This is a genomic window from Cryobacterium sp. TMS1-20-1, from assembly GCF_004402355.1.
GTDB lineage: Bacteria > Actinomycetota > Actinomycetes > Actinomycetales > Microbacteriaceae > Cryobacterium > Cryobacterium levicorallinum.
This window is the reverse complement of record NZ_SOGF01000063.1, coordinates 57,543-108,317: the sequence shown is the minus strand read 5'-3', so window position 1 is coordinate 108,317 and position 50,775 is coordinate 57,543. Positions and strand designations below refer to the sequence as shown.

General features: G+C 65.5%; 51 protein-coding genes (1 of these 51 cut by a window edge). 16 read left to right on the top strand and 35 right to left on the bottom strand.

Features of this window, described 5'->3' with window-relative positions:
* Positions 1-114: 114 nt before the first annotated feature.
* From E3O45_RS18150 to E3O45_RS16195, 3 genes are all read right to left on the bottom strand, one after another.
* Positions 115-411, bottom strand: a complete 297-nt coding sequence (locus E3O45_RS18150; protein ID WP_134444466.1) for a hypothetical protein — start codon at positions 409-411, stop codon at positions 115-117.
* Between the two features lie 105 nt (positions 412-516).
* Complete coding sequence (locus E3O45_RS16200; RefSeq protein WP_134444464.1) at positions 517-816, bottom strand: helix-turn-helix transcriptional regulator; 300 nt, start codon at positions 814-816, stop codon at positions 517-519.
* Positions 817-1,105: 289 nt separating this feature from the next.
* A complete protein-coding gene (locus E3O45_RS16195; RefSeq protein ID WP_134444462.1) occupies positions 1,106-1,231 on the bottom strand; it encodes a ribosomal protein bL36 in 126 nt (41 codons plus the stop codon).
* Between the two features lie 47 nt (positions 1,232-1,278).
* Between E3O45_RS16195 and E3O45_RS16190 the strand changes: the two genes are divergently transcribed.
* From E3O45_RS16190 to E3O45_RS16180, 3 genes are read left to right on the top strand one after another with little or no spacing between them, the layout of a single operon-like run.
* Positions 1,279-2,328, top strand: coding sequence for a GTP-binding protein (locus E3O45_RS16190; protein WP_134444460.1), 1,050 nt, complete (start codon positions 1,279-1,281; stop codon positions 2,326-2,328).
* Positions 2,329-2,371: 43 nt separating this feature from the next.
* Positions 2,372-2,797, top strand: coding sequence for a (2Fe-2S) ferredoxin domain-containing protein (locus E3O45_RS16185; protein WP_134444458.1), 426 nt, complete (start codon positions 2,372-2,374; stop codon positions 2,795-2,797).
* Positions 2,798-2,851: 54 nt separating this feature from the next.
* A complete protein-coding gene (locus tag E3O45_RS16180) occupies positions 2,852-3,871 on the top strand; it encodes a GTP-binding protein (protein ID WP_134444457.1) in 1,020 nt (339 codons plus the stop codon).
* Between the two features lie 239 nt (positions 3,872-4,110).
* Here E3O45_RS16180 and hflX read toward each other — a convergent pair whose 3' ends face one another.
* A complete protein-coding gene (gene hflX, locus E3O45_RS16175; RefSeq protein ID WP_104132428.1) occupies positions 4,111-5,691 on the bottom strand; it encodes a GTPase HflX in 1,581 nt (526 codons plus the stop codon).
* A 40-nt stretch (positions 5,692-5,731) separates the two neighbouring features.
* Between hflX and E3O45_RS16170 the strand changes: the two genes are divergently transcribed.
* A complete protein-coding gene (locus E3O45_RS16170) occupies positions 5,732-6,340 on the top strand; it encodes a class I SAM-dependent methyltransferase (protein WP_134444455.1) in 609 nt (202 codons plus the stop codon).
* A gap of 172 nt (positions 6,341-6,512) precedes the next feature.
* Here E3O45_RS16170 and dapF read toward each other — a convergent pair whose 3' ends face one another.
* The 15 genes from dapF to thyX form a co-directional block, all read right to left on the bottom strand.
* Positions 6,513-7,394: a diaminopimelate epimerase gene (gene dapF / locus E3O45_RS16165; protein WP_134444453.1), complete on the bottom strand. Its 882-nt coding sequence runs from the start codon at positions 7,392-7,394 to the stop codon at positions 6,513-6,515.
* A gap of 9 nt (positions 7,395-7,403) precedes the next feature.
* Entirely contained in the window at positions 7,404-8,402 is a 999-nt protein-coding gene (gene miaA, locus E3O45_RS16160) for a tRNA (adenosine(37)-N6)-dimethylallyltransferase MiaA (protein WP_241985406.1), read from the bottom strand.
* A gap of 5 nt (positions 8,403-8,407) precedes the next feature.
* Positions 8,408-10,012 (bottom strand): tRNA (N6-isopentenyl adenosine(37)-C2)-methylthiotransferase MiaB, encoded by a 1,605-nt coding sequence (gene miaB, locus E3O45_RS16155; protein WP_134444451.1) that lies wholly within the window; start codon positions 10,010-10,012, stop codon positions 8,408-8,410.
* 76 nt (positions 10,013-10,088) lie between these two features.
* Positions 10,089-10,784, bottom strand: coding sequence for a regulatory protein RecX (locus E3O45_RS16150; protein WP_134444450.1), 696 nt, complete (start codon positions 10,782-10,784; stop codon positions 10,089-10,091).
* A gap of 39 nt (positions 10,785-10,823) precedes the next feature.
* Positions 10,824-11,969 (bottom strand): recombinase RecA, encoded by a 1,146-nt coding sequence (gene recA / locus E3O45_RS16145; RefSeq protein WP_134444448.1) that lies wholly within the window; start codon positions 11,967-11,969, stop codon positions 10,824-10,826.
* A 317-nt stretch (positions 11,970-12,286) separates the two neighbouring features.
* The gene (locus E3O45_RS16140; protein WP_092449895.1) at positions 12,287-12,511 is read right to left on the bottom strand and encodes a DUF3046 domain-containing protein; all 225 of its coding nucleotides are present in this window, start codon (positions 12,509-12,511) and stop codon (positions 12,287-12,289) included.
* 103 nt (positions 12,512-12,614) lie between these two features.
* Positions 12,615-12,938: a helix-turn-helix domain-containing protein gene (locus tag E3O45_RS16135; protein WP_092449897.1), complete on the bottom strand. Its 324-nt coding sequence runs from the start codon at positions 12,936-12,938 to the stop codon at positions 12,615-12,617.
* 156 nt (positions 12,939-13,094) lie between these two features.
* Positions 13,095-13,670, bottom strand: coding sequence for a CinA family protein (locus E3O45_RS16130; RefSeq protein ID WP_134444446.1), 576 nt, complete (start codon positions 13,668-13,670; stop codon positions 13,095-13,097).
* Entirely contained in the window at positions 13,657-14,250 is a 594-nt protein-coding gene (pgsA, locus tag E3O45_RS16125; protein ID WP_134444444.1) for a CDP-diacylglycerol--glycerol-3-phosphate 3-phosphatidyltransferase, read from the bottom strand. Before pgsA ends, E3O45_RS16130 begins: the two co-directional genes overlap by 14 nt.
* A 3-nt stretch (positions 14,251-14,253) precedes the next feature.
* Entirely contained in the window at positions 14,254-17,154 is a 2,901-nt protein-coding gene (locus E3O45_RS16120; protein WP_134444442.1) for a DNA translocase FtsK, read from the bottom strand.
* A 99-nt stretch (positions 17,155-17,253) separates the two neighbouring features.
* Positions 17,254-18,483, bottom strand: coding sequence for an ABC transporter permease (locus E3O45_RS16115; RefSeq protein ID WP_134444441.1), 1,230 nt, complete (start codon positions 18,481-18,483; stop codon positions 17,254-17,256).
* Positions 18,480-19,175 (bottom strand): ABC transporter ATP-binding protein, encoded by a 696-nt coding sequence (locus tag E3O45_RS16110; RefSeq protein WP_134444439.1) that lies wholly within the window; start codon positions 19,173-19,175, stop codon positions 18,480-18,482. The genes E3O45_RS16115 and E3O45_RS16110 overlap by 4 nt, the downstream gene beginning before the upstream one ends.
* Positions 19,172-20,233 carry an efflux RND transporter periplasmic adaptor subunit gene (locus E3O45_RS16105; protein ID WP_174843105.1) on the bottom strand — a complete coding sequence of 354 codons (1,062 nt, stop codon included), beginning with the start codon at positions 20,231-20,233 and terminating at the stop codon, positions 19,172-19,174. The genes E3O45_RS16110 and E3O45_RS16105 overlap by 4 nt, the downstream gene beginning before the upstream one ends.
* A 177-nt stretch (positions 20,234-20,410) precedes the next feature.
* Entirely contained in the window at positions 20,411-21,388 is a 978-nt protein-coding gene (gene dapA / locus E3O45_RS16100) for a 4-hydroxy-tetrahydrodipicolinate synthase (RefSeq protein WP_092449909.1), read from the bottom strand.
* A gap of 88 nt (positions 21,389-21,476) precedes the next feature.
* Positions 21,477-22,187 carry an FAD-dependent thymidylate synthase gene (thyX, locus tag E3O45_RS16095; protein ID WP_134444437.1) on the bottom strand — a complete coding sequence of 237 codons (711 nt, stop codon included), beginning with the start codon at positions 22,185-22,187 and terminating at the stop codon, positions 21,477-21,479.
* Positions 22,188-22,352: 165 nt separating this feature from the next.
* Between thyX and E3O45_RS16090 the strand changes: the two genes are divergently transcribed.
* The 4 genes from E3O45_RS16090 (at position 22,353) to E3O45_RS16075 (ending at position 24,775) form a co-directional block, all read left to right on the top strand.
* Complete coding sequence (locus E3O45_RS16090; RefSeq protein ID WP_134444435.1) at positions 22,353-22,820, top strand: thioredoxin family protein; 468 nt, start codon at positions 22,353-22,355, stop codon at positions 22,818-22,820.
* Positions 22,807-23,310, top strand: a complete 504-nt coding sequence (locus tag E3O45_RS16085; RefSeq protein ID WP_134444433.1) for a DUF4395 domain-containing protein — start codon at positions 22,807-22,809, stop codon at positions 23,308-23,310. Before E3O45_RS16090 ends, E3O45_RS16085 begins: the two co-directional genes overlap by 14 nt.
* Before the next feature lie 133 nt (positions 23,311-23,443).
* Positions 23,444-23,875: an OsmC family peroxiredoxin gene (locus E3O45_RS16080; protein ID WP_134444431.1), complete on the top strand. Its 432-nt coding sequence runs from the start codon at positions 23,444-23,446 to the stop codon at positions 23,873-23,875.
* A gap of 9 nt (positions 23,876-23,884) precedes the next feature.
* On the top strand, positions 23,885-24,775 hold the full coding sequence (locus E3O45_RS16075; RefSeq protein ID WP_134444429.1) for a TIGR01777 family oxidoreductase: 891 nt from the start codon (positions 23,885-23,887) through the stop codon (positions 24,773-24,775).
* An 11-nt stretch (positions 24,776-24,786) separates the two neighbouring features.
* Here E3O45_RS16075 and E3O45_RS16070 read toward each other — a convergent pair whose 3' ends face one another.
* From E3O45_RS16070 to E3O45_RS16055, 4 genes are all read right to left on the bottom strand, one after another.
* On the bottom strand, positions 24,787-25,227 hold the full coding sequence (locus E3O45_RS16070) for a hypothetical protein (RefSeq protein ID WP_134444427.1): 441 nt from the start codon (positions 25,225-25,227) through the stop codon (positions 24,787-24,789).
* On the bottom strand, positions 25,224-25,985 hold the full coding sequence (dapB, locus tag E3O45_RS16065; RefSeq protein WP_134444425.1) for a 4-hydroxy-tetrahydrodipicolinate reductase: 762 nt from the start codon (positions 25,983-25,985) through the stop codon (positions 25,224-25,226). The genes E3O45_RS16070 and dapB overlap by 4 nt, the downstream gene beginning before the upstream one ends.
* Before the next feature lie 44 nt (positions 25,986-26,029).
* The gene (locus tag E3O45_RS16060) at positions 26,030-26,632 is read right to left on the bottom strand and encodes a histidine phosphatase family protein (RefSeq protein ID WP_134444478.1); all 603 of its coding nucleotides are present in this window, start codon (positions 26,630-26,632) and stop codon (positions 26,030-26,032) included.
* A 64-nt stretch (positions 26,633-26,696) separates the two neighbouring features.
* A complete protein-coding gene (locus E3O45_RS16055; RefSeq protein WP_134444424.1) occupies positions 26,697-28,040 on the bottom strand; it encodes a pitrilysin family protein in 1,344 nt (447 codons plus the stop codon).
* A 256-nt stretch (positions 28,041-28,296) separates the two neighbouring features.
* Between E3O45_RS16055 and E3O45_RS16050 the strand changes: the two genes are divergently transcribed.
* A complete protein-coding gene (locus tag E3O45_RS16050; protein ID WP_092449925.1) occupies positions 28,297-28,887 on the top strand; it encodes a TetR/AcrR family transcriptional regulator in 591 nt (196 codons plus the stop codon).
* Between the two features lie 3 nt (positions 28,888-28,890).
* On the opposite strand, the gene E3O45_RS16045 is transcribed toward E3O45_RS16050, so the two are convergent.
* Positions 28,891-29,895: an aldo/keto reductase gene (locus E3O45_RS16045; RefSeq protein ID WP_241985405.1), complete on the bottom strand. Its 1,005-nt coding sequence runs from the start codon at positions 29,893-29,895 to the stop codon at positions 28,891-28,893.
* A gap of 354 nt (positions 29,896-30,249) precedes the next feature.
* Here E3O45_RS16045 and E3O45_RS16040 point away from each other — a divergent pair, with 354 nt between their 5' ends.
* On the top strand, positions 30,250-31,863 hold the full coding sequence (locus E3O45_RS16040) for a peptide chain release factor 3 (protein WP_134444422.1): 1,614 nt from the start codon (positions 30,250-30,252) through the stop codon (positions 31,861-31,863).
* Positions 31,864-31,944: 81 nt separating this feature from the next.
* On the opposite strand, the gene E3O45_RS16035 is transcribed toward E3O45_RS16040, so the two are convergent.
* A complete protein-coding gene (locus E3O45_RS16035; protein ID WP_092449930.1) occupies positions 31,945-33,630 on the bottom strand; it encodes a ribonuclease J in 1,686 nt (561 codons plus the stop codon).
* Between the two features lie 265 nt (positions 33,631-33,895).
* A complete protein-coding gene (locus tag E3O45_RS17610; RefSeq protein ID WP_166788382.1) occupies positions 33,896-34,063 on the bottom strand; it encodes a hypothetical protein in 168 nt (55 codons plus the stop codon).
* A 351-nt stretch (positions 34,064-34,414) separates the two neighbouring features.
* Between E3O45_RS17610 and E3O45_RS16030 the strand changes: the two genes are divergently transcribed.
* Entirely contained in the window at positions 34,415-34,918 is a 504-nt protein-coding gene (locus E3O45_RS16030) for a glutathione peroxidase (RefSeq protein ID WP_134444420.1), read from the top strand.
* Positions 34,919-35,009: 91 nt separating this feature from the next.
* Here the strand turns inward: E3O45_RS16030 and E3O45_RS16025 are convergent, their stop codons facing one another.
* Genes E3O45_RS16025 through E3O45_RS16005 form a run of 5 tightly spaced genes read right to left on the bottom strand, consistent with a single transcriptional unit; the run spans position 35,010 to position 41,322 of the window.
* On the bottom strand, positions 35,010-35,927 hold the full coding sequence (locus tag E3O45_RS16025; RefSeq protein ID WP_134444418.1) for a CoA ester lyase: 918 nt from the start codon (positions 35,925-35,927) through the stop codon (positions 35,010-35,012).
* Positions 35,924-36,436, bottom strand: a complete 513-nt coding sequence (locus E3O45_RS16020; RefSeq protein WP_092449936.1) for a MaoC family dehydratase — start codon at positions 36,434-36,436, stop codon at positions 35,924-35,926. Before E3O45_RS16020 ends, E3O45_RS16025 begins: the two co-directional genes overlap by 4 nt.
* Positions 36,437-36,458: 22 nt before the next feature.
* Entirely contained in the window at positions 36,459-37,625 is a 1,167-nt protein-coding gene (locus E3O45_RS16015) for an acyl-CoA dehydrogenase family protein (RefSeq protein WP_134444416.1), read from the bottom strand.
* On the bottom strand, positions 37,622-39,706 hold the full coding sequence (locus tag E3O45_RS16010) for a biotin carboxylase N-terminal domain-containing protein (RefSeq protein WP_134444414.1): 2,085 nt from the start codon (positions 39,704-39,706) through the stop codon (positions 37,622-37,624). The genes E3O45_RS16015 and E3O45_RS16010 overlap by 4 nt, the downstream gene beginning before the upstream one ends.
* An 8-nt stretch (positions 39,707-39,714) precedes the next feature.
* Positions 39,715-41,322 (bottom strand): carboxyl transferase domain-containing protein, encoded by a 1,608-nt coding sequence (locus tag E3O45_RS16005; protein WP_134444475.1) that lies wholly within the window; start codon positions 41,320-41,322, stop codon positions 39,715-39,717.
* A gap of 113 nt (positions 41,323-41,435) precedes the next feature.
* On the opposite strand from E3O45_RS16005, the gene E3O45_RS16000 reads away from it, so the two are divergent.
* Entirely contained in the window at positions 41,436-42,035 is a 600-nt protein-coding gene (locus tag E3O45_RS16000) for a TetR/AcrR family transcriptional regulator (protein WP_092449943.1), read from the top strand.
* Between the two features lie 129 nt (positions 42,036-42,164).
* On the opposite strand, the gene E3O45_RS15995 is transcribed toward E3O45_RS16000, so the two are convergent.
* Positions 42,165-42,827 (bottom strand): VOC family protein, encoded by a 663-nt coding sequence (locus tag E3O45_RS15995; protein ID WP_134444412.1) that lies wholly within the window; start codon positions 42,825-42,827, stop codon positions 42,165-42,167.
* A 347-nt stretch (positions 42,828-43,174) separates the two neighbouring features.
* On the opposite strand from E3O45_RS15995, the gene E3O45_RS15990 reads away from it, so the two are divergent.
* Positions 43,175-44,773, top strand: coding sequence for an HNH endonuclease signature motif containing protein (locus tag E3O45_RS15990; RefSeq protein ID WP_134444411.1), 1,599 nt, complete (start codon positions 43,175-43,177; stop codon positions 44,771-44,773).
* A 103-nt stretch (positions 44,774-44,876) separates the two neighbouring features.
* Here E3O45_RS15990 and E3O45_RS15985 read toward each other — a convergent pair whose 3' ends face one another.
* Genes E3O45_RS15985 through pdhA form a run of 3 tightly spaced genes read right to left on the bottom strand, consistent with a single transcriptional unit; the run spans position 44,877 to position 48,480 of the window.
* Positions 44,877-46,343 carry a dihydrolipoamide acetyltransferase family protein gene (locus tag E3O45_RS15985; RefSeq protein WP_134444409.1) on the bottom strand — a complete coding sequence of 489 codons (1,467 nt, stop codon included), beginning with the start codon at positions 46,341-46,343 and terminating at the stop codon, positions 44,877-44,879.
* Positions 46,340-47,389 (bottom strand): alpha-ketoacid dehydrogenase subunit beta, encoded by a 1,050-nt coding sequence (locus tag E3O45_RS15980; RefSeq protein WP_134444407.1) that lies wholly within the window; start codon positions 47,387-47,389, stop codon positions 46,340-46,342. Before E3O45_RS15980 ends, E3O45_RS15985 begins: the two co-directional genes overlap by 4 nt.
* Entirely contained in the window at positions 47,386-48,480 is a 1,095-nt protein-coding gene (gene pdhA, locus E3O45_RS15975) for a pyruvate dehydrogenase (acetyl-transferring) E1 component subunit alpha (RefSeq protein WP_134444406.1), read from the bottom strand. The genes E3O45_RS15980 and pdhA overlap by 4 nt, the downstream gene beginning before the upstream one ends.
* 131 nt (positions 48,481-48,611) lie before the next feature.
* On the opposite strand from pdhA, the gene E3O45_RS15970 reads away from it, so the two are divergent.
* From E3O45_RS15970 to E3O45_RS15960, 3 genes are all read left to right on the top strand, one after another.
* Positions 48,612-49,076: an Lrp/AsnC family transcriptional regulator gene (locus tag E3O45_RS15970; RefSeq protein ID WP_104132405.1), complete on the top strand. Its 465-nt coding sequence runs from the start codon at positions 48,612-48,614 to the stop codon at positions 49,074-49,076.
* 188 nt (positions 49,077-49,264) lie between these two features.
* On the top strand, positions 49,265-49,750 hold the full coding sequence (locus E3O45_RS15965; RefSeq protein WP_092449957.1) for an NADH-quinone oxidoreductase subunit B family protein: 486 nt from the start codon (positions 49,265-49,267) through the stop codon (positions 49,748-49,750).
* Positions 49,747-50,775, top strand: the 5' portion of a protein-coding gene (locus tag E3O45_RS15960) for a proton-conducting transporter membrane subunit (protein ID WP_134444404.1). Its footprint extends 1,050 nt past the window's final position; the window shows 1,029 of its 2,079 coding nt (coding positions 1-1,029); its start codon is at positions 49,747-49,749; the stop codon falls past the right edge of the window. The genes E3O45_RS15965 and E3O45_RS15960 overlap by 4 nt, the downstream gene beginning before the upstream one ends.

The following is a 50,775-nucleotide window of genomic DNA, read 5'->3' as shown; positions in this document are numbered from 1 at the left end:
GAAGCCCGCTCTCAACGCCTTCGCCATCACCTTCCACGACCGCTGGCCGAACGCAGAATCCTACTAATGAAAAACGCCGGAAACACCGTTACTGAGACACACCCCGCCGTCTAGCTAGTGCTCGTCGTAGTGGCCGTCGTGCTCGGCGTGCTTGTGGCCGTCGTGGACGTAGTCCACGTGGTCGTCGTGATTCACGGCCTCGTGGCCGCAGTCAGTGCCGTGAGCGTGGGCGTGGGGCGTGTGCTCGGCCTTGGATTCGTGCTCGTCGTAGTGGTCGCCGTGCAAGGCGTGGTGGTGCGTGCCGTGCACGTAGTCCGTGTGGTCGTCGTGGCTGATGGCTTGGTGGCCGCAGTTGTCGCCGTGTTGGTGGTCCGTGACCGCGTGCTCTGCATGGGTGTCGGTGAGGGGCATGCTGTTCTCCTTGTGGATCCGTCTAGGCAACTGCTAGTAGTTCTAGCCAACCAGATGCATAAGTAAATGGCAATGCGTTTATGCAATCGGTAATGGTTCCTGATATCAGGAGTTGTCAGCGGGGTCCTCGAGAACGTGGCTGATGGCGTCCTCGACGACATGGGTGACGTGGGAGTCGGCAACCGTGTATGTGGATTCGCGTCCGACCTTGACCACTGTGACGATATTTGCGAGGCGGAGCGTCTTGAGGTGTTGGGACACGAGGGGTTGCGACTGCCCTGTCGCGGCAACGAGTTGGGTAACGGTAGCCGGTGACGCACTGAGGAGGGTGAGAATTCGCAGGCGCGAGGAGGACGAGAGGGCCTTGAAGAGTTCGGCTGCTCGGGTGACACCTTCGTCCGTCATAAGTACAGATAACCACATCCATAAGCGATCGACGATGTATTCGTTCCCGGGTTGGGCATGTTCCGCAGGCGGCAGGGAAGACTCGAGTGGTGCCGTATTGTCACGCTTGTCGCGGCTTCATGCGCGGATGGGGTTTGCTGGACCACCACCTGGCAGCATGACGGCATCCCGCAGCGGTGGAGCTGTCGGTGATGACTGCGATCTCAACGGGTGCTCCGGCGGCTTGGTGGAGGGGGCGGTCTCACCGATTGACAGGTCTGCCGCGTCTACGAAGTCGATGGCCGGCCGGTTACGGGTAGGACCAGCCGGCTGGGGCTTTCAGGCGCGGGTTCTTCTTGTCGATCACGAACACCCGGCCGCGCCGGTGCACGATTTGGGCGCCAGGGAGCTTCTTGAGCGAATTGCGTACCTTCATGACCATTTCTTCCTTATTGAGAATAAATATCAATTAGAGTAGCAGGCATGACATCGCCTTCATTCCTCACCCTGAACCTCGTGAGCGGCCTCGCCGGCGCCGGTAAGTCTTCCATCGCTCGCGCGAGCGGCCGAACCAGCATTAGTCTGGACGGCGCCGATCGGGCCACCGTCAGTGGGGCCATCGCGGGCACCGGCACTGGCACCGGCACTTGGCGCGAGGTCATGCTGGAGATCCACCCATCCGCCGTGCCGCTCGAGGTGGCCGTCGCGGTCGTGGCCGCCGGCGGTGACCTCGTTCTGCACTCGGAAGCCGGCGGCATCCGCCTGGGAAATTTCGTCAGCGTGCTCGATGCGTCCAGCTTCTGGCGGGACATACGCAGCGATAAACTTGCACCAGAGCCACCGCAGCCCTGCGCCGCCCACGGTGAGCACGACCGCACGGTGGCCGACGCCCTCGTGCAACAGATCGAGTGGGCCAGCGTGGTGGTGATCAACAAGACCGATCTCTCCACCGCCGACGAGTGCGCGGACCTGCGCGACTTCGTGAGACTGCTCAACCCGTCCTGCCAGGTGGTCTTCGCCCGTCACGGGCACAGCTCGGTCAGTGCGTGGTTGCCACCCCGGGTGGACATGCTCACGTGGCTGCAGCAGAGCCCCGGCTGGATCCGGCAGCTGAACGGCGAGGGGCTGTTAGCTTCGGGCCGCACCGGTCTCGGTTGCGTCGTCTACCGGGATCCCCGCCCCTTTCACCCGGGCCGCCTCGCCAGCTTCCTCAACGACACGTCCACCGAGTCCGGCGAGATCCTCCGCTCCCGTGGATTGTTCAGACTGGCATCGCGCCCGCACGTCGTCGGGTCGTGGGACAGCGCCGGTCCCACCATCGCATTCGAGCCGACCAGCATGGGCAGCCACGACCCCGAGTCGCCATGGGGTCAGGAGATCGCCTTCTTCGGCCGAAACCTCGACGGCGTCCGACTCACCGCGAACCTTGACGCTTGCTTGCTCGACGATCGCGAGTTCATCGGCGGTCCCAAGGAGTGGCGGAGCCTGACCGACCCGTTCCCGGCCTGGGACCTCGACCAGGATGACGACTGAATCGGCACCGCCCCATCCGCAACACACCGCAAGGGAGACAACTATGACCAGCCCCCACACTCACACCTCGATCGTTCCCGGCGCGAGCGGCCCACTCGTCGCTCTCTGCACCGGACACCGCTGCGAGGCTCTGCACCGGCTGGCCGATGACCAGACCGGCACCGACAGAGTGCGCACCACGATCGTGAGCGGTCGCGGCGCCGTGCTCGTGTCCGCACCCTGCTTGGGCGCCTGCGCCAATGGGGCAGTCGCCGCTGTTGCCCGCCGCGATGGAGTCACCGGCACGACCGGACCATCCGTCTGGCTGGGTGGCGTGGACCGGCCCGCAATCCTGGACGCGCTCCTCGGGTGGATTCGCTGCGGCGGACCGTTACCCGGCGAAATGCCAGCCAACGACATACCCCTCCTGCTGCAAGACGCCGTCCTCGGCGTCGGCAAACCCATCCAGGCCCACCCTAATAAGCGGTAGGCAGGGCCGGCTGGACCGCCGGCGGCGCGACCGAATGAAGGAGAGGCATCCACTGTGCGGCAAGTTCCGGTGATCGCTCTGACGGGCCACCTCGGCGCCGGCAAAACCACGGTGCTCAATCACTTACTGCGCGCCCCGGGCGCGCGTCTGGGCGTCGTCATCAACGACTTTGGCGTCCTCAACGTCGACGCTGGCTTGGCGATCGGCCAAATCGATGAGGTGGCGGGCATCAGTGGCGGATGCGTGTGCTGCCTGCCCGACGCGGGCGGCCTTGATGGCGCCCTCGATGCGCTCACCCAGCCGCGGCTGCGACTGGACGCCGTGATCGTCGAGGCCAGTGGCGTGGCCGAGCCGTCCGCTCTTGCCCACCTCATCCGCTACAGCGGAGTTGCCAGGGTACGACCCGGCGGGCTCGTGGATATCGTAGACGCCGTAGAACACTTCAAGACCATCGACACCGGTGTCCTGGCGCTGGCGCGGTATTCCGCGGCGTCTCTCATTGTGATCAATAAGACCGACCGTATCCCGCCGCCGGAACGAGAAGCCGCGGTCGCGCGCATCGTCAATCGGATTCGGCAGCGCAATCCCTCGGCTCGCATTATCAGCACGGCCCAGGGGCGCCTCGACCCCGCGCTAGTGTTCGACGCGGCGCTCGAACCGGCTCCAGATGGCGAGCTATCGTTCGCCGCGCTGCTCGGCTCCGGCCCGGTTCGCGACCTACACCCCCACCCGCATGCCGACGCCGTGACGGTGACGGCCCTTGCGCCGGTGGACGCCGGTCGGCTGGTGGATCTTCTTGAGCACCCGCCCGATGGGGTGTACCGGCTAAAGGGTGCGGTCACGGTAGGGGCTGGATCCCGTCGGCGCCGAATTTCGGTCAACGTCGTCGGCCGGCACATCCACATCGCCCCGCACCCGGTCGGATCGGGCGAAGACGGCTTGGTCGCGATCGGGATGCATCTAAACGTGGCGTCGGTGCGCAACCGCCTCGAAAGCGCCGTCAACCCGGCACGAAGTCTTTCACCCAACGACGGTCTCCGTCGGCTCACCCGGCTGCGTCGGTTGAGCCTCTGACCAATTTGACACGGCCCACTAACCGCAGGACGTATCGGTCAGGGTGACGCCCCGCTCGCGGGCCCGGCCGCCACTGGAAACGCCTCAGCCGAACCCTCGACCCCGACGGCTACGCGCAACAAGACTGGCCGGAGCGACCAGCATGAGAGCGGAACTAGATGCAACTACTACGACGAGGAAAACAAGGAACCGCGGAATAGATCGTTTCCTCGTGCGTCCACCCTACTTAAACCGAACAGCTACGCGGAGAGCGCGGACAGAATCACGAACGGGGCGAACTGGGGCTCGATCTCGGGGGTGACGAACGCCGTCACGTGAGTACCGGCTTCCACGTACTCGGTCGCCTCGATGCGGCCCTGATCGTGCAGCACGGCGATGAGGTCGCCTCGATCGTAGGGAATGAGCAGGTCGAGTTCGATCTGCGGTGTCGGCAACAACAGCGCTACCGCGGTAAGCACGGTTTCGATACCCTCACCGGTTCGGGCCGAGACAAACGTCGCCTTCGGCTCGAGGCCGCGCAGCACAAGCCGGTCATCGTCGCTGATCAGGTCGCTCTTATTGAAGACGACCAGTTCGGGTATGTCGCGGGCGCCGACCTCGGAGATAACATCGCGCACGGTCGCCAATTGCGCGACCGGGTCGGGGTGGGAGCCGTCCACCACGTGCACGATGACGTCGGCATCGGCAACTTCTTCCAGGGTCGAACGAAACGCCTCAACCAGTTGGTGCGGCAGGTTGCGCACGAAGCCGACCGTGTCGGTGAGGGTGTACAGGCGGCCGTCGGCGGTCGTCGACTTTCGCACGGTGGCATCGAGGGTCGCGAAGAGGGAGTTCTCGACGAGCACACCGGCCTTGGTGATGCGGTTCAGCAAGCTGGACTTGCCAGCGTTCGTGTAACCGACGATTGCGACCGAGGGAACGGAGTTGCGCTTGCGATTGGCGCGTTTGGCCTCGCGAGCGGGTTTCATCTCAACCATCTGCTTGCGCAGCTTGGACATCCGGGTGTGAATGCGGCGACGGTCGAGTTCGATCTTGGTCTCACCGGGACCACGCGAGCCCATTCCGGCCCCGGTGCCACCGACCTGGCCACCGGCCTGGCGAGACATCGAGTCACCCCAGCCACGCAGGCGCGGCAGCATGTAGGCCATCTGCGCCAGTTCGACCTGCGCTTTGCCCTCCCGGCTTTTGGCGTGCTGGCTGAAAATGTCGAGGATCACGGCGGTGCGGTCGATGACCTTGACCTTGACCACGTCTTCGAGGGCACGCCGCTGGCTGGGAGCGAGTTCGGTGTCGGCGATGACGGTGTCGGCGCCGAGCGCCTTGACGATGTCGGCGACTTCCTGGGCCTTGCCCTTGCCCAGGTAAGTGCTGGGGTCGGGGGTGGCCCGACGCTGGAGCAAACCGTCGAGCACGGTTGCGCCGGCGGTCTCGGCCAGAGCGGCCAGTTCCCGCATAGAGTTTTCGGCGTCGTCGACGGTGCCGTGCGTGTAGACGCCCACCAGGACCACGTTTTCGAGGCGCAGCTGGCGGTATTCCACTTCGGTGACGTCTTCAAGCTCGGTGGAGAGGCCGCCGACGCGACGCAGGGCGTTGCGGTCGGCACGTTCGGACTGGTCACCGTCGTGGTCGCTGCCGTCATATTCACCGGAGGCCTGCGTTTGCAGGGCCTGAGCCGATCCGCTGCGGAACAGGGAATAGCCGGCAGCCTTACTGTCGGCGCTGGCCAACACGCGCGCCACGACATCATCGGCGTCAAGTGCCGGTTCTACGGGCTCGTTTTCTACTGCGTCGTTGCCGCGGGGCGCCGTTGGATCATTCATCCCGTTAACCTTAGTTCAACGAAGTTGAAAGGTTCCTCCTATGTCGTCCGACCACTATTTTTCTCCGGCGCCCGGCACCGTACTGAAAACCCGACAGATCACAGTGCAGTTGCACGGGCAGGATCATGAACTCACGACCGCCAACTCGGTGTTCAGCCCCGCCCACATCGACACCGGCACCGAAGTACTGCTGAAATACGCCCCCGAGCCGCCCCTGACCGGTCATTTTCTCGACCTTGGCTGCGGCTGGGGTCCGATCGCGCTGCACCTCGCTCTGGCCTCCCCCGAGGCCACCGTGTGGGCCGTGGACGTGAACGAGCGCGCACTCGACCTCGTGCGCACCAACGCCGCGACCCTCGGCCTGACCAACGTCAAGGCCGTGCTCGCCGCCGACGTGCCCGCAGACATCAGCTTTCGCACCATTTGGTCGAATCCGCCCATCCGCGTCGGCAAGGACGAGCTGCACGGCCTCATGCAAACCTGGCTGCCCCGCCTCGAATCCGAAGCGGATGCCTGGCTCGTCATCCAGCGAAACCTCGGCTCTGACTCACTCCAGCGTTGGCTCGCTGCCGAGCTCCCCGACACCTTTGAGACCACCCGCGAGGCCATCAGCAAGGGCTTCCGAGTACTCCAGGTGCACCGCTCTTAATCCCCCAAATTCCGGTCAACCTACCGGGCGGCCGGGTTTTCCGCGGGGTTACGAATTTTCGGGTCTTTTGGGAGGTTTCCGCACGCTTTTAGCGGAGACCTCCCGGAAGGTCCGAATGTTTGAGCGAGGAGCGGATGACCCGCCGGCCCGGCCCCACCCCCAGAAACCGGCGTCAGCCCAGGTTCAGAACCCCGTCGAACACCAGCTCCGCCGGCCCGGACAGCGACACGTGCTCGCCATCCTCGGCCGGGAACATCCGTACCCCGAGCACGCCGCCGGGAACCTCGACCCGCCACTGGTGCGGTGCCGCTTCCCCGGCCCAGTGCCGGGTAGCCAGGGCCGCCGCGACCGCTCCGGTGCCGCACGACAGCGTCTCCCCGCTGCCACGCTCGTGCACGCGCATGCGGAACCGCCCAACGCCGTTGACGACGAGCGGGTCGTTCGGCACCACAAATTCGATGTTGACGCCGCCGACTGGTTCCGGGTCGAGCTGCGGAATGAAGGTGAGGTCAGCGGCATCCAGCTCGTCGTCGTCGGCGAGTGCGACAACCGTGTGCGGGTTGCCGACGTTAATGCCGAGGCCCGGACGGGCCACGGGCAGGTTCTTGGTGCGCACGAGCGGCTCGGTGCCGTCGAGCTTCCACCGACCGAGGTCGACCTGAAAACCGGAGGCGTTGCGCTGCACGTCGCGCACGCCGCCGCGGGTGCCGATAATGAGGGTGTCACCGGGTAACAGCTCGGCAAGGTTGTTTTCGATCAGGAATTTGGCGTAGACACGGATGCCGTTTCCGCACATTTCCGAGACGGTACCGTCGGCATTCCAGTAGTCCATGAACCACTCGGCCGCGTCGTCTTCGGCGAGGGCGGCAGCACCGTCGGGCAGGTTCTGGCTGCGCACGGCACGGATAATGCCGTCGGCACCGACTCCGAACTTGCGGTCGCACACGGCACGAATCTGTGCCGGGGTCAGTTCCAGTTTTCCGTCTGGATCGGCGAACAGCACGAAGTCGTTCCCCGTGCCGTGGCCCTTGGTGAAGTTCAGAGTGATGCCCATGCTGCCAGTTTACGGGGCGGTCGCTGCGTACTCTGCGGTCACGGCGCGGTCGACGTGAGCGAGCGCGTCATCGACCCGGTCGGCCGCGTCGGATTCGATCCAGTGCGTGTGGGCGTAGCGCTTGAACCAGCTCACCTGGCGGCGGGCATAGCGGCGGGTGAGTTGCTGGGTTGCCTCGATCGCCTCGGCCTGGCCGAGCGTTCCGTGCATCTGGCCGAGGGCCTGGGCGTAGCCGATCGCGCGGCTCGCCGTCACGCCGTCTTCGATGCCGCCCGCGAGCAGCCCGCGTGCTTCGTCGACGATGCCGGCCGCCCACATCCGCTCTACTCGGGCGTCGAGCCGAGGGGTCAGTTGTTCACGCGCGGTGCGGAGGCCGAGCAAGACGCTGGGGCGCCAGTAAACTGGCTCGTCCGGCAGGGCGGCCAGGTGTGGGGCACCGGTCAGCTCAACGATTTCTAGCGCCCGCACCAAGCGGCGGCCGTTGCTCGGGCCGATGCTCTGTGCAGCCTGCGGGTCGACGGCCTGCAGCCGGGCGTACATCAGGCCGGGTCCAATGTCGATCAACTCCGCTTCGAGCCGGGCGCGCAGCTCCGGATCAGTGCCGGGAAACCGAAAGTCGAACACGACCGAGGAGACATACAATCCCGAGCCGCCGACCAGGATCGGCACCGCGCCACGCGCGATGATCTCGGTGATCGCTGCACGGGCATCCGTTTGGTAATTGCTCACGGTGGCCTCGGCGGTCACCTCAAGCACATCGAGCAGGTGGTGCGGAATTCCGCGGCGTTCCGCGAGAGTGAGTTTTGCCGTGCCGATATCCATGCCGCGATAGAGCTGCATGGCATCGGCGTTGACGATTTCGGCCGGCTGGCCGCGCGCGATCAGCCGTTCGGCCAGATCAAGGGACAACGCCGACTTACCGGTGCCGGTCGATCCGACGATCGCGATCAGCACCGGCGAGGCAGCTGACCCCAATGGTTCGGCTGGCACCGGTTTCTCAGGCGACACCGTTCCTAACGCTCGTCGTCGTTCACGTTGTAGATGGGGATGGTGCTCGAGCCGCTCTCGACTCGCAGACCGATGGTCGGCAGGCCAAGCGAGACCGGACCTGCACCGCCAGCTGCTCCACCGTGTGACGGAACGCCGCAGGATTCGGCTTCAAGGCGGTCCCAGGCATCGCCGGCACGGGTGGAACGGATGCGCAGGGGCGCTTCGGTGGTCGAGTCAGCGATCAGGTGGAACGGTGCGGCCTGGGTGACAACGACCGTAACCACGTCGCCGGGACGCGGCCGTGGCGAACCGGCCGGCACGTCGAAGTGCACGAGCCGGCTGTCGGGGGCGCGCCCACTCAGGCGGTGGGTGTCGCTGTCCTTGCGACCGCCGTTGGCGACGAGCAGTTCAACCTCGCGACCGATCACGGCCTGGTTTTCTTCGAGGGAGATACGTTCCTGCAGGGCGGCGAGACGCTCGTAGCGGTCTTGCACGATGGCCTTGGGAACTTGGTCGGCCATCGTCGCGGCCGGGGTACCCGGACGAATCGAGTACTGAAAGGTGAACGCAGTGGCAAAGCGAGCCTGTTCAACGACCCGTAGGGTCTCTTGAAAGTCTTCCTCCGTTTCGCCGGGAAAGCCAACGATGATGTCGGTGCTGATGGCGGCGTGTGGCATCTGTGCACGCACGCGGTCGAGGATGCCGAGGAACTTCGCCGAACGGTAGGAGCGGCGCATTGACTTGAGGATGCGGTCGGACCCGGACTGCAGGGGCATGTGCAGCTGGGGCATAACAGAGGGCGTCTCCGCCATGGCGTCGATGACATCATCGGTGAACGCGGCTGGATGCGGGCTGGTGAAGCGGATGCGCTCCAGCCCGTCGATCTTGCCGGCCGCGCGCAGCAGCTTACCGAAGGCGAGGCGGTCGCCGAATTCAACGCCGTAGGAGTTGACGTTCTGCCCGAGCAGGGTGACCTCGATGGCGCCGTCGTCGACGAGGGCCTGAATCTCGGCGAGGATCTCGCCCGGACGGCGATCTTTTTCTTTGCCGCGCAGGGCAGGCACGATGCAGAAAGTGCAGGTGTTGTTGCAGCCAACCGAAATGGAGACCCAGCCGCTGTAGCTGGAGTCACGTTTGGTCGGCAGGGTGGACGGGAAGGTTTCGAGCGACTCGAGAATCTCGAGCTGCGCCTCACCGTTATGGCGGGCCCGCTCGAGCAAGCTCGGAAGAGAGCCCATGTTGTGCGTTCCGAAAACGACGTCCACCCAGGGCGCCTTCTCGAGGATGGTGTTCTTATCCTTCTGCGCGAGGCACCCGCCGACGGCAATCTGCATGCCCTCATGCTTGCGCTTGACCGAGGCGAGGTAGCCGAGGTTACCGTAGAGCTTATTGTCGGCGTTCTCTCGCACGGCGCAGGTGTTGATCACGACGATGTCGGCCTCCCCACCGTTCGCCGAGACGTAGCCGGCGGCTTCGAGAGAGCCGCTCAAGCGTTCGGAGTCGTGCACGTTCATCTGACAGCCGAAGGTGCGCACCTCATAGGTACGCGCACGCCCCGAGGCGTCGATCGCGGCTACCGAGGGGGTGATCACGGTTCGGCGGGCAAGTGCGGGGGCGACGATACTCATAGTGGGTATAGTTTACGCGAGCAATTCGGTGTGCGAGCCGTGTGCGACGCGCGGTCAGGAATAACGGGCGGCAGCATTAGCGGAAGCGCACACGCGAGCCGCCACCGCGGCTGTCCATTGCGGCTTTGACTGCCAAGCGTACGGCGGCCGAGCTATAGCCCTTGCGCATGAGAAAACCGGTGAGTCGACGGTCTATGGTCTGGTCGTCGAAACGTTCCATCTGACCCATGCGTTTGGTGGCCAAGTCGATGGCGCGTTCAGCTTCGTCGTCGGGAAGCTCTTCGAGCTTGTCCATCATGACGCTCGGATCGAGCTTGCGCCGCCGCATTTCAGCCTCAACACCGGTGCGACCGAGACCCTTGCGCACGTTGTGGCTGTGAATGATCTGGTCGGCGAGCTTGGCCTCATCGAGGTACTGCAGCTGAATGAACTTCTCGATGATCTCACTCGCCTCGCCGGAGTCTACCCCGGTGCCGTTCAAGACAAGCAGGGCCTCGACGGTGGACAGGGAACGGCCACGCAACCGGTGCAACAGCACCTTCTCGGCCCGCTCACGCTGGTCGAGCGCGTCGGCGTCTGCATCGGTCTCGGCGTCGACTTCGACTTCGGCGGCGTCGGTCTCAGCGTCGGTCTCAGCGTCGGGTTCGCCGGCCGCTGCCTGCAGCGGCGAGCGGCGCTTCATTCCCGGGGCCGCACCGGGCAGGTAGGTCACGGGAGCCAAGCCGGCGTCTGCTTGTGGTGCTGCGTCATTCTTGGGTTCGAAGTGAACCATTCCCGTGACCTGCCTTTCGTTGTCGTTCCGTGGTCTCGGTTAGGCGCTCTTGCGCGCTGCCGGTGCCTTGATGGCGACCGGACCACCATCGAGTACCGCCGCCGCATCCGCTTCCGCCTTAGCCTTCGCTTCGGCCTCGGCGACAATCGCCGCTGCGGCCTTCTCGGCGGCCTTGGCCGCGATGCCCTCCGGGCCGATGCCGAGCTTGATCAGAATCTTGCTCTCGATCTCGTTGGCCATCTCGGGGTGCTTGAGCAGGAAGTTGCGCGAGTTCTCTTTACCCTGGCCGAGCTGGTCGCCGTCGTAGGTGTACCAGGCACCGGACTTCTTGACGATGCCCTGGTCGACTCCGAAGTCGATCAGGCTGCCCTCGCGCGAGATTCCGATGCCATAGATGATGTCGAACTCAGCCTGCTTGAAGGGCGGTGCCATCTTGTTCTTGACGACCTTGACCCGGGTGCGGTTACCGATGGCTTCGGTTCCGTCTTTGAGGGTTTCAATGCGGCGAATGTCGAGGCGCACCGACGCGTAGAACTTGAGTGCCTTACCGCCCGACGTGGTCTCGGGGCTACCGAAGAAGACGCCGATCTTTTCGCGCAGCTGGTTAATGAAGATCATGGTGGTGTTGGTCTGGCTCAAACCACCGGTGAGCTTGCGGAGCGCCTGCGACATGAGCCGGGCCTGGAGGCCCACGTGGGAATCACCCATCTCGCCCTCGATCTCAGCACGCGGCACGAGGGCAGCAACCGAGTCGACAACGATGAGGTCGATGGACCCACTTCGCACGAGCATGTCAGCAATTTCGAGGGCTTGCTCGCCCGTGTCGGGCTGCGAGACCAGCAGAGCATCGATGTCGACGCCGAGCTTCTTGGCGTATTCCGGATCGAGGGCGTGCTCCGCGTCGATGAACGCGGCGATGCCACCGTTCTTCTGCGCATTCGCGATGGCGTGCAGGGTGAGCGTGGTCTTACCCGAGGATTCCGGACCGTAGATCTCCACGATGCGGCCACGCGGCAGTCCACCTACGCCGAGCGCGACGTCTAGCGCGATCGACCCAGTCGAAATGGTTTCAACGGGGGCACGCTCGTCGCTGCCGAGGCGCATGACCGAGCCCTTGCCAAACTGACGATCGATTTGCGCGAGGGCGGTTTCGAGGGCCTTCTCGCGGTTCGCTTGTGATGCCATGGTCTTCATCTCCTGGGTTCTGCACGGTCGCTAGCTTTGAACGGAGCTTCGGGACGTGCATGGTGGCGCCTATAGGCTGTCGGCCCGGTCATCGAGAGGACCCCGATGCCCGTTTCGACAAGGCAATCGCCGACTTTCTCTGACAAATTCGACTGTACGCCGCACCTCCGACATTGGCCGGGAGCACGATCGACCAGTGGAGAACCTGTCAGAAAGTCTGCTGTTGAGGAGCCTATCAAAGCCGAACAGGTATTCGAGCATTCCCGGATATTGTGCACGGCGTGTCGAATCAGAGGCCTAAGGTGAAGTCCAGTCTGTTACAGGCGAGGGGCCGGGATGCCGGCGCCGTACCAACGACTGCGAGGCACGTCGACCGCGGCGCACAGTGCCAGCCACACGTCACGGGCCGGGACGCCGGCTGCGAGTGCCTGATCGGCCGTGCGTCCGCCGAGCGGGGTGAGCACGAGGTCACGGGTGAGCACTCGGCCGTAACCGTCGCCGAATTCTTCCTTCAGCGCGGTGCGAAATTCACTCAATCGCACGGCGCTGGCTCCACCCGAATCTGAACACACACACTCCTGAAAGACAACCACCGCCGACACAAGGTGTCGACGGTGGACTTATTGTTTTGAATCGGTGGGGCGACTAGCGCGCGCCGCTGTCTAACGACATCAGCCCGGAATCGAACGTGGTGACGAGGTCGTCGGGTACCGTGTCGGGGAACTGATCCATTCCCTCGATGACGGCGAGACGGTCACCAACTTCACGCATGATGACCGAAATCGGGGTTTCCAGTGCATCGGCCACGGACGCGAGAATCTCCGAGGAGGCTTCTTTCTGTCCACGTTCTACCTCGCTGAGGTAGCCGAGCGCGACGCTGGCTTTGCTTGCGACCTGACGCAGGGTACGCCCCTTTTGCAGGCGGAAGTCCCTGAGCACATCGCCGATTTCCTGACGAACAAGAATCATCGGAACCTCCTTCTTATACCTTAATAACTCGAGCCCAAACTATTGGAGTTCCAGTTGGTGCCTACACTACGTCATTCCTCTGACAAGCTGACACTAACCGAAAGACGTTGGACTTTGCTTGTGTATTCCTTCGATGTAACCAGCCTGTAAGAAGAACTATTCCGCGTCACCGCGCGCTATCAGCGCACGCACAGCAAGGATGGCTTGGCGCACCGTTTCGGTGCGAATTTCGGCTCGGTCTCCATCAAGTTGCAGGGGCACCGCCCAGGATCCGGTGCCTTTGGAGAGCCCGATGTAGACGGTTCCGGCCGGGTGGCCACCATCGGGGCCCGGTCCGGCCACGCCCGTCGTGGAGACTCCGACGTCGGCGCGCACATCATTGACGGCGAGGAGTGTGCGCACACCGACGGCCATCTGCTTGGCGACGTCGGCGTGCACGGGGCCATGAACGTTGAGCACGCTGCTGTCGACCTGAAGCAGGCTCCGTTTGAGGTCCGAGTCATAGGCGACGACTCCCCCGCGCACCACAACGGATGCCCCAGGGATGCGTACGAGTTCGGCCACGAGCAGCCCGCCGGTCAGTGACTCGGCGACCGCAATGGTGAGGTGCCGAATGGCGAGTTGCGCGATCAAATCGGCCGTTGCATCCGCTTGCAGATCGCCTGAAGCGGTGCGGGCGCGAAGGGTGACGTCGGGGAGGTCGATCGAGTCGGCCGAGTCAGGCAACGTCATGCTTGCGCAGTCGCCAGGCCGACAGCAGGTAGTCAAGCCCGGATGCCACGGTCAGTACGAGAGCAATGGTCATGGTGGCCGTGTTGACCCAGTCCACCCAGTCGCCGAAGACCAGCTGGAACGGGAGTAGCGCTAGCGAGATAGCCACGGACTGGGCAATGGTTTTGAGCTTGCCGCCGCGGCTGGCCGGAATGACCCGGTCACGCAGCATGACGAACCGAAACACGGTGATGCCGATTTCGCGCACCAGGATGACGATGGTCACCCACCAGGGCAACTCTTCGAGGATGGAGAGGCAGACCAGGGCGCCGCCGGTGAGGATCTTGTCGGCGATCGGGTCGAGGATCTTGCCGAGGTCGGTGACGAGGTTGTGGCGGCGGGCGATCATGCCGTCGATTCCATCGGTGGCGATCGCGATGATGAACAGCACGGCGGCGGCCCAGCGCAGTGCGTCGTGGGCGCCGTTGTCGGCCAGCAGCATCCAAATGAAGACGGGGGCGAGCAGGATGCGTACGACCGTGATCAGGTTGGGCAGGTTCCAGTTGCTCGGGCGGGCGACGGATGCTTGCGGTGATGCCATGGTTCAGTCCCTGCCCGTTAGTTTCCAGGCATCCTCGTCGTCCTCGGTGCCGTCGACCTCAGGATACCCCTGCGACATTTTCTCCACCGGGTCGTCGGCGTAGCGCGGGTCAGGTGCCGCGGCTGCACGGGAATCGTCGGATTGCGCCTTGAGGGCGTGCTGTTCGTCGTCGGAGCCGCGCAGGCGGGCGAGCACGCTCGGCAACTGTTCGGCGTTGACGAGCACGTCGCGGGCCTTGGAGCCCTCGGAGGGGCCGACGATTTCGCGAGACTCGAGCAGGTCCATCAGGCGGCCGGCCTTGGCGAAGCCGACCCGCAGTTTGCGCTGCAGCATGGACGTGGACCCAAACTGGGTGGAGACGACGAGTTCTGCGGCGGCGAGCAGCACTTCGAGGTCGTCGCCGATGTCGGAGTCGATCTCTTTACGCGGGGCGACCATGGAGACATCGGGCCGATAGTCGGGCCTGGCCTGCATGGTGACGTGCTTGACGACCTTTTCGATCTCGTCTTCGGTTACCCAGGCGCCCTGCACGCGCACGGCCTTGGACGCGCCCATTGGCAGGAACAGCGCGTCCCCCTGACCGATGAGCTTATCGGCGCCCGGCTGGTCGAGGATGACTCGGGAGTCGGTGACGCTCGTCACGGCGAAGGCGAGCCGGGAGGGCACGTTGGCCTTGATCAGCCCGGTGACGACGTCGACGCTTGGACGCTGCGTGGCGAGCACGAGGTGGATACCGGAGGCGCGGGCGAGCTGGGTGATACGCACGATCGAGTCTTCGACGTCGCGCGGGGCGACCATCATGAGGTCGGCCAGCTCATCGACGACGACCAGCAGGTACGGGTACGGCTTGAGCTTGCGTTCACTGCCGACCGGCAGCACGATCTCCTCGTTATTGACGGCCTTGTTGAAGTCGTCGATGTGGCGAAAGCCAAAGCTGGCGAGGTCGTCGTAACGCATGTCCATCTCTTTCACGACCCATTGCAGCGCTTCGGCCGCTTTCTTCGGGTTCGTGATGATGGGCGTGATCAGGTGGGGCACGCCGGCGTAGGCAGCGAGCTCGACCCGTTTCGGGTCGATCAGCACCATGCGCACGTCGCTCGGCTTGGCCCGCATCAGCAGGCTTGTGATCATGGAGTTGACGAAGCTCGACTTTCCCGAACCGGTGGAACCGGCCACGAGCAGGTGGGGCATTTTCGCGAGGTTGGCGATGACGAAGCCACCGCCAACGTCTTTACCGACGCCGATGGTCATCGGGTGCGTGGCGTTGGTGGCGGTATTCGAGCGCAGCACGTCGCCGAGGGTGACGATTTCACGGTCGGTGTTGGGAATCTCGATGCCGATGGCGCTCTTGCCGGGAATCGGCGAGAGAATGCGCACCTCGTTCGAGGCGACCGCGTAGGAGAGGTTCTTGCTCAGGGCGGTCACCCGCTCGACCTTGACGCCCGGGCCGAGTTCGATCTCGTACTGGGTGACCGTGGGGCCACGCGAGAACCCGGTGACCTTCGCGTCGACCTGGAACTGACGCAGCACTTCGGTGATCGACTTGACCACGTCGTCGTTGGCGGCCGAGCGGGCCTTGGCTGGCGGTCCGGCGGTGAGAGTGGATGCTGCCGGCACGAGATACGGAATGGCCGGGTGGGGATCTGTGGAGGCGAGAGGCGGCAGAGTCGCGCCGTCGGCATCCACTGCCTGACTCAGTTCGGGGAAGACGTCGTCGAAGCCGGGAAGGACCTCGGTGTGGCCGGCCGGGTCGTCAGAGTGCAGGCCGGTGGACGGACCCGCGCCGAGGTCGACCTCTCCGGTGAATCGTTTGACGGCGAGCTCGGCCTTGCGCAGGTCTTCGAGCACCTCGGTGCCGTAATGGTCGCGTTCCGGCGGGGCGGTGCGGTCGGTGACTTCGGGTTCGATCGCGCTGTCAAAACCGCCGCGGGACTGGTTGCCGCCGAGCAGCACGCTCATCGGGTCGGCGGTGTCCGCCGCCTTGGCGTCGGCACCTCGTTTTTCGGTCGAGAGTGCACTTCCGAAGTCGGGGTCTTCCTCCCGCTTGCTGTTGTTGCGGCGCCACCAGGGCAGCGCGCCCTCCGGGCCGTCTTCGTCGACCCCGTCGAGTTCGACCTGAACGGTCTTGCCCGATTTGGCACCCTTGCTGGCGGCCGCGCGTTCTTCGTCGTCGGTCAGTTGCGCGCCGAACAGCCAGTCGTAGAGCTCGCGGGAGCGCTGACCGATGCGATTCGGCGGCGTCTTGGTGATGATGAACAGGCTCAGCAGCAACAGCAGGATGACGACGATGGTCGCGCCGATGGACGTGGTCAGGAGAATGAGCGGGGCGGCAATCATCCAGCCGATCACGCCGCCGGCCAGGGCGAGGGCCGGCATGCCGTCTTGCGGCTCGGGTTGCACGCCGAAGATATGGCAGAGCCCGGAGATGGTGACGAGCAGCAGGCTTAGCCCGATGCCGATGCGACCGTTGTCGTGCACCGAACTCGGTTTGCGAAACAGCCAGACGGAGAACAGCAGAAGGATGACCGGGAGGGCGAAGGCGACCCGGCCGAACAATCCGCCGAAGGTGTAGGCGTCGAGCCGCTGAGCGACGACGTTATTGATCAGGAACCATTCGACGATGGCGCCGGAGATGGCGAGCAGAACGAGAAAGAACGGCAGACCGTCACGGCGTTCGTCTTTGGAGAGTTTTTCGGGGCCGAGGGCACGCGCTGCGCCGCCGGTCAGGTGGGCCAGGCCCATCCAGGCGCGGGCTCCGAGGCTTGGTTTCACCTCGACGGCGGTGAATTTGACGGTCTTCTGCGCGGCCGTGCCGCCGGCTCCCCGCGTTGCGGGTTTGCGCGCCGGAGCGCCCTTCGCTGCGGGGGTGCGGGCACGCCCGGTCGACTTAGTGCTCGTAGCCATGAAATAACGCTACCAAGCACCGGTGACATTCCCTCGGCCCCACGCCTACGGCCCGCGTGGCTGGTCCGCGAAAGCCTGGCCGCGGCATCCGTTTTGCTGCTAATAGCGGATGGCGTCGATCACCTTGACACGCACCGCGACGAGCGCGGGGATCAGCCCGGCGAGGGCGCCGACGACGGTGGCGCAGACCAGGCCGAGGATGGCTGCCTCAACCGGGAACGGCGGGAAGTCGGTGACCTGGCCCTGGCTGATGAAATCCTCGACAAAAGGACTCTTGACGATGAGGACGGCTCCGATCACGCCGACGATTCCGGCGACGACGGTCGCGACGACGCTTTCCATCATCACGGCGAAGAACACCCGCCCGGCCGTGGCGCCGAAGCTGCGCCGGATGCCGATCTCCCGGATGCGCTGCTTGAGGGTGACCAGGGCGATATTGACCAGGCCGAGCGCGCCGAGCAGCAACACCAGCCCGGCGATGGCGCCGACCGTGAGTTTGAGCGAGAGGTAGGGGTCGGTGTCCTGGTACGCCGCGTAGTCCTGCCGGTTCACTGAAACGGATGCTTCACTTCCGAGCGCGCCCTGTACGTCGCGTTGCAGCGCGGTCACCAGCTGCTCCGACACGTCAACGGGCACCCACAGCTCGTAGGACGGCGGTCCGAATTGTTGGAGGTTCGGGTCGCTGACGACGGGCGTAATGGCAGTGAGTGCGTCGGCGAGCATGTACATGGCCGGTTCGGTCTCCCACGAGAGTGAGGGGTAGACGCCGGTGACGACGGCCGTCGTGGTGCGTTCACCGATCAGGGTCGCGGTCGGGTGCGTGCGCAGGTCTGGTCTACCGAGACGGTTGTAGAAGATGGAATTGACCAGCACGGCAGGGGCGAGCCTGGCCTGGTCGTCCTCGGTAAACCAGGCGCCCTCTTCGAGGGTGATGCGGTGCATGGTACCGTAGGGCGGGTCGATGCCGAGGGTCTGCACCGGTACGGCTCCGTCGGCGAATTGCACGGTCTGGCTGGCGTTCACGACCCGGCTGGCGTAGTCGATTTGGTAGCGTTCGAGGGCAGTCCGCCAGATTTCGGGCATTCCCGGCGGGGTGGAGCCATCGTTCATCGATGCCGACAGAAAGAGGCTCGCGGCGCGCCCACCGGAGCGTTCGCTCGATTCGACGGTCGCCTGTTGGGCGACCGCGCCAAGCCCGACCACGGTGGTGATGGCGCAGACGGCGACCGCGACACCGATCAGCGACAGCATGACGCGGGTCTTGTGGATGCGCAGTTCCTGCCAGGCCTCGATCACCGCGCCTACCAGATTGCTGACGGCGCGCTTCATGCCGGCACCGTGCTGGTGGCCTGCAGCACGCCGTGGTCGAGGCGCAGGTGTCGGCTGGCTCGGGCGGCGATGGCGGGATCGTGCGTGATGGTGACGAGGGCTGCGCCGGATTCGGTGGCGACCTCGTCGATTAGGTCCATCACCGTTTCGCCGGTCTCGAGGTCGAGAGCGCCGGTGGGTTCGTCGGCGAGAATCAGCCGTGGGCCGCGCACGAGCGAGCGGGCGATCGCCACCCGCTGCTGCTCACCGCCACTCAACTTGTCGGGCAGTGAGCCGAGCCGGTCGCCGAGCCCGACGCGTTCGAGCATCTCGGTGGCGATTCGGGTGCGCTGCCAGAACTGGCGGCCCTCCGCGTAGAGCAGCGGAGTCATGACGTTTTCGAGGGCGGTGCGTCCCTGCAGCAGGTTGAACTGTTGAAAGATGAAGCCGACCTCTCGGCCGCGCAACCGATCCCGCGCGCCGGAGGACAACGACTGCACGGGGCGGTCTTCGAACAGCATGGTGCCGCTCGTGGGGTTGTCGAGCAGCCCGAGCAGGTTGAGCAGGGTGGTTTTGCCCGAACCCGAACGGCCGACGATCGAGACGCGGTCGCCCACGTCGACGTCGAGGTCGATGCCGGAGAGAATCGTCAGCGGCGGCGCATCGATGAGCTGCACGGTGCGGGTGACGCCCTCAAGATGTAGAAGACTCAATGGGAGATCGCTCTGCTGGAGATGCTCGGCATGTAGCAGACTTGGCTGCCATCGGGTTGGGTATCGCAGCCGTCGGCTCCCGGTGCCACGGGGGCACCCGGCACGAATTGATTGATCACATCGCCCTCGATCAGTCCGTCGATCACCTGTACGTTGACGCCGTCGGTCATGCCGAGCGTGACCGGTCGTTCCTCGGTGCCGCCGTCGGCCAGCACAAACCAGACGACACCGGTCTCGGCCGAGCCTTCGACAGCGGTCGTCGGTACGACCAGCACGTTTTCGGCGAGGCCGGCGGCGATGGTGATCTGCGCGGCGAGGCCGGCGAACACGGTCACCTCGGCCGGGATGGCGCAGCTGACGGTGGTGCCGCCCATTCCTGCTTCGCCACCGACACCCCCGTCGCCACCGGCCGATTCCCCGGCCAGCGGGGTGGTGATGGTCAGGCCGGTACAGGTGAACGGTGCCGGCCCCTTCGTGATCGCAACGGATGCCTCGGTCGGCTTGCTCAGCAGCCGATACTGCTGCTCGGGGCTGAGTGCGCCGCTCACCGAGAAGCTCGGCGGCGCAACCTGCCCGGTGGCGTCGCCGACGGCCACGCTCTGACCGGGAATCACGGTGAGCGAGCTGAGAATTCCGGTGATCGGCGCGAATACCTTGGCGAAGGTGACCACTGGTTTCGGCTGGGTGATGGTCACGTTGCCGTCGGCATCCGTTGTTTCGACCGGATCCTTGATCGTCTCAACCCGAATGTCGTAGATCTTGTCGTCTTTGTTCACTGCCTGGCCAGCCGCGATGAAGATCTCGTCGACCGTTCCGACGGCGGTCGCCTTGATGGCGACGGCCGGGTCGGCACTGACCGTGCCCGGGAGGGTGACATCGTTGCTGATCGTTCCGAGAACCACCGGAATTTGGGGCTCGACGATGACGCCGGTGGGCTCGGCCGGGTTGCTGTCGGCGGCGGCGTCTGGGTAGAAGGCAATCTTGACCAAGGCAACGGCGATGGCCGCAATCACGATCAATCGAAGTATGGGAAAAACCCATTTGCGTGCAATATTCACGAGACTCCCCACCCGGCCGACCGGACCTGGTCAAGCTCGATGGCCTGAGCCTAGCGTTTTGTGGCAAGGTGCATCGCTCGCTGGGTTTGCCGGGCTCGCGGCACTCGTTGCAGTTCGCGGCGACCCTACGGACGGGTGCCGCGAACGTTAACGAGGGCCGCGAGCACGATCAATGCTTTAGCGGGTGGTGCCGGCGACCTTGGGGAGCGATCCGCCGGCCGCAGCGTTGCGGTCCGGACGGAAGTTAGAGAAGTCCACGCCGGGGATGTCCTGCACGAGCGAGAGTTCGTCCTCGATCTGAGCGGCTTCGGAGTCCTCCGGGCCGACCAGGGGCAGGCGCACCCGCGGGCTGCCGATGCGCCCGAGGCCGTGCAAAATGTACTTCACCGCCACGGTGCCGGGAACGTGTGTCATCACGGCGCGCACGAGTGGTTCGAGCTGCTGATGGGCGGCGGTCGCGACCTTGAGGTCGCCACGGTTGACCGCGTCGACCATGTGCCGGTACGGGGTGGCCGTGATATTGCCGGTCACGCCGATCAGGCCAGTCGCACCGATCGAGAGGTGTGCCAGAACGTTGGGGTCGTCGCCGGAGAAGTACAGGAGGTCGGTCTGGTTAAGTACCCGGCTGACCTGGGCGAAGTCGCCCTTGGCATCTTTGATAGCCAGAATATTGGGGTGCTTGGCCGCGCGCAGGATGGTCTCGTAGGCGATCGCGACGCCGGTGCGCCCCGGAATGTCGTACAGAATGACCGGAAGGTCGGTAGCATCCGCGATCATGCGGAAGTGGGTGAGGATACCGGCCTGGGTCGGCTTGTTGTAGTACGGCGTGACGATCATATTGCCGTCCGCACCTGCTTTTTCACTCTGCCGGGCCAGCTGCATGGCGTGAGCGGTCTCATTTGAGCCACCGCCGGTGATGATCTTGGCGCGGCCGTTGGCGACCGACTTGCCGACCTCGACCAGGCGGATCTTCTCCGGGTCGGTCAGCGTGCTGGTCTCACCGGTCGTGCCCGTGACAACGATGCCATCGGCCCCGGCGTTGATGACGTCGTCGATGTGCTTCTCCACCCCAGCCCAGTCCACTTCGCCATCAAAGGTAAACGGGGTGACCAGTGCGACCAGCACCTGGCCAAAGGGATTCGTAGAGGTAGACACGAGCTACAGGCTATCGTCTCCACGCCCTCCGCCCGGCGAGAGCCCAAAAAGTGCCCGTGTGAACCGGGCACTTCTGAACGAAATCTCGTTACGGCGAAACGCGACCGTTCTTATTGAAGGATGCATGGGTCAGCGGCATCAGTTTCTCGAAGTGCGTCTCCATCTGCTCGGCACACATCTCGATCTCACGCTGCGGGAAGGACGGGAACTGACTACCCTCCCGCTTAGTGCGCAGGCTGAGAAAGTTCATCAGCGAACGAGCGTTGAGTGTGACGTACATCGAGGAGTAGATGTTCAGCGGCAGCACGATGCGGGCGACCTCGCGCGCGACGCCGGCTAAGAGCATCCGCTGGTACGCCTCGTAGGCGTGAATCGCGGCGGCACGGGTCTGCTGCTGCACCAACGCGGTCTGCTCGGCGGTTCCGGGCAGAAAGTCATAGGCGCCGGCCTTGCCGACCTGTACGAGGTTGCGCTCGTTGGAGGGTACGTAGAACACCGGGCCCAGCTCCCGGTAGCGGCCCGATTCTTCGTTGTAGGAGGCAATGCGGTGCCGCATGAACTCGCGGAACACGAAGATGGGCGCGCGCACGTAAAACGTCATCGAGTTGTGTTCGAACGGCGAGCCGTGGCGGTCGCGCATGAGGTAATTGATCAGGCCGCGGTCGCGTTTCTCGTCGGCCTCGCTCTCGGACCCCTCGAGCTGACTCTGTTCCAGGGTCTGCTCCCCCAGGGTCGATACCCGGGCGGCAAACAGCACATCGGAGTCGTGGGCACTCGCGCGCACGAGTTCGACGGTCATTTCCGATCTAAATTCGATTTCAGGGCGGGGCTCTTGTTCGGCGGTATCAGACACTGGATCAGGTTAGTCGCATCCACCGCAGGTAGGGGCCGGGCCACACCGTGAGCCGGCGTAATCTCTCGTCACAGTGCGAGATTCACAGTACGCCCGCGTAGCGTTACTACCATGAATCCCCTCGAAGCTATCGGCCTGCTGTTGGCACTGCTGGCCGGCACGACCGTGCTCGGCCTGTTCTGGCGGGCCAGACAGGGTCGCGTCACCCAGATTTCCGGCCAGATCATCAGGCCAGCGGATGTCGCGGCTGCGACCCCGTTCGGCGCTGCGGCAACCCTGTTGCAGTTTTCGACCGAGTTGTGCGCCCGCTGCCCGGGCACCCGCCGACTACTTGGTGCCGTGGCGGATTCCCGCCCCGGCGTCGTGCACGTCGACGTGGACCTGACCCATCGCGCGGATTTAGCGAACCGGTACTCCATTTTGCAAACACCGACGACCCTGATTCTCGATGGAGCAGGACGGGTGCGCGCACGAGTGGGTGGCGCGCCGAACCGCGCTGCCATCGCCGCTGCCCTGGACAATTTCGAGCCCGATTCGGGTCGGTCCACAACCCTTCGGAGTTCCTATGTCAACCGCTGATTCGCCCATCACGACGCCACCCAGGGCGCGCCCCCGGATCGATCCGCGCGGGCCCAGGTTCGGTGCGGCGATCACCGCCGTGTTACTGCTCGCCGTGGTCTTTTTGTCGGTGACCGGGGCATCCGTTGCCGCGTTGATCCTGCTGTCGGCGCTGACCGGACTATTCGCGTGGGGCGCTGCGGCCGGAGCCGGACGGCATCCCTATGGCGTGCTGTTCAAGAAATTCGTACGACCCCGCCTTGCTCCCCCGGCCGAACTCGAGGATGCCGCTCCACCGACCTTTGCCCAGGGCGTCGGCCTCGCGGTCACGCTCGTCGGCGTGGCTCTCGGGCTGGCCGGAGTGCCCGGCGCGGTCGGCATCGCCGCGGCGGCAGCCTTCGTCGCGGCCTTTCTCAACGCTGTGTTCGATTACTGCCTCGGCTGCCAGATCTACTTGCTGCTCGTACGATTCGGCTTGCTGAACCGGGGTGCACGGGTTCGAGGCGCCTGAAGGTGTTCCAGGCCCAGCCGGGAAACTGGGCCGGGGTCGTGTCGGGCTGGCTCTCAGGAAGTTCCCAGACGGGACAGGTTCGCCGGGCAGGTCTGACGGATAGGGTGGAATTCAATCACCTGGAGGTAACACCATGCCCACGACACTCACGAGTGAAGCAACCACCGTCTGGACCGGCGATCTTCCGACCGGTTCCGGAACCGTCACGCTCGATTCCTCACATACCGCGGAATTCTCGGTAAACTGGAAGGCTCGCGCCGAAGGGGTATCGAACACCACCAACCCCGAGGAATTGCTCGGCGCCGCTCACGCAGCGTGCTTCTCCATGGCCCTCGCCAACGCCCTCGGCTCGGCTGGTCATACCCCCGAGAGTATCCAGACCACCGCCGCCGTCACCTTTGCGGCCGGAACCGGCGTCATCGGCAGCCACCTGCTGGTCAGCGCGAAGATTCCCGGTCTGACCGAGGCCGAGTTCGAAACGTTTGCACAGGATGCCAAGGAGAACTGCCCGATCTCGAAGGCGCTCGCCGGTATTCCGATCACCATTGAAGCAGAGCTGGCCTAGGCCCAGGCCATGCGCGTTCTGATTGCCGGCGCATCCGGTCTCATCGGCAGGGAGCTCAGCCGCCAGGTCGAAAATGCCGGCCACACCCCGGTGCGGCTGGTACGACGCGAGGCCCTCGGCCCCAACGAGATTCGTTGGGACCCGGCCACGTTGGTTTTGGATCCGAGCGTGCTCGACGACATCGACGCCGTCGTCAACCTGTCCGGGGCGTCGCTGGCGCGGCTGCCGTGGACAAGCGGGTACCGCCAGGAAATCCTGCAATCCCGTCTGCACGCCACGCGCACGTTGACCGACGCGCTGCGTCGGTCAACGAACCCGCCGGCCGTTCTGCTGAACGGCTCTGCGGTGGGGATCTATGGGAATCGGCCGGGGGAAGTACTGAGCGAGACATCCGCTGTCGGCACCGATTTTCTCGCCGAGGTGGTCACGCGCTGGGAAGCCGAGGCGCAACTCGCACCCCAATCGACCCGCGTCGTCACCCTGCGGACCGGTCTGGTTTTAGCCAAGGGCGGTGCGCTCAAACCCGTGCTGCCGCTGGCCAAACTAGGCCTGGCCGGGCCGCTCGGCAGCGGAATGCAGCACTGGGCCTGGATCAGCCTGCACGACGAGGCCGCGGCGATCGTGCACCTGTTGACCTCGACCCTGTCCGGCCCGGTGAACCTGGTCGGGCCGACCCCCGCGACGGCCAACGACATCATCAGCACACTCGCCGCAGCGCTGCACCGGCCGTTCCGGCTGCCGGTACCGAAACCGATACTGACTTTTCTGTTACAGGATGCCGCCCGCCAACTGCTGCTCGCCGACCAGCAGGTGAGCGCCCAGAAGCTGCTCGACGACGGATTCGAGTTCGCTCAGCGTACGCCGGCCACCGCGATCGCCTGGATGCTGCGCCAGCCGTAGCGGCGCTGGCTCTAGCGCGTGCGCTCGAGGGTGATCGCCGTGCGGATCGCGCCGCGCGCACGTTTGCGGTCGCCGGAGGCGTCGTAGGCCAGGCCGAGACGTAGCCAGGACTGCCAATTCTCGGGTTCCGCCTCAACCTCGGCCTGAGCCGCCGGAAACTGAGCGTCAGCAGCGTCCCGATAGGGACGACCGCTCGGACGCACCGGCAGCTCGTTCGACGGAAACCCCCCGAGTTCGTCGAGCTGACGAACCAGCCGCTCCGAGCGGATGCCGAAGGTGATCTCCCGCGCGAGCGCCCAGAATCCGATCAGCGGCAAGACGAGCAGCGCCACGCCGATCGCTATCCCGACCGGTTCCCCACTCTGGATGAACGCAATGGCGCGCACTCCGGCAAGCAGTAGGTAGAAAACCAGGAGTACCGCCATGACGATGACGGCGATTTTGCCCTTCATTTGTTTGCTCCCGCCGTGTCCGAACCGAATCCAAGGTCGACGATCTGGTCCAGGCCCACGGTCACCCCGGTGGCGGTGCGTGCCGCGGCGAGTGCCAGCAGGATGCCGCTCTCGTAGGCGCTCGGCGACAGGGTGTTGTGGCTGATCGTGAGCGTTTCACCGATCCCGCCCAGAATCACGTCCTGCCGGGCGAGCAGTCCGGCCAGGCGCAGGCTGTGCACGGGCACACTCGAGACCTGCTGCCCGCGGGCCCGCTGGTCGGTGTGCGGAGCAGACACCGGGCCCAGTTCGGCGCGGGCGCGACCGATCAGTTCGGCGGTGCGCACAGCGGTGCCCGACGGCGAATCGACCTTGCCGGGCTGGTGCGCCTCGACGATCTCGATGGAGTCGTAGAATCGGGCGGCCAGGGCGGAGAACGCCGTGGCGAGCACCGATCCGATCGAGAAGTTGGGAATGATGATGACGCCGGTATCGTCGCGGCCCTCGAGGCGGTGGCCGAGTGCGTCGATGCCCTCCTGGCTCCAGCCCGAAGTGCCCACGAGCACCCGCAGACCGTGCTCGGTGGCGAAGTCGACGACGGTGCGGCTGACGTCGGGACGGGTCAGGTCAACGGCGATCTCGGCGCCGAGCATCTCGCTCAGCTCGCTGCGGGAATCAAGCCGGGCGACGACCTCGTAGCCCTCGGTTCGGTCGATCAGGTCGGAGACCAGGCGGCCCATCTTGCCCGTTGCGCCGATAATGGCCACCCGTGTTGTCATGGAACCAATCTACCAATTGATCTCCGTCAGCAACGCCCGGTCGATTAGAACATCAGCGGTTCGGGCAGTCCGGTGCGCAGCTCGACCGGCAGGTGGCCGAGATCGTTGTGGGTGACCAGCGTCCAGGGACGGCCGGGTTTCTGCTGCAGCACGGTCAATCCGCAATTGGCCTGGTTGATGCCGACCCAGCGCCAGTCGGGAGCTCCGAGCACCTCACGCACAAACCAGGCGATCACGAAATTGTGGGTGATCAGCAGGTCGTGCCGCTGGCTGCGACGTGGCTGCAGAAATTCGGCGACCGCGTCTTCCATCTGGGCGCGTCCGGCAGCGATTTCGTCCTCGGTGACCGCGCCGAAGAAGGGGTCGTAGGCCTTGGGTGTTTCGGCCGCCCGGCCAGAGGGAATGCAGTCGAACAGCAACGCAGACGATTCGCTCTGCACCGAGGGCAACCGTTCGGCCATGATTTCGGCGGTTTCGGCCGCCCGCTGCAGCGGTGAATGCCACGCGCCGGTGAAGGGAACGCCGCTCAGCCGGTCGGCGATCAGTAACGCCTGACGTTTGCCACGCGGCGACAGTGGACCGTCATGCAGGCCGTGTTCGGCATCCTGCTGCTCGCCGTGGCGTACCAGGTAGATGTACTGGGGCATCATTGTCCATTTCGAATTTCAAGGAGTCCGCGCGTGCGGATACTGCAGAAGCTTTGCGGCCGGCTCAGCCGGGGAGGATCGCCGCGAAGGCGTCATCGTCAAGCGCGCCAACGGCGGAGATCGACACGGGCCCGCTCGCGAGCTCGGCGGCGAGCTCCTGCACGTCGGCCGCGGTGACGAGTGCGAGGCGGCGCAGGGCCTCATCGAGATCGGCGAACTCACCGAGGGTGATCTCGGAACGACCCAGCCGGGACATCCGCGTGTCCGAGTCTTCCAGCGCGAGAGCGGATGCTCCGCTCAGCTGCCCCGACGCCCGCTTCATCTCGTCGGTGGTCACGCCGGAATCGGCGAGGCGGTGCAGTTCGCTGAGCATGAGCTCGGCGACCTGGCCGGCCTTGGCCGGTGTGCATCCGGCGTACATGCCAAACAGCCCGGCGTCGGAGTAACCGGGAGCGAAGGAGTAGACCGAGTAGGCCAGGCCGCGCTTCTCGCGCACCTCCTGGAACAATCGGCTCGACATGCCGCCACCGAAAATCGAGGTGAGCACGCTCATGGTGACGCGGCGGTCGTCGGTGGCCAGCAGCCCGGGCATTCCGAGCAACAGATTGGCCTGTTCCAGTGGCCGTTTGACGATGGTGAGCGCCTGCCCCTGCGTAATGGAAGCGGGAACACCACCACGGCGACTGACCGGGGTCTGGGCAACGCTGAGGTCCCAGCCGGCCAGTTCGAGGGCGCGGGTGACGGCGGCGACGAGCACGTCGTGGTCAACGGCACCGGCGACGGTGACGACGAGGTCCTGCGGCCGATAGTTGGCCTGGTAGTGCTCCCAGACGGCCGACCTGGTGGCACCGCGAATGTCGTCGGCGCTGCCGCCGATCGGGCGACCGAGCGGATGCTGCCCCAGCACGGCTTCAAAGAAACGCTCATTGGCGACATCGGCCGGGTCATCATCGGCCATGGCGAGTTCTTCGAGAATGACGCCGCGCTCGGTTTCGAACTCACCAGCATCCAGTTTGGACGAGGTCAGCATGTCGGTGAGCACGTCGATGGCCATGCCGAGGTCGCGGTCCTGCACCTTGGCGTAGTAGCAGGTGTACTCCTTGGCGGTCATGGCGTTGTGCTCACCGCCGACCGCGTCAAAGGAGATGGCAATGTCGAGCGCTGACCGGGTGGGCGTGCCCTTGAACAGCAGGTGCTCGAGAAAGTGGGTGGAGCCGAAATGGCCGGGCTGCTCATCGCGCGACCCGACGGCAACCCAGTAGCCGATGGTGAGGCTGCGGGCGCCCGGCACCTGCTCGCTGAGAATGCGCACCCCACTCGGCAAAACGGTTCGGCGCACGAGGGCATCACCGGCGGCCCGAAACGAGAGTTCGGCCTGGTCTAGGGGAAAGTCGACTGCACCGTTCATATCACCCACAACCTTACTTGACCGCTCCGTTCGCGCCGGCGTACCCGCAGGAAGGCGCCGCCACAACGCTGGCACCAGTAGCGTTCCGCTGAACACCAGTACCGTTCGATACCCCCAGTTTGGCCAAATCGCACCGAGCCGTCAGATCCGACAGACTGGTCTGTCTAGTGTGTGTTACAGTCTGGGGGCCGACCTGCCCAAACCCGCGGTTTTGCGCTGATCTGGGCCCCAAACGGCCCCCGACAGAGGAGCCCGAATGACCACGCTGACAGATGAGGCCGTTCGGCCGGCGACACACGCGAAGGTGCGCATTCTCGCCACCGCCGACCGTCTGTTCTACACCGAGGGCGTGCACACCGTGGGTGTGGACCGAATCATCAGCGAGTCCAAGGTCACCAAAGCCACCTTCTATAAGTACTACCGTTCCAAGGACGCCCTCATCGTGGTCTACCTGCAGGGTCGGGACCGACGCGCTCGGGAGCTTCTCGCCGAGCTGGAGCGACGCTTCGACACCCCCGAGCAACGCCTGCGCGGTGTCGTAGCCGAAATTTCGGCTCAGGTGATCCGCGAGGGATTCCACGGTTGCCCGTTCATCAACGCTGCAGCGCAGTTCACCGACCCGACGCACCCGGTACGTCAGGCTGTCGCCGCTCACCGCGATTGGTACGGCCGCAGCGTCGAAGACCTGTTCCGCGGCATGGGTCATGCCCGGCCCGGTGACGCGTCGGACGACTTCTTTCTGGCCAGGGACGGTGCCTTCGCCGGCGCCAACCTCGGCGACCCGATCGGCGCCCACACCGCGCTGATTCGTGCCGTGCAGCGCGTCCTCGACGAGTCGAGCGACTAGCAGTCAGACGGTCGACACCCGATCCAGGTCGGCCAGATCGGTGCGACCGAGACGGATGCTCGCCGCCGCAAGTAGCGACGCCACGTGGTCAGGTTGCCCGGCCCCAGCGATCGGTGCGACCACATCCGGCCGGGCCAGGAGCCAGGCCAGTGCGATCGTCGCAGGCGGGACGCTGTGGGCGGCGGCGATGCGATCGACCACGGCGAGCACGCGCAGGGACCGCCGGTTGACATAAACTCGCGCGAGCTGACCGCGGGCGGTACCGGCGGCATCCGCTTTGGTGCGATAGGCACCGGCCAGAAAACCGTGGGCCAGAGCGAAGCCCGGCATGAGACCGAGATTCTGTGCACCGGCCGCAACCGCGATACTCGGTTCCAGTTCGGTACGGTGCACGAGGTTGTACGGCGTTTCGACGGCGACGAACTTGGGCAGGCCTAATGCCGAGAGAACCCGGGCCTGCATCAGGCGCTCAGCCGAGAAGTTGGAGGCCGCAAGATGGCGCACCTTGCCTGCGCGTACGAGCGTGTCCACGGCAACCAGGCTCTCTTCGAGGGCGACGGACTTGTCGTCGAAGTGAAAGTAGAGCAGGTCGAGATAGTCGGTGCCGAGCCGAGCCAGGCTGGCCTCGACGGCGCCGACGATGCTGCGCTGGCTCAACCCGGGGTTGTCGAGGTTGTGTCCGATCTTGGTGGCCACGATGGTCTCGGCGCGCGCTCGACGCGAGCGCAGCCACCCACCGATGATCACCTCGCTGCGACCGGCGGCGAAGCTGTCGGCCGTGTCCAGAAAATTTCCGCCCAGATCGCGGTGAACGTCGAGAATCGCGGTTGAGGTTTCACCGTTAGCCGTCCAGCCGAAGGCGTTGCAGCCCAGAGCTAACGGATGCACGAACAGCTCAGTCCCCGGAATCTGGCGCCGGACCGCAGGCGCACCAACGGTCAACTCAGCCAGCCCGGAACGGTCGATCGACATCGCGTCGAGGGAGGATGAGACCGTTTGTCTGGTCATCGTGATTCTCCTCCCGCGGGGTGTTCGCCGGGCCAGTCGTTTCTGCCGGATTTCTGATGCGTGAAGCTTGCTCTTGGCCCGACTGTAGGCGAGGCCACCGACATTTGCCGACGGCACGCTAAACCGTTACCAAAACGTGCGTCGGAACGGGGCGAATTGGTGCCGCTGACCCTCGAGGCGGGGCCAGACTGCGTTGGTCGACAGCCGGCACCCGCATGATTTGTTAGACTGGCCGTTGCGCGAAAATTGGGCTGAATGTGCAGGTGCACATCCGCCCTGGGCCGCCGGTTATCGAATCGACTATTCGATCTTCTTGCGAGGTATCCTGCCCGAATCAGCCGCAGGAAAGCAGCCATGACCACCGACGCCTCCGCGCCCAACCCTCAGGTTCCCCGTGAGGCTCGCAGGCGCCGCACCTTCGCCGTGATCTCCCACCCGGACGCCGGAAAGTCCACGCTGACCGAAGCACTGCTGCTGCACGCCCGCGCCATCACTTCCGCCGGCGCCACGCACGGCAAGGCCGGCCGCAGCGGTACCGTCTCCGACTGGATGGAGATGGAAAAGGCACGCGGCATCTCGGTCACGAGCGCCGCGATTCAGTTCGAGTACCACGACGCCGTGATCAACCTCGTCGATACCCCCGGCCACGCCGACTTTTCCGAGGACACCTTTCGGGTGCTCTCGGCAGTGGATGCCGCGGTGATGCTCGTCGACGCCGCCAAGGGTCTCGAGCCGCAGACCATGAAGCTGTTCGCGGTCTGCAAGCAGCGCGGGCTTCCCGTCATCACCGTCATCAATAAGTGGGACCGGCCGGGCGACACCCCCCTGGCCCTGATGGATGAGATCCAGACCCGTACCGGTCTGCTGCCGACGCCGTTGAACTGGCCGGTCGGCGAGGCCGGCGACCTGCGCGGTGTGCTCGATCGCCGTTCCGGTGATTTTCTGCGTTACACCCGCACGGCTGGTGGCGCGACGGTGGCCGCATCGGTGCGGCTGGATGCGGCTGACGCGGCCAAAGAAGAGGGCCCGGCCTGGGCATCCGCTGTCGAAGAATCTGAGCTTCTCGACGCTGAGTCGCAGAATCACGACTCCGAGCTGTTTCTCGACGGCCAGACCACCCCGGTGCTATTCTGCGCGGCGGTGGCGAACTTCGGGGTGCAGCAGCTGCTCGACACCCTGGTCGAGTTCGCGCCGCCGGCCGAAGCCCGCATCGATATCGATGGCAACCCGCGCAAGGTCACCTCGCCGTTCTCGGGGTTTGTGTTCAAGGTGCAGTCCGGCATGAACTCGGCGCACCGCGACCACGTGGCCTTCGTGCGCGTCTGCTCCGGCGAATTTCGCCGCGGCATGATCGTCACCCACGCCGCGACCGGCCGGCCCTTTGCCACGAAGTATGCCCAGCAATTGTTCGGCAAGGAACGTACCGTCACCGACCGGGCCTGGCCCGGCGACATCGTCGGACTCGTGAACGCGTCGGCGCTGCGGGTGGGCGACTCGATCTTCGAAGACGAGCGGGTGGAGTTTCCGCCGCTACCGCTGTTCTCGCCCGAACACTTTCGCGCCATTCGCCCGGTAGACAGCAGCAAGCACAAGCAGTTTCGCCGCGGCATCGACCAGCTCGACCATGAGGGCGTCATCCAGGTGATGCGCTCAGAGGTGCGCGGCGAGCAGGCCCCGGTGCTCGGCGCCGTCGGACCGATGCAGTTCGAGGTCGTCGAAGACCGCATGGTGCACGACTTTCACGCCGACATCCGCATGGAAGCGCTGCCATACCAGGTGGCCCGCAAGACCGACAAGGAGAGCGCGCTCGTGCTCGCCGGAACCCGCCAGGTGGAGGTGTTCACCCGCTCCGACGGCACGCTGCTCGCCCTGTTCAGCACGCCGTGGCGGTTGCAGGCCATTGCCAAGGAGAACCCGAAGCTCGTGCTGATCGACATTGCGAACGCGACGGCCGACGACTTTATGTAGCGTGTTTCACTAACCAGAAAGGCCGCATCCTCGTGGAGGATGCGGCCTTTCTCGTGCTGTAGCAGCTAGGTGATGCAGCGGTTACGCGTCGACGACCACGGAGGTGATGACGGGGCTGCGACGGTACTTGCGGTTCATCCAGCGGCTCACGGACTGCGTGAACAGATCCTCGAGCTCGGCGCCGTCCACGATCTTGATGCGGTTCGCGGCCTTCATGGCCTCATCGATGACCTTGGTGGCGCCCTTGACCCACTCGTCGTCGTGCACGAATCCGCGCGCCAGGAACTCGACGGGCTCGGAGAGCGTGCCGGTCTTGGCGTTGAGGATTCCGAGAATGGTGATGGTGCCGTCCTCGGCGAGCTTACGACGATCTTCCATCGCAGCGGATGCTGCCCCGCCGACGGTCATGCCGTCAACGAAGACGTAGTCGGCGACAACGCGGCCGGTGACCTTGGCGTGGCCGTCGATGAGGTCAACAACGACGCCGTCTTCGACGACGATGACGTTCTCCGAGGGGACGCCGGTCTGGATGGCGAGGTCGGCGTTGGCCGTGAGGTGACGCCATTCACCGTGGATCGGCATGACGTTGACCGGCTTGACGATGTTGTAGCAGTAGACGAGCTCGCCCGCACTGGCGTGGCCGGAGACGTGCACCTTGGCGTTGCCCTTGTGCACAACGTTGGCACCCCAACGAATCAGGCCGTTGATGACGCGGTAGATGGAGTTCTCGTTGCCGGGGATCAGCGAGCTCGCCAGCAGCACGGTGTCGCCCTCGCCGATCTTGATGACGTGTTCACGGTTGGCCATGCGGGAGAGGGCGGCCATCGGCTCGCCCTGCGAACCGGTGCAGATGAGAACGACCTTGTCGTCCTTCATGCGCTCGAGCGCCTTCATGTCGACGATCAAGCCCTTGGGAACGTTGAGGTAGCCGAGTTCGCTCGCAATCCCCATGTTGCGCACCATGGAGCGGCCGACGAACGCCACCTTGCGGTTGTGTTTGACGGCAGCGTCGATGACCTGTTGGATGCGGTGCACGTGGCTGGCGAAGCTCGACACGATGATGCGGCGCGGGGAGGTGCGGAACACGGTGTCGATTGCCGGTCCGATATCCTTCTCGGCAGTGGTGAAGCCGGGAACCTCGGCGTTGGTCGAGTCGGTCATGAACAGATCCACGCCTTCTTCGGCCAGACGCGCGAAGGCGCCCAGGTCGGTGAGGCGCTTGTCGAGCGGGAACTGGTCCATCTTGAAGTCACCGGTGGCGAGCACGAGGCCGGCCTCGGTGCGGATGGCGATGGCCAGGCCGTCGGGGATGGAGTGGTTCACGGCGATGAATTCGAGGTCGAACTGGCCGATCGTGCGGCGCTCGCCCTCTTTCACCTCGATGAAGTTCTGGCTGAGGCGGTGCTCCTGCAGCTTGGCGGCGAGGAAGGCCAGGGTGAGCTTGGAGCCGACGACGGGAATGTCGCCGCGTTCCTTGAGCAGGTACGGTACGGCGCCGATGTGGTCTTCGTGACCGTGGGTGAGCACAATGGCTTCGATGTCCTGCAGGCGGTCGCGGATGGCCGTGAAGTCAGGCAGGATCACGTTGATGCCGGGCTGGTTGTCCTCGGGGAAGAGAACGCCGCAGTCGATGATGAGCAGCTTTCCCTTGTGCTCGAAGACGGTCATGTTGCGGCCGATCTCGCCGAGGCCTCCGAGCGGGATGATGCGCATGCCGCGGGCCGGCAGTGCCGGCGGAGTGCTCAGGTCGAGGTAGTGGTTATTCATGAATCTCATTTCGTTGTCTGCGATACTGCATGTCCAGGTGTGTGGGGACCGAGATCGGGCATGCGAAAGACCGACGAGCAATACTCAGGGGGCCTCAGCGCGCATACGCGTACCTCGTGTCGTGTCTGGCGGGCAAGCAAAATACCGGCCAGATACCTCCCTAGTCTACCGACGCATCCACGATCGGAGTTTCGGGCACGAAAAAGGGGCCCCGCGCTCGGCGGAGTCCCCTGATTCGTGTCATCGACCTTGGCGGTCGGTCTGGTTAACGACTACACGGCGCGGCCTGCGCCGACACGTATCCGCCGGCCTCGAGGTGCTGCGCGGTGCCGCTGACATAGCCGGTGGCGGTGATCGCTCGGCGAACGTCGTGGGTGACGTACTCGTTGGCGGTGGTCGTGCGTGTCGTGGACTTCGATACGTAGGAATTCATGGTGCTCCTGGTGCAATTGAGTGAAAGCGGATGCCGACAGTCAGACAGAGCACCCAGTCACGTTCGAGAGTCCTCGCAAAACGCACAGGCGTGGCTGCGAGGAGCTGGTTCGAGTGAAACTGGGGTGATGGCCCGGTCGGCGGGAAAAATGCGCTGCGCCGCGCGGGCTGCAGAAACCCGGATCCTCTAATGGACCGCCATGATTTCTGAGCGAATCTAAGAATACCGCAGCGTGTCACCCATTTGGGGGAAATGCACGATCTACACAGGCGCCATGCAGTTACAGGATGGCCCGCAGCTACACAGGTACCGTGCAGCCAGCACGGAGACTAAAGTCGATAAAATTCTGTAATGACTTCTTCTGCGCTGTATGACATCCCCCTCACCCTCATCGACGGAACAGAAACCACCTTCGGCGCCTACCAGGGCAAGACGGTTCTGGTCGTCAACGTGGCCTCGAAGTGCGGCTTCACGCCGCAGTACGTCGGACTGGAGGCACTCTACGAGCGTTACGCCGACGACGGGCTGGTCGTGCTTGGTCTGCCGAGCAACCAGTTCATGGGCCAGGAGCCCGGCACCGAGGCGGACATCGCCCAATTCTGCGGCATGACCTACGGCGTGACCTTCCCGATGACAGCCAAGGTCGATGTGCGCGGAAAGCACCAGCATCCGCTCTACGCGGAGCTGACGAAGTTCAAGCAGGGCCTGTTCCCCGGTCTGATCAAGTGGAACTTCGAGAAGTTTCTGGTGACACCGACCGGTGAGATCGTGGACCGCTTCGCCTCCTCGGTGGAACCGGAGTCGACCGAGATCGTCGACGCGATCGAAAAGGTTCTGGCCGCCAAAGCCGCCTAGCCCCTCGCGTCTCTACTTCCCGGGCCCGGGCCCGGGAAGTGGGCCCATGCTAGATCATGGGCCCAGAACTCCAAGGTGGGCCCGGAGAATTTCAGCCAGCGGCGCGGCGCAGCACGGCCTCGGCGTGACGCAGCACGGGGCCGTCGATCATGCGGCCCTCGTGCTGGAAGACGCCGCGCGCACTGGCGGCGGCCTCGAGCAGCCCGAGGGCGTAGTCGACCTCGGCGGTGGTCGGCTGGTACGCCGACCGAATGACCTCCACCTGGCTGGGGTGGATGCACGCGGTGGCGGTGAAACCGCTCGCGACGGCATCCGCAGCCTCGTCGCTGAGCCCGGCCGTGTCGGTGATGTCGAGGTGCACGGTGTCGATTGCGGCCTTGTCGTGGGCTCGGGCGGCCAACAACACCTGGGAGCGGGCCTGGCGAGCGACGTCGCGGTAGCGGCCGTCGGCGAACCGGCTGGAGCTGCCACCGAGTGACGCGACCAGGTCTTCGGCACCCCACATGAGCGCGACGACGTTTCGTGCCGCGGCAATCTCGGGCGCGGAGATGACACCGGCGGCGGTCTCGCAGAGCGCGATCACTCGGAAGTCATCGAGCATCTCGACCTGGCCGAAACTGACCGTCTTGGCGAGCATCACATCGCGGTACTCCGTGCGCTCCAGCGCGGCCAGGTCGAGCGCGAAGTCGGCAGTGTCGGCCGGATTGATGCGCACGATCGTGCGCATCGGGTCGAGCGGATGCTCAATCAGCGCCCGACGCGCGTCGGCCCGGGCTGCGGGCGCGACGGCGTCTTCGAGGTCGAGAATGACCGCGTCGGCGCGCTCAACGGCCTTCGCGTAGCGTTCGGGACGGTCGGCGGGGCAGAACAGCAGCGCCGGCCCGAGTGTGAACGGGGCCGGAGTAAAGGGGCTCAACCCGCTCGGGCTGTCGTCGAAGGGGTCGGGGCCGGACGGATACTCATCAAACGGGTCGGAATCGAGTGGGCCCCCGTCAAACGGGCCGCTCATTCTGCTGCCCCCCGACACCAGACCAGCACGGTGCGCACGGCCGTGCCGACGATGACGCCGTGCTGGTTGCGTCCCCTGTGTTCGAGCGTGATGATGCCCTGCCCCGGCCGGCTCTTCGACAGCCGTTTGTCGGTCACGATGGTCTCCGAATAAAGGGTGTCGCCGTGGTGCAGCGGATGCGGAAACGTCACGGCCGAAAAACCCAGGTTCGCCACGATCGTGCCCTGGGTCAACTGGGCGACCGAACTGCCCACCATGGTCGAGAGGGTGAACATGGAATTGACCAGGCGTTCACCGAACGGCTGCGTTGCCGACCAGGCCGCGTCGAGATGCAGGGATTGGGTATTCATGGTCATCGTCGTGAACAGCACGTTGTCGGCCTCGGTCACGGTGCGGCCGGGGCGATGCTGGTAGAGCGCCTTCAGGTCGAACTCCTCGAAGTAAAGGCCGCGCTGCTGAACCGGGTGGCGCTCCTCCGGCTGCAGTTCCTTCGTACTGGAATCGGGCATCCGCTTCTCCAATTTCGTCAGGTCAGCCGGCGAAACCCAGGGCCCGCGAAATGACCATGAGCTGCACCTCGGTTGTGCCCTCGCCGAGCTCGAGCACCTTGGAATCACGATAGTGCCGGGCGACCGGGTTTTCGTTCATGAATCCGTATCCGCCGAAGATCTGGGTGGCATCGCGGGCGTTGTCCATGGCCGCTTCGCTGCCGACCATCTTGGCGATCGAAGCCTCCATCTTGAACGGATTGCCGTTGATCATTTTCAGCGCCGCGTCGTAGTAGGCGAGACGCGCGGTGTGCACGCGCGCCTGCATCCGAGCGATCTTGAAGGCGATGTGCTGGTTGGAGCCGATCGAGCGGCCGAACACGTTGCGGCTGTTGGCGTAGCGGATCGATTCCTCCAGGCAGCCCTGGGCGGCGCCGGTGCACAGTGCGGCGAAAGCGACGCGACCCTCGTCGAGGGTCTGCACGAAGTTCGCGAAACCACGGCCGCGCTCCCCGAGCAGGTTGGCTTCCGGCACCCGCACATTGTCGAACACGAGCGGATGCGTGTCCGACGTGTGCCAGCCCACCTTGTCGTACGGCGGCAGTGCCGTGAAACCGGGGGTCGGCGTCGGCACCAGGATGGCGGTGAGTTCCTTCTTGATCGAACCGTCCGCGCGGGTGGACTCCCCCGTGACGGCGGTCACCGTGACGAGCCGGGTGATGTCCGAGCCGGAGTTGGTGATGAACTGCTTCGTGCCGTTGATGACCCATTCGCCGCCGTCCAATGCGGCGGTGGTCTTGGTGCCCGCGGCGTCCGATCCGGCATCCGCTTCGGTGAGGCCGAACGCGGCGAGCGCCGAGCCACTCGCGAGGCGCGGAACCCACTCCTCTTTCTGTGCCTCGGTGCCGCTGCGGTACACCGGCATGATGCCGAGGCCGACCCCGGCTTCGAGGGTGACAGCGATGCTCTGATCGGCGCGCGCAAGCTGCTCGACCGCGAGGCAGAGCGCGAAGTAATCGCTGCCCTGGCCGCCGTACTCCGTCGGGAACGGAAGACCGAAGAGCCCCAGCTCCCCCATCTGGGCGATGATGCCATAGGGCAGGCTGCGCTTGGTGTCGTATTCGTAGGCGGCGGGCGCGACCACGGTGTCGGCGAAATCGCGAACGGTGTCGCTGAGCGCCTGGTATTCGGGGGTGAGTTCGTAGCTCATTCTGAGTCTTCCTTGTCTGCGCTGGTTCCGGGGGTAGTGCTGGTTTCTGGTGTGACGGTGGCGACGATCTGGTCGAGGGCCACGAGGTCGCCGGTCTTGAGGTTCACGGTGACGCGGCCCGCCGTGGCGGCCACGAGTTTGTGTTCCATCTTCATGGCCTCGACCACGAGGATGGTCTGCCCCGCTGTGACAGTGTCACCGGTGGCGGCGTGCACCGCAATGACGGTGCCGGGCATCGGCGAGCGCACGTCTGGACTGACCGCACCAGGCACCCGGTCGCGGCTGACGAGGTGTTCCGCGAGCTGCTCGGCCCGGGAGCGATGGCGTAGTTCGAGCGAGAAGCCGTCGGCGCCGATATACACGCTGGCCCCGGACTGTTCGATGGCATACACCCGGGTCTCGCCGCCGTAGTCGACGCTGCACGCGCCGTCTCCAACGCGCAAGAGTCCGGCTTCGACGACCGGGCCGTCACCGATAGAAACGGATGCCATCCCCGGCTCCCCCACCACCCGCACATCCATGGACTCGGTCGCGCTCACTCCCAGGGAGTAGCGCACCGGTCGTGGCGAACCCGCCCGCCACCCGCTCGGCCGCGTCCACACGCCGTTCACGCCGGCCAGACTAGACCCGGCCAGACCAGACGCGGCCAATTCCGACCCGGTGAAGGCGCGCCCGTGCAGGAACAATGCCACGGCCGCGAGTACGTGCTCGTCCGCTCCCTGAAACGTGAGGCCCGGAAGCTTGCGTTCGATCAGACCGGTGTCGAGGCGGCCGGCGCGCACGTCGGCATCCGCTAAGAGCAGCCGCAGGTACTCGGTGTTGGTCTGCACGCCGAGCACCACGGTGTCGGCGAGCGCCCGGTCGAGTCGGTTCAACGCCTCCAGCCGGGTGGGAGCCCAGGCGATCACCTTGGCGAGCATCGGGTCGTAGTGCGAGGCGATGGTCAGACCCGGCATCAACGAACTGTCGACCCGAACTCCCTCGCCGGTCGCCTCGTGCAGCTGCAGCACCGTGCCGACGGTCGGCAGAAAGCTACGCCCGGGATTCTCGGCGTAGACCCGGGCCTCGATCGCATGCCCCGTGAGGCATATGTCGCTCTGGGTGACCGTGAGCGGCTCCCCCGCGGCGATGCGCAGCTGCCAGTCGACCAGGTCAAGGCCGGTGACCAGCTCGGTGACCGGGTGTTCCACCTGTAGGCGGGTGTTCATCTCCATGAAGAAGAATTCGTCCGGCGCGGTCGCGGAGACCAGAAATTCCACGGTTCCGGCGCCGCTGTAGCCCACGCTGCGGGCGGCGGCGCAGGCTGCCTCGCCGATGCGCGCCCGGGTGGCCGCGTCGAGCAGGGGCGACGGCGCCTCCTCGATGACCTTTTGATGCCTCCGCTGCAGCGAGCACTCACGCTCGCCAAGGTGGATGACGGCGCCGTGGTTGTCGGCGAGCACCTGCACCTCGATGTGCCGCGGGGTCGACACGAGCCGTTCGAGCAGCAGGGTGTCGTCGCCGAAGGCGCTCAGCGCCACGCGGCGGGCCGTCTCGAGGGTGGCAGGCAGGTCCTCAGCGCGTTCCACCACGTGCATTCCCTTGCCTCCGCCGCCGGCGGAAGGCTTGATGAGCATCGGATAACCCACATCGACGGCCGCCTGGATCAACTGCTCGTTGCTGAGGCCCGGCTGAGCGACCCCGGGGATAATCGGCACTCCGTAGCCGGCCACGTGGTTCTTCGAGCGGATCTTGTCGCCCATCACGTTCAGCGCGTGCACGCTCGGCCCGATGAACACGATTCCGGCGTCGGCGCAGGCCTGGGCGAAGGCCTGGTTCTCGCTGAGAAATCCGTAACCGGGGTGGATGGCCTGCGCCCCGGTTCGCGCCGCAGCGGCCAGAACGGCCTCGAAGTTGAGGTAGCTGTCGGCCGGGGCGGCGCCGCCGAGGCGCACCGCGGCATCCGCCTGGAATACGTGTCGCGCGGTGCGGTCGGCGTCGCTAAAGACGGCGATTGAGCGGATGCCCCGCTCCCGCAGCGTGCGGATGATGCGGCACGCGATCTCCCCGCGGTTGGCGACCAGCACGGTGTCAAAGGTCATGGGCTCACTCACATTCGGAAGAGGCCGAAGGCGGACTCGCCGAGCGGCGCGGTAGCGCAGACGGCCAGGGCAAGCCCGAGCACCGTGCGGGTGTCGGCGGGGTCGATGACGCCGTCGTCCCAGAGCCGGGCGGTGGAATAGTACGGGCTGCCCTGGGTCTCGTACTTTGCCAGGATCGGGTCCTTGAACGCGGACTCGGCCTCGGCCGACCACTCATCACCGCCGCCCTCGATCTGCTCCCGCTTCACGGTCGCGAGCACGGCGGAGGCCTGCGGGCCGCCCATCACGGAGATGCGGCTGCCCGGCCACATCCAGAGGAAGCGCGGCGAGTAGGCCCGGCCGCACATGGAATAGTTGCCGGCGCCGAAGGAGCCACCGATGACGACGGTGAGTTTGGGCACCCGGGTGGTGGCGACGGCGGTGACCATTTTGGCGCCGTGCTTGGCGATACCGCCGGCCTCGGCGTCCTTACCGACCATGAACCCGGAGATGTTCTGCAGAAAGAGCAGCGGTATGCCGCGCTGGTCGCACAGCTCGATGAAGTGGGCACCCTTGAGCGCGGAGTCGGCGAACAGGATGCCGTTGTTGGCGACGATGCCCACCGGGTGGCCGTGGATGTGCGCAAACCCGGTCACCAGCGTGGTGGCGTACTCGCGTTTGAATTCGTGGAATTCGCTGCCGTCGACGAGGCGCGCGATGACTTCGTGCACGTCATACTGGCCCTGCACGTCGACCGGGACGGCTCCGTAGAGTTCGCTCTCGTCGGCGACCGGGTCGATGGCGGGCAGCACCTGCCACGCCGGGGCTTGAACGCGCGGCAGGGTGGAGACGATGTCGCGCACGATCTGCAGGGCGTGCTCGTCGTTTTCGGCGAGGTGGTCGGTGACGCCGGAGACGCGGGCATGTAGGTCGCCACCGCCGAGCTCCTCCGCTGTGACGATCTCGCCGATCGCGGCCTTCACGAGCGGCGGGCCGCCCAGGAAGATGGTCCCCTGATTGCGCACGATCACGGTCTCGTCGCTCATCGCCGGAACGTAGGCGCCTCCGGCGGTGCAGGATCCCATCACCGCGGCAATCTGCGGGATCTTGGCCGCGGACATCCGTGCCTGGTTGTAGAAGATGCGGCCGAAGTGGTCGCGGTCGGGGAAGACCTCGTCTTGCATCGGCAGAAAAGCGCCGCCGGAGTCGACGAGGTAGATGCAGGGCAGTCGGTTCTCGAGGGCGATTTCCTGGGCCCGCAGGTGCTTCTTCACCGTCATCGGGTAGTAGGTGCCGCCCTTGACCGTGGCGTCGTTGGAGATCACGAGCACGTAGCGGCCGTGCACGAGCCCGATGCCGGCGATGACGCCAGCGCCGGGGCTGTCGTCGTTGTACAGGCCGGTCGCGGCGAGCGGCGCGATCTCGAGAAACGGGCTGCCCTCGTCGAGCAGTTGGTCGATGCGCTCGCGCGGCAACAGCTTGCCGCGGGCGAGGTGACGCTGCCGGGACTTCTCCGGCCCGCCGAGCGCGGCAGTGGCGAGGCGCTGTTTCAGGTCGGTCACGAGCTGCCGCTGGGCGGCGTCATTGGTGACAAAGGCTTGAGCAGAGGAGTCGAGCTGACTCGTGAGTGTCTCCATCGACATCTTCCCATTGGTGAGGCCAGAGCACCCGGCATCAACTACAGTTAGTGATTACTAACTGAAATTCAGGTTAGTCGGGATTAACTGAAATGTCTAGTTGAAAGGTTCCCATGAGCGCCCCGATAGAAACGACGCCGCGCAGCCAGGCCAAAGCCGACCGTCGTTCGGCCCTGCTCAGCGCCGCGGCCACGCTCTTCTCCCAATCCGGATTCAACGGGGTCTCGATCGAAGACCTCGGCGCTGCCGCCGGAGTGAGCGGGCCCGCCGTCTACCGACATTTCAGCGGCAAGCAGGCCGTGCTCGCTGCGCTGCTCATCGACGTGAGCCAGGATCTCGTGGCCGGCGGCCATGCGGTCGTTTCCGAAACAACGGATGCCGCGGCCGCCCTGCGCGAGCTGGTGCGCTTTCACGTGCACTTCGCCCTGTCCAACCCCGATGTGATCCGAGTGCAGGACCGCGACCTGGACAGCCTCGCCGAGGCCGACCGCCACCGGGTGCGGCTGCTGCAGCGCGAGTATGTGGAACTCTGGGTGGAGGTACTGAAGCGCGTGCACCCCTCGGGCGACGAAGCCCTGCTCCGCATTCGGGCCCATGCGACCTTCGGGCTACTGAACTCAACACCACACAGCGCCCGCACCTCGGCGCAGCCCGCCGTGCGCGCCCTGCTCGAGGAGATGGCGCTCGCGGCTCTGGGCCTGCCGAGCGCCTAGCGATCCCGAGCGCAGTATTCCTCGTTAATGACGTACGGATCGGGCTGCGGTCGGAATCGCGACCCGTGACGGTCGCGCCCTACGGAACCAGAACGCAGTCCACACCTCAAGACCAGCCGGAAAGCGGCGTCAGAAGGCGGCGGTGCAGACGCAGAGCTCGTTGCCTTCGACATCGGCGAGTACCCACCAGTCGGGTGCGTGTTCGTCGGTGAGCAGCACGCCGCCGACTTCTAGTACGGCCGCGACCCGGTCTTCGGCATCGTCACTCGGAACGTAGACGTCGAGGTGGATGCGGTTGCGGGCGGTGCGGGCGATTTCCATGTGCTGAAACCAGACCTTCGGGGCGAGGCCGCGCGGGTCGACGAGTTCGATGCCGTCGTCGCCGGCGACTTCGTTATAGCCGAGGCCGACCCGCCAGAATGGGCGCACGGCATCCGCGTCGGTGCAGTCGATCGCGATGTCGTAGCGGGTCGGCTGTTGGTCGTGGGCAGTGGCACCGAGGGTATCGGCGATCTGCTGAACTCGCACGGCGAGCTCTAGGTCACGCGCGGTGACTCCCCCGGCATCGTGCGAGGTCAGGGTGAGTGAGACGCTGCCGTAGCCGAGGCGCACGTCGGGGTGGTGGTTCATCGACTCGGCCACGTCGCCGACCCGGTTGACCAGTTCCAGGGCGGAGGCGAAGTCCTTGGTGCGGAAAGCGGCGTGCAGGACTCCGTCGAGGTGCACAAAAGCGGTGCCCGTCAACTGCTTCTTCGTCGTGAAGGGGGCGAGGAGTGCACCGTGAGCGTTCATGCCTCAACTGTCCTCCGCCGCCGCACCCGGGTCAACTGCCCGCGTCGACTGAAACCCGATTGCGCAAGCTTTGATGGTGATCCGCCTACCCCGTACTGACCCGGCAATCGAAGCCATGACGGATGGTCGGCAGTAGGCCGTCACGGCCCTGCGCGGATACTACGGCGTTGCGCGTCTGCCTGAGCTCGCGAAAACGGGGCAACGGTTGCTCCAGGAAGGCCGAAGCAACAGTTCAACCGCTCTCGGATGCGAATTAATTTCTGATTTCAGGTCACCAAAAGGGTGAGATTTACTCGCATTTGGGGTTGTTGTCGGCTATAATCGTGGGTGAAGGAGGCATCGACGCCATGACCCTCACTGCCCCGCCCGCCGCAGCCGGCTCCGTACCAGAGGGGTCCCGCGTTTCGGTCATTGCCCAGGCCTGTGCGTTGCTCGCTTCTGTGATCGATGGCGTGCGGTTTGGTCACCTCGACGATGCCGAAGCTGTTGCCGTTCTCGCGGCGTTGGAAGGGCTGGGCCGCAAGGTCGATGGGGCCAGGCTACGCGCTACCACCGACATCGGTGTGCGCGCCGAAACCGACCTCGGCAACGGGTCGCTGGCCTACCAGAACGGATGCCGCAACCGGGTCGAGTTCATCACTCAGCTCGCCGGCATCTCCGGCCGCGAGGCCAAACGGCGCCTCAAGCTCGGTGAGACCGCGGTGGAACGCACCCCACTCGGCCTGCCCATCCCCGCCCGGTACCCAGTCATCGCCGACGGCCTGGGCAGCGGCGAACTCGGGGTGGAATCAGCCGAGATCATCGCCAGCACCCTCACCGCCCTCCAGGGGAAAGTCCTGCCGGGCGACCTCGACCGAGTTGAACGCGCCCTCGTCGCCACCGCCACTGGTGCCATCACCCCGGAGACGGCCGGACTGCCCGGCGCGGGCATCCGCTTCGCCCCCGACGTGCTGCGCGCGCAGGCAATGGAATGGCAAGCCCGCCTCGACCCCGACGGCACCGCCCCGAACGACGACGTGACCGAGGCGACGAGCACCCTGACGTTCGGGCTGCTGCGCAACGGGCTCTACCCGCTGCGGGCCGACGTCACCCCCGAACTGCGCGGCATCATGGACAACCTCTTCGACACCTACCTGTCGGCCAGGTCACGCACCCCCATGTTCCGGCCCACCGAGTCCCTCGACGGCAGCACTGACGGCAGCACCGACGGCGCCACACTAGATGGTATTGATGAGGCAGCCGGAAACACCGAACGCTTCAGCGCCGAACAATACAGCGCCGACCAGTACGGCGCCGAACAATACAGCTCTGAACAGTACAGCGGGGACACGCGCTTCGACGGGGACCGCCGCACTGCGGGTGAGAAACGTGCCGACATCCTCCGCGACGTCTTCCAAGCGGCCGCGCGCGACCCCAAAACCCCGACCATGGGCGGCGCCGCCCCCACCGTCATGATCCACGTCAACGCCACCGACCTCAACGCAGGCCGCGGCGTCGGCTGGATCGACGGCGTCGAAGCCCCCGTCAGCATGCGCCGGGTAAAAGAGACCATCTGCTCCGGCGGCGCCCAAAAAGTCATCGTCGGCGACAACGGCGATGTGCTCTACCTCGGCGACAAAGTCCGCTGCTTCACCCCCAAACAGCGCGCCGCCATCGCCGCCCGCGACGGAGGCTGCATCATCCCTGGCTGCACCATCCCCGCCCGCTGGACCGAAATCCACCACGTACTCCCGGCCGGAAAGGGCGGACCGACCAACGTCGACAATGGGTGTCTCCTGTGTTGGTTCCATCACCACACGATTGATACCAGTGGATGGAAAATTCGCATGAAAGACGGTCGGCCTCAAGTACGCGGCCCTCTGATCTGGGACCCGTCTCAGACGTGGCGCCCCGGACAAAGCCACCGGGCCAACACTCCCAGCCCCGAACCGCCCTGGCGCACGTGAAATCCATGCGGATTAGAGCGGTTGACGCTGCTGGTGCAAGACCTGGATCAACGGACCAGGGCGCCTGTCAGCGCCACCGCACCTCCGCCGTGCTGTGAGGGGGCTAGACCATGGTCAGAACCCGACCGGGGTCGGCGAGGATGGTGCCGATGTCGGCGAGAAAGCGGGAGCCCTGCTCGCCATCGACCAGACGGTGATCGAACGACAGGCTGAGCGTGAGCACCTTGCGCAACGCAATCTGACCGCGATACTCCCAGGGCCGCGAACGGATGGCGCCCATCGCGAGGATCGCCGCCTCCCCCGGGTTCAAAATGGGCGTTCCGGCATCGATGCCGAACACCCCAATGTTCGTGATCGTGATCGTGCCGCCGGACAGTGCCGCCGGGGCTGTCGTGCCAGCCCGGGCCGCCGTCGTCAGCTCGGCGAGCGCCGCGGCGAGGCCGCGCAGGTCGAGCCGGTCGGCGTCGACGATGTTCGGCACCATCAGTCCACGCGGGGTGGCCGCGGCGATGCCGAGGTTCACGTAGTGAAACTGAACGATTTCGCCGACCGATTCATCCCACCGGGTGTTCACCGCGGGCGTGCGGCCAACGGCGAGGCAGAGTGCTTTGGCCACCACGGTCAGGATTCCAATGCCGGCATCGGCAAAGGCCCGGTCAGCGCGCAGGGAATCGAGCAGTTCCACGGTCGGCGTGACGTCGATGGTGAGGAATTCGGTCACGTGCGGCGCCGTGAATGCGCTCTGCACCATGGCCTTGGCCGTGAGCTTGCGCAGGCTCTTGATCGGCGCGCGAGTCTCACGCTCGAACACTCCTGACCCGGATCCGTCGGGCGTCGATACGGGCAGACCGGTCGCCGGCACCGACTCGGTGATGTGGGCGCGCACGTCATCTCTGGTGATCAGGCCGTCACGCCCGGTCCCGGTGACCGTGGTGAGGTCGATACCGAGATCGCGGGCCAGGGCGCGCACCGGCGGGGTCGAGCGCGGCCGGTCTGCAACGGATGCTGCGGCGGGCTGGTCGGAGACGACAGGCGTTCCGGGGGCTGCCGCTGCCCGGTCGGTGACGGCAGACGTTCCCGGGGCTGCCCGGCCGACGGACGCAGCCGGCACTGCCGTGTTGCCAGCGGGCTGACCGCCAGCGGAACCATCAGCCTCAGCAACGGCGGGCCCGCCGGCTGAGACCGTCACGCCGTCACCCGGCCGGGCCCGGCGCTGCGGGTGCCCGCCGCTCTCGACGGCAGGTCCGTAACCGACCAGGTTGGCCTCGCGCTTCTCGGCGTGGGCGGGGGCCGCAGCATCCGTTTCACCGGTATCGGGGGTGTCGGCGTCGCCACCCACGTCGAAGCTGACGATCGGCTCGCCGACGTGCACGACCACACCGGCCGGACGGTGCAGCTCGCTCACAACACCGGCGAACGGGCTCGGCAGTTCGACCACGGCCTTGGCCGTTTCGACGTCGGCGATGTGCTGGTTGAGCGTGACCGCATCGCCCGGCGCCACGAGCCAGGCGACGATCTCTGATTCGGTGAGCCCCTCACCGAGGTCGGGCAGCTTGAAGACCTTGATCATCGTCGCCCCATCGCCCGGTCGACGCCGTCGAGAATGCGGTCCAGGTCGGGCAGGTGGTGACTTTCGAGCTTGGCCGGCGGATACGGCACGTCGAAGCCGGTCACCCGCACCGGGGCGGATTCCAGATAGCTGAAGCAGCGTTCAGTGACGGTCGCGATGATCTCGCCGCCGAGTCCACCCGACTGGGCCGCCTCGTGGGTCACGACCAAGCGCCCGGTCTTGCGAACGGATGCCTCCACCACCGCGTAATCCACCGGGGACAGCGACCGCAGGTCGATGACCTCGATCGACACGCCCTCGTCGGCCGCAGCGAGCGCCGCATCCTTCGCGGTCGACACCAGCGCGCCATAGGTGAGGAGCGTGACATCCGTTCCCGGAGTGACGATGACGGCCTGCTCCATCGGGGCGCCGAGCTCGGGAACGACCTCGCCCTTGACGTGGTAGCGACGCTTGGGCTCGAAGTAGAGCACCGGGTCGTCGCTCGCGATGGCCTGCCGGATGAGGCTGTAGGCGTCCTGAGCGTTGGAGACGGCGATCACCCGCAGGCCGGAGGTGTGGGTGAAGTAGGCCTCCGGTGATTCGGAGTGGTGTTCGGCCGCGCCGATGCCGCCGCCGAACGGCACCCGAATGGTGATGGGCATGCGCACGGCCCCCTGAGTGCGGTAGTGGAACTTGGCGACCTGGCTGACGATCTGGTCGAAGCCGGGAAAGATGAAACCGTCAAACTGAATCTCACAGACCGGGCGGTAGCCGCGGTAAGCCAGTCCGACCGCGGTGCCGATAATCGCGGATTCGGCCAGGGGTGTGTCAATAACCCGGCGAGCGCCGAACTGGGCGAGCAGATCGCTCGTGACCCGAAAGACACCGCCGAGGGCCCCGATGTCCTCGCCGAGGAGCACCACCTTGGGGTCGTCGAGCATAGCCTGGCGCAGGCCCTCATTAATTGCCTTCCCCACGGTGAGGGTCTTGGTCTCGGTCAGTGGGACCGGTTTCGGGGCATCAAGGCCGGGCAAGCTGGCGGGGGTCATCAGGGTGGTCATGGTCATCGTCCTTCTCCAGGTGTGCCGAAGCTCGTGAGGTAGCCGGCATAGTCGGTGCGCTGGCGCTCGAGGGTCGCGTTAGGGGTGGTGTACACGTGGTCGAACACGCTCAGCGGTTGTGGGTCGGCCAGGCCGATGCAGCCGGCGCGTAGTTCGGCAGCCACCTGGTCGGCGATGGCCTGGGTCTCGGTTTCGACCTCTGGGGTGATCACGTCAAGCCGCTCCAGCAGCCGGTGCAGCCGCAGCAGCGGATCGCGGGTCTTCCATTCGGCGAGTTCGGCCGGGTCGCGGTAGCGGGTGGGGTCATCCGCTGTGGTGTGCGGTCCCATGCGGTAGGTGACCGCTTCGATGAAGGTGGGGCCGCCGCCGGTGCGGGCCCGGTCGAGGGCGATCCTGGTCGCCGCCATGACCGCGATCACGTCGTTGCCGTCGATGCGCAGGCTCGGGATGCCGAAGCCCGGTGCCCGATCGGCGATATTGCGGTGTGCTTGCAGCCCGACCGGTTCGGAGATGGCCCACTGGTTGTTCTGGCAGAAGAAAACCACCGGGGCCTGAAAGCTTGCGGCGAAAACCATGGCCTCGTTGACGTCGCCCTGGCTGGTGGCGCCGTCGCCGAAGTAGGTGATGGCGACCGAGTCGACTTCGTCGCGCTGGGCGCCGAGCGCCCACCCGGTGGCGTGCAGGGTCTGCGCGCCGATGATGATGTTCGGCGTGGCCATATTGACCGTGTAGGGATCCCAGCCGGACTGGGCGTTGCCGCGCCAGACCTTGACGATGTCGGTCAGGTTGACGCCGCGACAGTAGGCGACGGCGTTCTCCCGGTAGCTCGGAAAGATGAAATCATCGTCACGCAAGGCACGGGCCGAGCCGATCTGCGCGGCTTCCTGGCCGAGCAGCGGCGGCCACAGTCCGAGTTCGCCCTGGCGTTGCAGGGCGGTCGCCTCGGTGTCGATCCGGCGCACTACGACCATGTCGCGGTACAGGGCCAGCAGTGCCGGCCCGTCTAGATCGTCGACCCACGGGTCGAAGTCGGGCCGGGGCATCCGCTCGCCGTCAAGCGAGAGAAGTTGCACCAGCTGAGGGGAGAAATCAATCATGGTTCGCTCCGAGCGTCATTGCTAAAGTTGACGTGAGCCTATGTCGACCCCGCAGGGAGCACAACCACTGACGAAAAAAGTGAGCAGAGTGCCCTATTCAGACTCGTCGGACCGTGTTAAAGTTTTGCACTATGTATAGCCTTGACAAGACCGACACACAGCTCCTGCAAGCCCTCTCGGCGGACCCGCGCAGCACCTTCGTCGCCCTCGCCGACACCCTGGGGCTGTCGCGCAACACCGTGCAGGCCCGCATGAAGCGATTGGAAGATTCGGGCGCCTTTCTCGGCTTCGACCGCCGCATCAATCCGGCCGCTCTGGGCTACCCGCTGACCGCGTTCATCGAGGTGCATGTGCAGCAGAAGCGCCTCGCTCAAATCGTGATCGATCTCGCCAAAATTCCCGAAATCGTGCAGGCGCACGGCATGAGCGGGCAGGCCGATCTGCTCGTGCGCGTGGTCTGCACGGATGCCGCTGATCTGTTTCGGATCGATGGCACGATCCTCGCCTGTGATGGGGTCGAGCGCACCGAAACCTCGCTCGCGATGGGCGAGGTCATCCCGTATCGCCTCACCCCGCTGCTCGACCGGCACGCCTAAGCACGATTCGATCTATTTGCTAAATTCTTCATATAGTTATATAAAGAAGTAATGAAGTTAATCGCGCTGGTAGTCTTGCACCCAACCAGACGCACCGCAGAATCCGTCGCCTGCCCAGCACCTTCGACTTTCACGCTCCCCACAGAAGGCTCCAGCTTCGTGAACATGCATGCAGACCAGGGGCTCCGATGAGCTTCCTTCGATTGGCCACGCTCATTCGCCACGGCGGACGTATCGCCGAACCGGCACCGACCGCCCCGCCCCTGTTTCCCGGAGCCGAAGTCTTCGGCGGAAGCGTACAAGTGCGCTACATCAACGCCGGCGGCTGCAATGACTGCGCCCTGGAAGTTTCTGCCGCGTTCGGCCCGGTCTATGACGTGGAACGCTACGGCGTCCGCCTGGTGCCCTCGCCGCGGCATGCCGACGTGCTGCTCATCGTCGGCAGCGTGACCCGCAATATGGCCGAACCGTTGCGCCGCACCATCGAGGCCACCCCCACCCCCCGGTTTGTGATCGTGGTCGGCGACTGCGCCATCCACGGTGGCGCCTTCCGCGACGGCTACGGCATTATGGGGCCCGTTTCTGATTTCGTGCACGTCGATATCGAGGTACCGGGCAGTCCGCCGGAACCGACCGAGATCGTGCAGGCCCTGCGCCGGATGACCGGCCGATGACCGGTAGCGGAGCCGGGCTCCTGCTGCACACCGAGACCGGAACGGGCCTGCTCCTGCAAACGGGCATCGGAGCCGGGCTCCTGCTGCAACTGGGCCTCGGCGCGCTGGCCGTGGTGACCGCCCTGCTGGCCGCACCGTCCCTGCGGTCGCGGGCCGGCGGCATCCTCTGCACCCTGATCGCCGTGACCGGTTTCGTCACCGGCCTCGCCGCGATGCTCGGCTCGACCGGCGGCCTGCTTATTCCCCTGGCCCTGCCGATGGACCCACTGCTGCTGGCCCCCGACCGTCTCGGCGGTCTGTTCATGCTCATCGTGTCGGGCGTCGGCATACTCGTCTCGCTCTACTCGATGAGCTCGACCAGCGGACCCGACGCGAGCCGCACCGCCTGGGTCGCCATGCCGGTGTTCCTCGTGGGCATGCAGCTCGTTCCCGCGGCGACCGACTCGGTGTCGTTCCTGCTGGCCTGGGAGGTCATGACCCTCGGCTCCACCGTGCTCCTGCTGGCCGATCACGCCAGCCGCGCCTCGGTCGCCTCGGCCGGCATCTGGTACTCAGCCATGTCGCAGTTGAGCTTCTTCTTCATCCTCGCCGGATTCGCCGTGCTCGCCGCCGCTTCGGGCGGCACCAGCTTCACCAGCCTGCAGGCGATCGAACCCGGTGGCTGGGCCGCGAACGTCGCCTTTGTCCTGTTCCTGCTCGGTTTCGGCGGCAAGGCCGAACTCGTTCCGCTGCACGTCTGGGTACCCCGGGTACTGCCCGAAGCCCCGAGCCACGTCTCGGCTGCGATGAGCGGCGCTATGGTCAAGATCGGCGTCTACGGCGGCCTGCTGGTCTGCGTGCGTCTGCTGCCCGACGGTCCGGCCTGGTGGGGCATCGCGATCATGCTGGTCGGTGGAGCATCCGCTTTGTACGGTATTCTGCAGGCCTCCGTGTCGAGTGACCTCAAGGTTTTGCTGGCGTACTCGACCACCGAGAACATGGGTCTGGTCTTTCTCGGCCTCGGCGCGAGCATGCTGCTGCGCGGC

Coding starts and splice junctions, on each gene's coding strand:
- E3O45_RS17610 (WP_166788382.1), bottom strand. CDS start 34,063: ATGAATTCCTACGTATCGAAGTCCACGACACGCACGACCACCGCCAAC.
- E3O45_RS16090 (WP_134444435.1), top strand. CDS start 22,353: ATGAATCCCCTCGAAGCTATCGGCCTGCTGTTGGCACTGCTGGCCGGC.
- E3O45_RS16035 (WP_092449930.1), bottom strand. CDS start 33,630: ATGAATAACCACTACCTCGACCTGAGCACTCCGCCGGCACTGCCGGCC.
- E3O45_RS16195 (WP_134444462.1), bottom strand. CDS start 1,231: ATGAAGGTACGCAATTCGCTCAAGAAGCTCCCTGGCGCCCAAATCGTG.
- E3O45_RS16185 (WP_134444458.1), top strand. CDS start 2,372: ATGACCAGCCCCCACACTCACACCTCGATCGTTCCCGGCGCGAGCGGC.
- dapF (WP_134444453.1), bottom strand. CDS start 7,394: ATGGGCATCACTCTGAACTTCACCAAGGGCCACGGCACGGGGAACGAC.
- E3O45_RS16150 (WP_134444450.1), bottom strand. CDS start 10,784: ATGGTTCACTTCGAACCCAAGAATGACGCAGCACCACAAGCAGACGCC.
- E3O45_RS16070 (WP_134444427.1), bottom strand. CDS start 25,227: ATGAAGGGCAAAATCGCCGTCATCGTCATGGCGGTACTCCTGGTTTTC.
- E3O45_RS15980 (WP_134444407.1), bottom strand. CDS start 47,389: ATGACCATGACCACCCTGATGACCCCCGCCAGCTTGCCCGGCCTTGAT.
- E3O45_RS16000 (WP_092449943.1), top strand. CDS start 41,436: ATGAGCGCCCCGATAGAAACGACGCCGCGCAGCCAGGCCAAAGCCGAC.
- E3O45_RS15995 (WP_134444412.1), bottom strand. CDS start 42,827: ATGAACGCTCACGGTGCACTCCTCGCCCCCTTCACGACGAAGAAGCAG.
- E3O45_RS16010 (WP_134444414.1), bottom strand. CDS start 39,706: ATGACCTTTGACACCGTGCTGGTCGCCAACCGCGGGGAGATCGCGTGC.
- E3O45_RS16050 (WP_092449925.1), top strand. CDS start 28,297: ATGACCACGCTGACAGATGAGGCCGTTCGGCCGGCGACACACGCGAAG.
- recA (WP_134444448.1), bottom strand. CDS start 11,969: ATGGCATCACAAGCGAACCGCGAGAAGGCCCTCGAAACCGCCCTCGCG.
- E3O45_RS16020 (WP_092449936.1), bottom strand. CDS start 36,436: ATGCCCGATTCCAGTACGAAGGAACTGCAGCCGGAGGAGCGCCACCCG.
- E3O45_RS16045 (WP_241985405.1), bottom strand. CDS start 29,895: ATGACCAGACAAACGGTCTCATCCTCCCTCGACGCGATGTCGATCGAC.
- E3O45_RS18150 (WP_134444466.1), bottom strand. CDS start 411: ATGCCCCTCACCGACACCCATGCAGAGCACGCGGTCACGGACCACCAA.
- E3O45_RS15990 (WP_134444411.1), top strand. CDS start 43,175: ATGACCCTCACTGCCCCGCCCGCCGCAGCCGGCTCCGTACCAGAGGGG.
- E3O45_RS15970 (WP_104132405.1), top strand. CDS start 48,612: ATGTATAGCCTTGACAAGACCGACACACAGCTCCTGCAAGCCCTCTCG.
- E3O45_RS16055 (WP_134444424.1), bottom strand. CDS start 28,040: ATGAACGGTGCAGTCGACTTTCCCCTAGACCAGGCCGAACTCTCGTTT.
- E3O45_RS16170 (WP_134444455.1), top strand. CDS start 5,732: ATGTCGTCCGACCACTATTTTTCTCCGGCGCCCGGCACCGTACTGAAA.
- E3O45_RS15985 (WP_134444409.1), bottom strand. CDS start 46,343: ATGATCAAGGTCTTCAAGCTGCCCGACCTCGGTGAGGGGCTCACCGAA.
- miaB (WP_134444451.1), bottom strand. CDS start 10,012: ATGAGTATCGTCGCCCCCGCACTTGCCCGCCGAACCGTGATCACCCCC.
- dapB (WP_134444425.1), bottom strand. CDS start 25,985: ATGACAACACGGGTGGCCATTATCGGCGCAACGGGCAAGATGGGCCGC.
- E3O45_RS16085 (WP_134444433.1), top strand. CDS start 22,807: ATGTCAACCGCTGATTCGCCCATCACGACGCCACCCAGGGCGCGCCCC.
- E3O45_RS16005 (WP_134444475.1), bottom strand. CDS start 41,322: ATGGAGACACTCACGAGTCAGCTCGACTCCTCTGCTCAAGCCTTTGTC.
- E3O45_RS16190 (WP_134444460.1), top strand. CDS start 1,279: ATGACATCGCCTTCATTCCTCACCCTGAACCTCGTGAGCGGCCTCGCC.
- E3O45_RS16135 (WP_092449897.1), bottom strand. CDS start 12,938: ATGATTCTTGTTCGTCAGGAAATCGGCGATGTGCTCAGGGACTTCCGC.
- E3O45_RS16120 (WP_134444442.1), bottom strand. CDS start 17,154: ATGGCTACGAGCACTAAGTCGACCGGGCGTGCCCGCACCCCCGCAGCG.
- hflX (WP_104132428.1), bottom strand. CDS start 5,691: ATGAATGATCCAACGGCGCCCCGCGGCAACGACGCAGTAGAAAACGAG.
- E3O45_RS16115 (WP_134444441.1), bottom strand. CDS start 18,483: ATGAAGCGCGCCGTCAGCAATCTGGTAGGCGCGGTGATCGAGGCCTGG.
- E3O45_RS16040 (WP_134444422.1), top strand. CDS start 30,250: ATGACCACCGACGCCTCCGCGCCCAACCCTCAGGTTCCCCGTGAGGCT.
- pgsA (WP_134444444.1), bottom strand. CDS start 14,250: ATGGCATCACCGCAAGCATCCGTCGCCCGCCCGAGCAACTGGAACCTG.
- pdhA (WP_134444406.1), bottom strand. CDS start 48,480: ATGATTGATTTCTCCCCTCAGCTGGTGCAACTTCTCTCGCTTGACGGC.
- E3O45_RS15965 (WP_092449957.1), top strand. CDS start 49,265: ATGAGCTTCCTTCGATTGGCCACGCTCATTCGCCACGGCGGACGTATC.
- E3O45_RS16025 (WP_134444418.1), bottom strand. CDS start 35,927: ATGAGCGGCCCGTTTGACGGGGGCCCACTCGATTCCGACCCGTTTGAT.
- thyX (WP_134444437.1), bottom strand. CDS start 22,187: ATGACCGTCGAACTCGTGCGCGCGAGTGCCCACGACTCCGATGTGCTG.
- E3O45_RS16080 (WP_134444431.1), top strand. CDS start 23,444: ATGCCCACGACACTCACGAGTGAAGCAACCACCGTCTGGACCGGCGAT.
- E3O45_RS16200 (WP_134444464.1), bottom strand. CDS start 816: ATGACGGACGAAGGTGTCACCCGAGCAGCCGAACTCTTCAAGGCCCTC.
- E3O45_RS16030 (WP_134444420.1), top strand. CDS start 34,415: ATGACTTCTTCTGCGCTGTATGACATCCCCCTCACCCTCATCGACGGA.
- E3O45_RS16130 (WP_134444446.1), bottom strand. CDS start 13,670: ATGACGTTGCCTGACTCGGCCGACTCGATCGACCTCCCCGACGTCACC.
- E3O45_RS16075 (WP_134444429.1), top strand. CDS start 23,885: ATGCGCGTTCTGATTGCCGGCGCATCCGGTCTCATCGGCAGGGAGCTC.
- E3O45_RS16060 (WP_134444478.1), bottom strand. CDS start 26,632: ATGCCCCAGTACATCTACCTGGTACGCCACGGCGAGCAGCAGGATGCC.
- E3O45_RS16015 (WP_134444416.1), bottom strand. CDS start 37,625: ATGAGCTACGAACTCACCCCCGAATACCAGGCGCTCAGCGACACCGTT.